Source organism: Gillisella taibaishanensis (assembly GCF_001938985.1).
In the GTDB taxonomy this organism is placed as follows: domain Bacteria; phylum Pseudomonadota; class Alphaproteobacteria; order Rhizobiales; family Rhizobiaceae; genus Allorhizobium; species Allorhizobium taibaishanense.
On the sequence record NZ_MKIN01000019.1, the window covers coordinates 113814 to 171484 of the forward strand.

Below are 57671 nucleotides of genomic sequence, written 5' to 3' on the forward strand. Positions count from 1 at the left end.
CCTGAGATAGCCATCGGACACGCCGACAAGCCGGGCCGCCTCACCCGATGTGAAGGTGCGAAGAGATTTGGCGGATGCAGGTGCAAACAGCCGCTCGCGCATGGCTTTCAGCTGGGCCGAAAGGGCACGCGCATCTTCGGCAATGGTTTCATCGGCGGGGCGCAAAATCGTCTCCTGCTGTTCCGTTACCGTGTTGGGCGCGACCGCCATTCTCATTCTCCCGATAGTACCGCAGCTCTGCATCGAATGGTCGATGTGTCGCCACACCCACAAGCTCCGATCACTAGCCGGCAAACTGACTGATTCTCTCTCGACATGATATACGCGCAGAGGAAAAACTAACAGCATACACAGCTTGTAACGGCAGATGTAACGTTATCAAGCAATCTGACGTAAATTTGCCGCAGGTAGCGAGTCGCGTCAAGACGGCACGAAGACGCCTTTGCCGCATCGGAGAGCGGCAGCGCAGATCGTACGGCGGCAAATGAGGGAGCAGATGAGACCGGACGTTATGTAAGAGAAGCGACCGTTTCCGTCCCAATATAGCCTTCGCCGGCATTTTCCTTCAAATCGACGCCGGACAGCTTCAACCTAAGGGACTCGCGAACCAGCCAGGCGATTTTTTCGGCCGCGAGTTCGTAAGGGAGCCCGTCGTCGTGGATATTGGAAACGCAGTTGCGCTCACTATCGCGCCGCCCTTTGCGCGGCGCAAACGTGATATAGGCGCCAAGACTGTCGGGCACGCTGAGGCCCGGCCGCTCGCCAACGAGAACGATCGCGACTTGTGCCTGGAACGCGGCGGCCGCTTCGTCGCCAAAGGCTACGCGCGCTTGGCTACCGAGAATGACCGGCGCAATGGAAAAGCCACCGAGCCGACGTGCTGTGGCATGGTAGACTGCTGCGGCATGCCTTTGTACGGCGGCGGCCGATAGGCCATCGGCGATGACGAAGGCGACATCGTAGGCTTCTTGTCCCTGCGGCAGATCCTGATGATCAGGCGTGCGGCCGAGGTCGGGCCGGGTGAGATATGTGGCGCGGTCTTTTGCCAAGGAGCGCACAAGCACGGTTTTGGCTGGCGCCAGTTCGGCCGACAGGATATCGAAATCGACGTCGCCATGTACTGCATCCCTCGCCCTCGCATGAGCAAGTTGAAATTCCAGGACGGCAGCCGTCGGCAGGGCATCACCGGCTCGCCCGAGGCCAATGCGGGCACGGGTGGCGCTCCTGAAGCGGGCGAAGGGATCGAAATCGACGGGATTGCTCATGCCGATGCCTTGTACGAAAGAAGATTACGGGAAAACGCGTTGGACTGCGGCAGCGGCGCCAGCCGTCCAGAGCGGTCGATCATGCCCATGCGTTTCAGCCAAGCCTCGAATTCCGGTGCCGGTGGCCGGTTGAACTGATGACGGAGGCCGAGAATGTCGTGATAAGACAGGCTCTGATAGTTGAGCATGACGTCGTCGGCACCAGGGACCGCGATAAGGAAATTGACGCCGGCCACTGTAAGTAGCACCATGAGATTGTCCATGTCGTCCTGATCGGCTTCGGCATGGTTGGTGTAGCAAACATCTACGCCCATGGGCACGCCGAGCAGCTTGCCGCAGAAATGATCTTCCAGGCCTGCACGAATGATCTGTTTGGCGTCGTAAAGATATTCCGGGCCGATGAAGCCGACGACCGTATTTACCAACAATGGCTTGACGGCCCGCGCCACCGCGTAGGCACGCACCTCCAATGTTTGCTCATCGACGCCATGATGGGCATCGGCTGAAAGCGCACTGCCCTGCCCCGTTTCAAGATACATGACGTTGTCACCGACGGTGCCGCGCTTCAGAGACAGCGCGGCTTCACGACCCTCTCGCAGCATCGAAAGATTGACACCGAAGCCTTTATTGGCGCTTTCCGTGCCGGCCACGGACTGGAACACCAGGTCAAGCGGCGCCCCTGCTTCAATGGCCTGGATCGAGGTGGTGACGTGGGTGAGGACGCAGGATTGGGTCGGAATGTCGAACCGCTCCCGGAGCCTGTCGAAGAGATGCATCAGGCGAATGCAGGCGTCGAGATTGTCAGTGGCTGGGTTGATACCGATCACAGCGTCGCCGACGCCGTAAAGCAGCCCGTCAAGCGTCGACCCTGCAACGCCTTCAGGATCGTCGGTCGGATGGTTGGGCTGCAGCCGGCTGGAGAGCCGGCCGGAAAGGCCGATGGTCGAGCGAAACGCAGTCACGATGCTGCATTTAGCGGCAACCGTGATCAAATCGTGATTACGCATCAGCTTGGACACTGCAGCAACCATTTCCGGTGTCAGACCGGGTGCGAGAGCCGCCAGGACTTCCGTGGTCGCTTCGTAGGACAGCAGCCAGTCGCGGAATTGCCCGACCGTCATATGCGAAACCGGAGCAAAGGCCTGTGCATCGTGGCTATCGATGATCAGCCGGGTCACCTCGTCCACTTCATACGGAATGAGCACATCCTCTAGAAAGGTCTTGAGCGGCAGATCGGCGAGAACGTAGCGCGCGGCAACGCGGCGCTCGTTGCTGCTGGCGGCGATACCGGCCAATTGATCGCCCGATTTCGGCGGCGAGGCGCAAGCCATCAGGCTCTTGAGATCCTCGAAGACATGGCGCTCGCGCCCCAAAAGGATCGAATAGGATGCCATCGTCGCTCTCCTCTCACATGGTGCGGCGCCAAGGCGCTTATCCCGGCCCGAACGTTCCCCGCTTTTCATCTATTTTAACACGGTCGCAGGTTTGAACCTACGTCAAATGCGACGAAGCAAAGCGCATGCCAACGCTCCTTTGGAATGCGGTGCGCCCAGTTTTCATGAATGCGGACGGAACTCTCGGCGCAACGTTCGGTTCGGAGATCGACATCATGATCAAAAGGAGACCGTTATGAAGAAGTTTATCCTCGCAGCCGTATTCGCAGCAGTCGCAGCAGCCGCTTCGACGGCGTTTGCACAGACAGTGACGGAAAAGACCGGCGTCAATTCCGCGTTGGGCGTAGCTCCGAAAACGGCTGACTTCGTCAAGGAAGCCGCAAGCAGCGACATGTTCGAAATTGAATCGAGCAAGCTCGCCATGCAGCGCTCTGACGATGCCACAAAGGCATTCGCCCAACAAATGATGACTGATCACCAGAAGACCTCGGCAGAGTTGAAGGGTTTCGTGACGAGCGGTAAGGTCAAGGCAAAGATCCCCACCACGATGGCAGCGCCTTACAAGAAGATGCTGACGAAGCTGAGCAGCTTGCAGGGTGCAGACTTCACCAAGCAGTATCATTCCGACCAGGAAAAGGTTCACAAGGACGCTGTTGATCTCTTCCAGCGCTACGGCGACAAGGGTGATAACGCGCAGCTGAAGGCCTGGGCCGCGACAACTCGGCCTGCCCTCGAGCATCATTTGCAGATGGCAAAAGATCTGAATAAGTAAAGCCAAGATGAAGCAGATATCGCATTTGCGGCGTTGTGGTCGCAAATGCGATTTCTCTGTCGGCGTGCTGTCGCAAGACAAACATAACCACCGTCGAGCAAGACAAGACCAAGCGCAGACCGTGAAAAGGGAGCGAGGCAACCGGCCTACCTCCCTTTTTTAGTGCCCAGATTAGCGTGACACCCGCTGATGGAGTGCCGATACTAAAAATATTTTTGATTGTTGGTGTCGCTCGGCCTCCATTTTCGTGACGACGGTGTTGGCAAAATGACTTACATAGTATCGAAAATTTACGTGTGCTGCGCAATAAATGACAAGCCAGTTGAGTAAGTTAGAGAATAGATGGAGGAATCCGAAATAATATTAAAAACATATATTCATAAGTCGTTAACCATTGCGTTGAAAGCGCCTCAATCCGAAGCATTTTAGGAAATTTTTGATAAATTAAGCCGTAGTTTCTCATCGCTCCGATCTGGAGCCTCCGCACATGAAGTTGTGGTGCAATGAAAAATGAGGAATGCGCACATGAAGTGCTTTTCGTTGCCCGCGATCATTGCGGGCGCCGTCGGACTGTTTCTGATTTGGCTCCCAATGAGCCTTCAGGCTCAGCTGGTTCTGAGCCTTACGATCTTGGGCATCATGCTTGCCCTCATGATCAGACCCGATATCAAGACCTTTCGTCAGATTATTTTCGTTTGCGCTACAGTTCTTGCCATGCGTTATGCTTTCTGGCGAACCACGCAGACTTTGCCTGACATCTCAGAGCCGATCAATTTTATCCCCGGCTTCATCCTTTATATTGCCGAGATGTTTTCGTTGCTGATGATGGCGGTTAGCTTCTTCATCGTGGCGGATCCATTGAAGCGAGCCCGCCCCGCCATTCTCGCTGACGCGGAATGCCCGACGGTGGATGTCTTCGTTCCCAGTTACAACGAGGATCCCGAACTGCTGGCCTTGACGCTGGCGGCCGCGAGATCGATGAACTACCCGCAGGATAAACTGACCGTTTACCTGCTCGATGACGGCGGGACGGACGCCAAGTGCAGTCACAAGGACCCGCGCGTTGCCGTGCAGGCGATGAAGCGCCGCGAGCAGTTGAAGGCGCTCTGCGCAGCGCTTGGGGTCAAATACCACGCCCGGCGTGAAAACTCCCATGCCAAGGCAGGCAATCTGAATGCCGGGCTTGAGGTTTCGACAGGGGAACTCGTGGTCGTCTTCGATGCCGACCACGCGCCAGTGCGCGAATTCCTGCACGAGACAGTTGGCTACTTCACGGCTGATGAAAAGCTATTCCTCGTCCAGACCCCGCATATGTTTCTCAATCCGGACCCGCTCGAGAAAAACCTCGAGACATTCGCGCGGATGCCCTCGGAAAACGAGATGTTCTATTCTGTCGTTCAATGCGGTCTCGACAAGTGGGATGCCTCGTTCTTCTGCGGCTCGGCGGCAGTTCTGCGCCGAACGGCTTTGAAGGAAACAGACGGCTTCTCCGGCCAGTCCATCACCGAGGATTGCGAAACCGCGCTGTCGCTGCACAGCCGTGGCTGGCACAGTGTCTATGTCGACCGTCCGCTGATCGCTGGGTTGCAGCCTGAAACCTTCGTGTCCTTCATTGGCCAGCGCGCCCGCTGGTGCCAGGGCATGTTGCAGATCCTCATTCTCAACCGGCCTTTCCTGGCACGCGGCCTGACCATGGGCCAGCGCATCTGCTACGCCGGCACCAATCTGTTCTGGCTGTTTCCTGTCACGCGGCTGATCTTCATGTTCGCGCCGCTCCTCTACATCTTCTTCTCGCTTGAAATCTTTCAGGCCAATATTCTGGAATTTGCCTGCTACACGGCAATGTATCTGGTCTCTTCCTTTGCCATGCAGAGCTACCTCTATGGCAGGGTGCGCTGGCCCTGGGTTTCCGAACTCTACGAATATGTTCAGTCGGTGATGTTGCTCGGCTCGATCATCAGCGTGATCCGCAATCCGCGCAAACCGACATTCAACGTCACCGCCAAGGGCCAGACGCTGGAGGAAAGCCGGCTATCTCCCCTCGCCCGGCCCTATTTCGTGATCTTCGCCGTTCTGCTCGGCAGTGGTCTTTATGCTATCTGGCGCTATCTCACCGAGCCGATGTCATCGGAACTGCTGCTGATTGTTGCCGGCTGGAATTTCATCAATGTCGGCATCGCTGCCGCAGCCCTCGGTGTCGTATCCGAACGGCGCGAACGCCGCCGCAACCACCGCCTCCAGGTGCGCCGTCACGCGCTGATGCGGATCGCTGGTAAACTCTACTCGATCCTCATCGAAGACGCCTCGAGCGGTGGCATCGCGGTTCAGTTCATGGAAGGCGATCCGGGCCTCGACAAGGTTGACGGCGCTGTCGGCACGGTCGAGCTGCGCCGGGCCGGCATTGCCCGGAGTTTCCAGGTCGTGCATCGCAGTATCAGCGATCGCGACGACGGCAAGTCCTTCGGGTTTGCCTATGCGGAGCGCACGCCTGAAACCTTCCTGGCAATTGCTGACCTGATGTTCTCGGAGCAGTCTACCTTGCAGGACCGGCTGACCCGGCGCCAGAAACGCCAAGGCTATTTGCAGGCCTCACTCGCCTTCTTTGTCTGGGTATTTGCAGGCATGTTGCGGTTTTTCCAGTACACCGGCGGCCTCGTCAGCGAGCAGAAGGAGAAATCTTTCGACGACGCGCCCATGATGATCGACATGACCAGCGACGGCGGCGAAGTCCGGGAAAATCAACCCGACATGTCAGCATTGATGGGGGAGCGGACCTATGCTTAAGCACCGTCTTCTCGCCGCAAGAAGCAGCGTTACGTTGACCGCGTTGGCTGCGGCGCTGCTTTTACCCTACATTGCCAAAGCCACCGACCTGTCGTTGTTTCCGCGCGACGCTGCCTCTGTTCAAGCCACGGCAGGCTCGCTTGTCGGCAAGCCTGCTTCGTCCCAAGTTGCGGCGAAAGCGCTGATCCCGTTCAACCAGTCGGGGGACGAGCAGCAATTGGTCGGTGAGGACGATAGCCGGATCCTCTCCTTCTATCTCGGGGCGGACGCCGCCCGCGCCGGCGGCACCTTGCGGCTCGCTTACGTCAATGCTGCAGCCGTCTTGCCTGACGATGCCGTGATAGATGTGGAGGTCAACGGTCACTCTCAGGGGTCCTTCCCGATCCGCGGCCCGAATGGAATGGTAACGGAAAATCTGGCCATCGCTGCCCGCGATCTTGTTGCCGGAGAAAACACCGTCCGGGTGCGGGCACGCCAGCATCACCGCGTCGATTGCTCATTGAAAGCCGTCTATGAGCTTTGGACACGTCTCGATCCAGCCTTGAGCGGGTTCATCACCGATCGGCTCCTGCCGGCGAACGATGTGGCTTCGCTGCTGGCGGTTGGGCGCAATGGCGAGGGTAGCACCGATATCCGGCTGATTGCGCCGTCGCGGGAAGCGCTGACGCTGGTGCGCGATGCGCTGCCGACAATCCAGACCCTGGCACTGCTGCTCGGCCGAACGGACATCAAGGTGTCGATTGCCGAAGAGGCGACGGGGGGCCCCGGTATCGACCTCTATTTCGGCGATCCGCGCTCTTATCCTGAAACCGATTCCGGTAAGCAGGTCCTGGCCGCCGCCCCGCCCGGCTTTTCCGTTCGCCAAAATGGCAGCCCGGATCAGCTGACAGTTACCATGCGTGGAAATAGCCCTGCGCAGCTTGAAAGCCTTTTGCTCGCAGCCGTGAACGGATCTCTGAAGCCGCTGATCGATATGCGCAAGGTCACCGAGGCAGAGCGCCACATCACCGGTGACCGCGCCGGCCGTTATCCGCTGTCGAAAACGGGCTATAGGACCGCGCAGTTTGCAGGGCGCCTGTTCCAGACCACCTTCAAGCTGGACATGCCGGCAGATTTCTATCCCGGTGACTACGGCCGGATCGATCTGAAGCTGGATGCCGCAACAGCACCCGGATTGGCCGACGATGCGCAACTGCTGATCCGCGTTAATCAGAAGGCGGTCACTAGCCATGCGCTCTATTCGCCGGAGGGGGCGACGTTCAAAGGCAAGATGATCGAGATGCCGCTTCGCGCCTTTCACCCCGGCAGCAACGAAATCGAAATCCTGGCGGAACTGCCCATCGCCGCAGACGCCAAATGCGATCCTGCCAGCCGGGACGAGAGCCGGCCGCGTTTTCTTCTGCTTGACAGTACGGAGGTCGTCGTCCCCGAGGTCGCGCATATCGGCAGAATGCCCGATCTTGCTGCTTTCGCTGGTGACGCCTACCCTTTCACCAAGGGCAATGCTCTCGAGCTTTATGTCGCAACGGGTGACGACGCCACGCTTGGTGCGGCCATGACGATGATGGCGCGCCTTGCCCAGGCGGCCAAAGCGCCCATCGGGGTGACACTGAAACTCGGCAATCCCGATGATGCCGATGACAGCAATGCGCTGATCTTCAAAACCCACGGCGCGCAACTTGCCATGGCAAAGCCTGGCCAGAGCAAGGACGTCGACAACCTGACGACAGGAGGTATCAACACCCCAGCCTCGACGTCAGGCGAAATCGTCAATCATTCCGACGCCTTGCTCAACGCCTTCAAGGCCAGCACGGCCTTGGACGAGGATAGCCTGTCCTGGCGCTCCCGGGCGGTGTCGACCTTCTTTTCGACCTTCGGTGGTATCAGGCGTTGGCTGACCTATCTCAGCCCGGTGCCGTCAAATGTCACTGTGGAGCGAACGGATGTCCTGATGGAGATGGCGCAAACCAAGGCGCCGGGCGGTCACGCGGTCTGGACGACCCTGAGCGCTGAGACCAGCCAGGATCTGGAGACAGGCATCCGCGCCATCACGTCTGCCGACAATTGGAACGCTCTCAACGGCGCCCGTGGCCTGGTGCGCAAGTCCGATTTCGGCCTCGTCACCGTTGCCCCGGCTGATTACAGCTTTTTCCCGCTGGAAGACACCAGTCTGTCCAACCTGCGGCGGCTGGCGGCGGCATGGCTGTCCGACAATTTCAAGATCTATGTCCTTGCCGTCGTGCTGTGCATCGGTGCCTTCGGATGGTGGCTGGGCAATCTGGTTCCCCGCAAGGGTGTGAGGACGGACGTATGAGCCACGTAATAAAATTCTCTCTTGGCCTTTTGGCCGGGGCCGTCGCGCTGACAGCACTGTCGGCCAATGCCGAGCAGCATGCGCCACGACCGCGCATTGCAGCCCAGGCGCAAGCAGTGGAAGAGGCACCCGATGCCGTCGAGCTCGCCGGTCTCTATTATTTCGCAAAACAGGGCCAGATGGATAGGGTCTCCTCCGAAACCCGGCGGCTGCAGCTGAAATATCCGAATTTCATCCAACCGGACGATCTCTTCAACCGTGATGAGACCCCCAAAATCGATGAGGGTTCGCTTTGGGCGCTCTATGAAAAGGATGATTACGCCGGTATAGAAGCCGAAATCAGCCGTCTGGCTGCGGCCACTCCGGGCTGGGAACCGAGCGACGATTTCCAGGAAAAGCTCCAGCGCCGCAAGCTCCGCTTCGACCTGACTGAGTCTTTTAAGGCTCAGGACTGGCCGAAAGTGATTGCCGCCGGTGCCGCAATCGATCCGAAGACGGAGCCGGATATCGACCTGCTTTGGATGTTGATCGACGCCTACCGTGCCAATGGCATGTCCGATGCCGTCGTCCCCGTCTATCGCGGCATCTTGCTGCGCCAGGGCGATGACAGGCCGAGCGATGACGCGATCCTGATCACGCTGCAAAAGGCGATGGATGATTTTCCGGTCGATGAATTGCGCCTCACCATCGCCAAGTTTGCCACGGACCCGGCTCTTGGCGACAAGCTGCACGCCCTCCACATCGATCTGATGCGCCGGGAAATCCGCGATTATGTCGCTGATGACAATCCGCAAAAAGCGCCGAGCCAGACGGCGATCGATGCCTTGCGCCGCGAAGCGGCGACAGCGGCAAGTCCGAAGGATCTTGCGCTGGTGGGCTGGTACAGTCTGAAGACCGGCAAGCCGGTCGAGGCTGAAACCTGGTTCAGACAAATCGTCAAGGTTGGCGACGATCCCGAAGGCATCAAGGGGCTGTTCCTAAGCCTCAAGAAGCAGAAAAAGGATCAGGACGCCTATCTGTTTGCGACCGGAAAAATCGATGCCATGGTCAATGATAGCCCGTTCCTCGTCGAGGCACTGTCTTGGCCTTTTGCATCTGACGCGACCGGCGACATCGATCCGGCTGTGGTCAAAGCCTATTCGGCGGCAATCCAACGGACTCTCAATGCCGACCATGCCGAAGAACTGGCCTGGCATGCCTTTAACACGAAGCAATATGAGGCAGCCCAGGCCTGGTTTGCCAAGGCCTTTGAATGGAAGCCGGCGTCTGCCAGCCTGAAAGGCCTGGTTCTGACCGCGCTTCGCAAAGAGGATAAAGCCGGCCTCGAAAGGCTGAAAGCCAGCTATGCCACGGCCTATCCGGATGCATTCGCCGATCTGAAGGCAATCGCTGCTGTGCAGAAGGGCAAGGCCGGGCGTGACGTCGCGCCGCCGGCCCATGACGTCGAGCCGAGCTATCTCACAAGCTTCAAGCAGAAGCGCTACGGCGCCTGCCTTGCCGATTTGCGGTCGCTTGAAGCGCGGGGCGCGCTCTCCAAGGATGCTTTGCTGATCCGGGGATGGTGCCAGTACCAGCTCGGCCATTTCGTCGAGGCGAGAGCCGCCTTTACTGCAGCCCTCGAAGCGGGTGCCAATAGCGGCGACGATGCGGCTTACGGCCTGGCGCTGACGCTGTTGCGCAGCAATCTGGCTGATGACGCTGATCAGCTGATTGGCCGCTACCGCCTCAATCAGGCCCATGATCGGGAAATCCGCGGTGAGATCTATTGGCAGCGAGCTCGGGCGGCCTTCGATCGCAAAGCCTATCAGGAGACGCTTGATGCCCTCAACATCCGCATGCAGCTGATACCGGAGCCGGCGAACCTCAGCCAGATGCGTGCCTGGGCGCATTATCACCTCGGGCATTTTGCGCAGTCCCGCGCGATTTTTGCCCAACTCAATCAAACCACCAGCGATCCCGGCAATATGCGAGGCATCGCCGCTATCGATAACAGGTTTGGAGACCGCTGATGAAATTTCTATCCAATCTGCTCCTCCTGCCGCTGATGTTGGCCTCGGGCTGCACCGTTGCCGACGACCCTTTCCTCACTGCATCGACCGGGAAGCCGAAGTATGGACAAGCGTCGGCCCACGAAATTCCGCAGGCTATGGCACTCGCGTCCATTCCGGCGCTTGCTGCGAAGGTTGCCAGCACCCGCGAGACGGAGAAAGACGATGCCCTTGTACAAAGGGTCCTCTATCGCAACGGCAGCGACATCGCGGGCGAGAATGCCCTGACGCTGGAAACCGGGAAGCCTGGGAATATTCGCTTCCGCCATGGCCCAACAGTCGCCCAATTGGCGAGAGAACTGCGCGCGGCGTTCCCGGACGTTGTCATGCAGCCACTTCCTGCAAATCGGGCCAATGCTTACGGTCCCTATGGTCTGGCGATGGGCCGGTCGAGCGGCGGCAGTCGCTGTGTCTTCGCGTGGCAATTGATCCCGGCGAATGCGCAGGACCCGAAACCACATATTCTGCGTCTGCGTTACTGCGACCCGCAGATGAATGAAACAGTCTTGTCTTCATTGATGGATGGTCTGATCCTGCGGCAAAGCGCGGCTGCAGTCAGCTATAGCTACGCACCACCGGTCAATGGCTATGCCTCCGCCCAATCATCGCCGATGATCCAAGCGCCAATGAACCAAGCGGCTATCAACCAAGCGCAGGTGGCAGCTCAAGATGCCGACGCAGCGCCCGAGCAGCTGAAGCCGAAACTGGCCATCAAACACCGCGTAATTGCCGCAGCCAAGCCCGCAACGCCGCCAGCTAAGCAAGTGGCGACAGGGCCAATCATTCCACTGCCCGACTGACTTGGTTCAATAGCCTGTCATTTCCAGATAACCGGTGCCGGATTGGCTTCCGGAAAAGCGGATCGGCCCTTCCCAGTAGGAAAAGGTCATCGGCATCCAGCTTTGCGGATTGAGCGGTGTCGTCTTGATCGATAGGCCTTTGGCCGGTAGGTCCAGTTGCCACTCGACAGGCAAGGACCTTCCAGCGAACTGCGCCTGTTTAAGCGGGGTAAGCTTCAGGGCACCCGGCGGCATCGGTTCCGGCTTTCCGTCGGGTGTGATCCAGGTCGAGACCGTGTAGTCATCGGCCTTGCCGCGCAGGTGATAGCCCATCAGCTTGGCGCCGTCATCGAAATGCAGCGAAAACCAGTCCCAACCCTTCTGCTCGGCGGAAAGCGGTTGCGATGACCATTCGCGGTCGAGCCATGCCTTGCCGGTGACGCTAACGTCGCCGGACGGCAAATGCAGCACGCCGTCGACTGTGTAGAAAGGCTGCGAATAGTAGTAACTCGCCTGTCCTTCTGCCGATTTGACCGAATAGCCATTATCCCCCTGCGGCACCAACGGGCCGGTGGCTTTAAGGCCGAGATCATAGCCGAAATCGCTGCCATGGGCTCGAACCGCCAGATCAGCCATTGCATCTTTTGACGGATCGGCTGGCCCCTCCGCCGTCAATCCCCAGTCATCGATCCAGGCCTTGAAGGGCGCGAGGGTCACACCGGCTTGGCCAATACCGCCACGCGCAAATTTTTCGGCGGTATATTGATGCTCCGACGTTGTCAGCGCCGCATGCGCCATCCAGATTTGCGGGCTGTCCCAGCCCTTCACATCGCCGGGGGCAAGCGCCGAGCGAAATAGCGTCCACTGAATGCCATAGTCCCTGCCATCGCTACCCCTGAGATTGGCGGTCACATACCACCATTCAATCCGGTAATCGGGGTGAGGTCCGTGATCCTGCGGAAAGGAAAGAGCCCTGCCCGGCTGCGGCAGCGCAAAGCCTTGATCAGCCTTGGTGCCGAGACCGGCAAAGCCCTGTGCCATAACCGATTGGGTTGTGAAAACCAGCATGAGCACAATCAGGCAGAAACGGCGGATGTCAGCGCTCATTGGCAAACACTTTCAACAGATCCGTGGGCTTCAGCCGGGCGATACTGGCCAGCGGTATCAAGGCGGCAACGAACGCGGCGAGCACTGCAAAGCCGGCAAGCGACAGCCATTGCCACGGAAACACATGCATGGGCAGACGCCAGCCGAACGCTTCGACATTGACGACGGCGAGCAGCACCCAGGCGAGACCAAGCCCAACCGGCAGGGCCGCAACAAGGGTAAAGGTGGCAAGCACCATGGTGCGGAGTAGTTCCAGTCCCGTCAGCGCAGAGCGGGTCAGCCCCATGGCCCATAACGGCGCTATTTGCGGGAGGCGCATGCCTGACAGGGTGAGAAGGCTGGCAAACATCGCAATACCGGCGACGCCTAGCGTCAAGACATTCAGCGAAGCCGTCACGGCAAAGGTCTTTTCGAAGATCGCCAGCGAGCGGGTTTTGATGCTGGCCTGGTCCAGCACATTCTCTGCCGGCAAGCCGAAGTCTGTCACCAGCGCTTCTCGCAGGGCCGGCACCTCGCTTGGCGCCACCCGAAGCCCGAAACGCAAGCGCGACAGGTCGGTGAAATGGCGCACGAGGTCTGCTTGCGGCACCATGACATCTCCGGTCGGATTACCGTAGTCGGAATAGACCCCGAGGATCCTGGTTTTCCAGCCGCCCGGAAGCGTCAGCGGCGCGCCTGGTGTCAGCCCATCGCGGCGCATCATCTGTTCATTGATGATCACACCCTCGCCGCGCGCCATCTTGTCCCACACATCAGGCATAGCCGAAATCATCGGCCAATGATCGCGGTAAGTGGCGTCGTCAACAACGCCGTGGATGGTGGCGGGCCGTCCGTCGACATCGCCTTGCACCGTCCAGAGCGGTAAAATGGCGCGCACGCGTGGCGCCAGCCAAGTCTGCAAATGCTCGGCTTCTTGATCGTTGCGGGCTGTAACATAGAGTTCGGCGGCCAGTCGCTGGTCAAGCCAGCCAACAAAGGTCAACCGGAAGCTTGAGACCATGGTTCCGACGCCAATATTGGCCGAAAGCGCCAGCAGCAGCGCCATCAAGGCGAGCGACAGGCTCGGCAATTGCTGGCGGGTATCGGCGAAAAACCATTGCTGGATCGGGCCGCGCGCCGCCCGTTCCGCCAACCGTAGCAGCGGCACAAGCACGACCGGCAGGGCAAGCGCAGAGGCAAGCAGCAGCGCGCCGAGCATGGCAAAACCGGCAACCAGTCCCTTGCCGAAGGCCATCAGCGCGATGGTCGCGCAAAACAGCATAGCCGAAGCCAAGGCTTGAAACAGCCATGCCCGCTCCGAGGCCATGGCCCAAGCCCTTGGCTGCGCTGGTGCAAGCAGCGGCATGCGCCACACCTGCCAAAGGCTGTGTGCAGCCGAAGCCAAAGTGCCGAAAACAGCGATAGCAATGCCGGTTGCCCACCATTGCGGTCGAAACGCGAGCACACCGGGCACATCGGCCCCGTAAAGACCTCGCAGCGTCAGCGCCACATCTGGCAACAAAGCGGAGGCGACGAGATAGCCGAGCCCCACACCGGCAATTCCGGCGATGAGTGCGAAGACAACTAGCTCCAGAAACAGCAATCCCATCAAGGCTTGGGCCGAGAGCCCGAGGGAACGCAGCGTGCGAAATGTTGCCCGGCGCTGTTCGAAGGCAAGACGGACGGCGGCGTAGACGATGAATAGCCCGACGACAAAAGACAGCAAACCGAAGGCGGTCAGATTGAGGTGAAAGCTGTCGGTGAGCCTTGCCAGATCGCCCTCGCCGTCCGGCAGCTTCAAGCGCAGATCGGGTGCAAACTTCGCCAGCTGATCCTGGGTCACGGGGTGATCAGGCGAGACGATCATCCGGCTCACCGTGTCCTTGATGTTCAAAAGTGCTTGCGCCCGTGCGATATCGATAAAGCCTGTCGCAAAAGGCAGGTCTTTTACAACGATCAGCGGCGGCAGGGCCTGGCCCTGCAAGGCCTGAGCCGTCGCTTCCGACACAGCAAGTTGGCCGGGCGGCAGAAGGAACCGGCTGATGCTTCCATCCCCACGCAGATCGACCGGCTGTGCTGCGGCCGGCAGCGTCAGGGGATCTATGCCGACAATGCGTAGACGCAGGGTTCCTACACGCATTTCGCCTTCAAGGACGGGAGAGACTGTCCAACCGGCGCGCCGCAGCTTGATATACGTTGTCAATGGGATCGGTGATCCGTCACGGCTGACGATTTCGGTGAGCTGGTTTTGGCCCAGCATCGCCGCCGCCCGAGCGTAAGAGGCTCGCGCTTCGGCGTTGATCGCCTGAACGCCAGACCAAAGCGCCGTCGCCAGCGATAAGCCAAGCAGGAGCATAGCCAATTGCAATGGTCTGCGGCGCCAATGGGACAGAAGAGCAAGAAATGCAGTCTTCAACATCAGGCGACCCGCCCGGCGCGCAAATGCAGCCGCTGATCCAGCATGTCGGCCAGACGCGGTGAGTGGGTGACCATCAGCAGCGCAGCACCGGTATCGCGCACCAATGACAGCATCAGCGCCATGACTGCGTCGCCTGTCGCCTCGTCGAGGTTGCCGGTCGGCTCGTCCGCAAGAACCAGCTTCGGGCGGACTGCAAGCGTGCGGCCGATCGCGACGCGCTGCTGCTGGCCGCCGGAGAGCTGCTCGGGATAGCGGTTCAGCAGGGCGCCCAGCCCCAGTCGCTCGGTCAATTCTGCTTGCCATGCGGTATCATAGCGTTCGGCCAGTTTTGCATGAAAAGCAAGGTTGGCGCGGACATCGAGGGAGGGAATGAGATTGAACTGCTGGAAAATTAGCCCGACGCTGCCGCGCCGCAGACGCGCCCTACCCTTATCGTCGAGATGGGCGAGATCTTCTCCTGCAACATGAACAACGCCTGAGTCGGCGCTGTCGAGGCCGCCGGCCAGATGCAGAAGCGTACTTTTGCCACTGCCGGATTCGCCGGTCAGCGCCATGGTTTGCTGTGGCGCCAGCGTTAGGCTGACACCTTTGAGAACCTCGAGCGGACCTTCCGATGTGCGATAAACCTTCGTCACCGCGTCGAGTACCAGCACCATCGAAATCCTGCCCCTGCTTCTCGGCCCAAATCATCCGCTATGCGCACACATATGGTCTTATGGCAGGCGCGGGAAAGGCTTGCTCAGAAATTTTGATCCCAGCAGTCCGAAACGCCATGGCTGGTCGACCGCTTTGGTAATGCCAATACGGGGTCCGGAGACAATGCTCTGTAAGCCGCTCGCGGAGGTCAGTTCAAAGGGAGGAACGTTTACGGCCAAGCCGTTATGGCTGAGGTCTACACCCAATGCCTGGGCGAGACGGCCGGGGCCGGAACAGAGCAACCGCGCATCTACCGCGCCGCGCCGGGCCTGCATGCGCTCAAGCCCCCGGGTCGGCGCCAGCGCACGGATCAACACGGCGCTACCGGATCGGCAGACAATGTTAAGGCACCAGTGAATGCCATAGGAGCGGTAGACATAGACATGACCGGCGGGGCCAAACATAGCGCTGTTGCGCTGAGTAGGGCCACGGAAGCTATGGGAGGCGGGATCGTCAGGCTCGTAGGCTTCGGTTTCGACGATCACACCGCCTACGCCATCAAGATACAGTCCGACGCCGATCAGTTCCTCGGCAATATCAACAGCAGATCTCGCAAAGTCCATGAGCGGGATCTTACACAGCTGTCAGGCAAATTCGACACCTATCTCGGAGATTTTTCGCCAGCGCACGACGCAGTGAACTTTCTTACCGCCATCCAGCAGCAGGTCGAACTCATCGGGAAGTTCCAAAAAGTTATCGCCGGTCAGCTTGGCGCCTGAGGCAGAAATGTTTTTGACTATGCAGTTAAAGGTCGAAAAGCCGCTCTTCAAGATGATGCGTGCTGCTTTCAACGTACGCATACGTTGATCCTTACGGTTGTTCTCCATCTCTGACCCCCGTGTCTCTCGCCTCGGCAGTATTGCGCAGCTGGTCATTTGTGATGATGGCTGCTTGATTTGGATTATCGCAGCAAGGTCGTAAATATTTCGTCCATTTGAGATGCCATGACTTTAGGGCTTATCTGATCAAGCAACCGATCCATTGCTTTGCGTGCCCGTATCCAGTCGCTGCCACCATGGGTCGAGCGCGCACGCGCGAGTGTTTCGACGATCTCCGCCTCATGAAAACCTTTGACAAGGTAAGGATAATCCTCACCAAGCAGATCGATGGCGTCGTCCTGCGCGTCGTTAACCAGAACATTTGCCCCACAGGCGGCCGCAATCACACCTTTGGTGAAGGGCTTGAACCGCTTGTCATCCGCAGAGGTCTTCAGGGCGCGAATACAGTAGTGAAGGCTGTAGTCGCCCATCCGTTCCAGGGTGGAGTTCATGGAGCTGCTGACCGCAGCATCGTGAAAATCGACCGCCTGCTCGATTTGCGGTGTGCGGATCGTGTTCGGCATATAGCCGAAATAACCGGCCCGGTAATGATCCTGATTGCGGTTGCGAAGGCCATAGACGCGTTCATCCGCACCATGCAGCAAAAGCTTCACCTCGCCTCGTGCTTCAGGCATCGAAGCAAGCTGGGCACGCATAGCTTCGCGCGCCCTGAAGGAACTTGCCAGATGAATGTCCACATTCTTTGCGACCATGCTGTCCAGCGGAAGATCGACATAGTCGAAGCAAATTCCGCGGCTGCGGCTGTGAAGGATCTCAAGCGCTGCCGCACCAATCGACATGGCTGCGCGCTTGGTAAAAACGTAGATCGCGTCCTTCGGCTGAAGGCTGGCCCAGATCATCTGCAAACCCGGAATCCGCCGGTTGGGCAGGGCTGCCATATTGAACCTGTATTTATCGCCGATATAGGGCTGAGCCAGCCGAGCCAACTGGAACGACCGCATCGTCGTGCTGCCGAATTTCAATGACGATCGGCGGTATATGAACCTTATAGGGTAGACCATATCAAGCCCGCCGCCTCGTCTGATCATACGCTCTATTCATGCAGAGCACTCCAGCCTGTCGTTCATCGATAGGAACTGACGCTCATAGCTCTCATAGTCGGCTGACGGTAAGCTGAATGACGCAGTTGTTGATAGGCTGACACTATGATTATGGCGAGAAACTGTCCAAACGGCGAGCAGTACGACGTAATTAACAATTACATCCCGCGCTCATGCCGTTTCAGCAGACAGTGCAACCTGAGAGAGTTTATATAGATCGAAGCAGAATTTGATGGGTTTAAAGGCCGAGGGCATCCTTGAGCGCCAAGCCTTCGCGAACCCGCAAATCGAGATCCGCCTCGATATGGTCGATGTGATGCAGCATCAGGGTGCTCGCCTTCGCGGCATCCCGCTGCTCCAGGGCCGCAAGGATATCCGTATGCTCAGAATGACCGCAACTGGAAATGCCGGAGCCGCCGTAGAGCGCAATGACCAGTGAGGACCTTGCCACCAACTCATCCATGAATTTCTGCAGGATGGCGTTGCCGGCGACCTTGGCCAGCATCAGATGAAAATCTCCCGATGCCTTGATTTCGGCACGCCGCGCAGCGGCCCCGCGCTGGTGCAGATGGTGCTGTTCGTCTTCTAGCTGCTTGCGGAAGGCTATCAGATCCTCATCTGTCAACCGTTCTACCGCCGCTGTAACGATGCCCGGCTCGATCATACGACGACAGGCGAAGACTTGTACGGCTTCTTCTGGGGTCGGATTGGATACAAAAGCACCCCTATTTCGTTCCGTCTTTATCAAGCCTTCGAATGCAAGCATTTGTAACGCGCTGCGGACCACCGTTCTGCTGACATCGAAAAGCAGTCCGACTTCAGCCTCAGAAAGCTTCGTTCCAGGGGTCAAACGGCGGTCGATAATGGCATTACGCAGCGATTCCCGGATGGTGAAGGCGCGATCCTCCAGATTTTGTTCTTGGAAATGGAGTCTCTCATCAAGCTTCATAACGTCACCCGTGCTGATGCATCTGTTGTACATCGAACCGCCGGAGACGGAAAGATGCCGATTGCAGACAAGCCGAAAAAGCGATTGCGTACAATTTCGCCATGAGCCGCAGACAATCGCTCGAATTTTGCGCAACTTTGCTTTCAGTCGATATCCCAACGGTCGCAGATTGAAGATCACTCTAGGAAAAACAAGGGTTTGAAAGGCACCGAGAAATCTGGCACGCGAGATGCATGGTGGAAAGCGGTCATTAAGGGATCGCAGCATGAGCCAAGCCGCCGCCATAGACATCGCCGCCGTAACCAAGGTCTACGGACAAACAACCGCCGTCCATAGCATCAGCCTGAAAATCCCGGCTGGAACCTATTGTTGCCTTCTCGGCCCTTCCGGCTGCGGCAAGACTTCGACGTTGCGAATGATTGCCGGCCACGAGAGCGTAACGACTGGCGACATTCTGCTTGGCAACACTAACATTACCGATCTTGCACCAGCCGCGCGCGGCACGGCAATGATGTTCCAGTCCTATGCACTGTTCCCGCATCTCGATCTCGTCGAAAACGTCGCCTTCAGCCTGAAGATGAAGGGGGTCGACAAGACGCTCCGGCGTGCGAAGGCGATGGAGATGCTGGAACTGATGCAGCTGCAGGCCTATGCCGACCGGCGGCCGGCCCAGCTTTCCGGTGGGCAGCAGCAGCGTGTGGCGCTGGCCAGAGCGCTGATTACCGACCCGGAAGCATTGCTGCTCGACGAGCCGCTTTCAGCGCTCGATCCATTCCTGAAAATCCGCATGCGGGCTGAACTGAAGAAGCTGCAGACATCGCTCGGGATCACCTTCGTGCATGTCACGCACAGCCAGGAAGAGGCAATGGCGCTGGCCGACCTGATCGTCATCATGAATGACGGTCGCATCGAACAGGCTGCCGATCCTCGCACGGTGTTTGAGCGACCGGCGACGGCCTTCGTTGCCCGCTTCATGGGAGATCACAATGTAATTTCCGGGCGCGTCACTGCGATCTCAGGTGAAACTGCCGTCATTTCTGTCGCCGGCGGAGCAGACTTTGCAGCGACCGGCAAGGCTGAGATGGGCTCGCCGGCCGACATGGCCGTCCGGACCGACCATGTCCGGATCGGCGAAAGCACGGTTCCAGGCTTCGGCTTTACCGGGTCCGTTACCAATGTCGAATATCGCGGCTCCACCATCAAGCTGATGCTGAGTGGAGCCGGCATCGAAGATTTCACCGCCATCCTAACCGATACCGCTTTCTACGCTCGGCCAGTCAAGGTCGGCGAAGCCATTCCCGTCTGCTGGGATGCCAATGATGCCATCATTCTTGGCAAAGCGGCGAAATAACCACCACCACAAAAAAACCAGAGGAGAACGTTTATGAGCAACACCAAGCAGCCGAAATCCGGCCTGACACGCCGGTCGCTGTTGAAGACGGGCGCTGCCGCTGCCGGTCTGGCCGCCGGTTCGGGCGCGATCACCGGCTTCCCGACCATCTGGGCGCAGACCAAGATCACGCTTCGCCAGTTCGGCACGGGCGTGTCGAACATCAACGCCATTGCCGAAAAGTGCAAGGCCGACCTCGGTATCACGCTCGAAATGACGGCGACGGATTCCGATGCCGCCGCTCAGCGCGCAGTCACCCAGCCGAACTCCTATGACATTGCCGATGTCGAATACTGGATCGCCAAGAAGGTCTTCCCGGCAGGCGTCTTGCAGCCGATGGAGGTCAAGAAGCTCAAGTATTACGACAAGATCGTTCCGCTGTTCATCGACGGCAAGCTGAAGTCAGACAGCACCATTGCCCAGGGCACCGCTCCACACACCGTCGGCTTCGTCGAAAAGCCGGGCGCCAAGACCTTTGCCAAGGCACCGACCGAGTGGATGACCATGGTGCCGACAATCTACAATGCCGATACGCTTGGCATCCGTCCTGATCTCGTCGGTCGCGACATCACCAGCTGGGCCGATATCATGGATCCGGCCTTCAAGGGCAAGACCTCGATCCTGAATATTCCGTCGATCGGCATCATGGATGCCGCGATGATCATGGAAGCCATGGGCAAGATTAAGTATGCCGACAAGGGCAACATGACCAAGGCCGAAATCGACAAGACGATCGATTTCATGATCAAGGCGAAGCAAGACGGCCAGTTCCGCGCCTTCTGGAAGAGCTTCGACGAGAGCGTCAACCTGATGGCATCAGGTGAAGTTGTTATCCAGTCAATGTGGTCGCCGGCCGTTGCCTCCGTGCGCGCCAAGGGCATTGCCTGCAAATATCAGCCGCTGAAGGAAGGCTATCGCGCCTGGGGCGGCGGTCTCGGCCTCGCATCGCATCTCAAGGGTGCCCAGCTCGACGCAGCCTACGAGTATATCAACTGGTATACATCCGGTTGGGTCGGCGGCTACCTCAACCGTCAGGGCTACTATTCAGCCTGCATGGAAACCGCGAAGAATTTCATGTCGGCTGACGAATGGGGCTACTGGATCGAAGGCAAGCCAGCCCAGGGAGATATCCTGTCACCCGAAGGCAAGGTGATGGAAAAGGCCGGTGCCGTGCGCGACGGCGGCTCCTTCGAAGAGCGCATGGGCAAAGTCGCTTGCTGGAACTCCGTCATGGACGAAGACCGTTACATGGTTCGCCGCTGGAACGAGTTCATCGCTGCCTGACACCAAAGGGCTTGAAATCTCTCTCGCCCCGGTCACCGGGGCGAGAAACCCGGCGCCTGTGCGCTGCTCGGATGAAGTTAGGGAGACGATTGATGGCAACAGTGAGGTTTTTGGGTGTCGGTGAGCCGAAGCCGAAGCGCGACATTCGTCTGCCGTCGTGGCTTCCCGCTTATCTGCAGGCAGCACCTCTTGCCTTGATCCTTGGCGGTTTCCTGCTGCTTCCGATCCTGATGATCGTCGTCGTGAGCTTCTGGGACTATGACTTCGCCCAGATGTATCCCGGCTTCGTCACGTTCAACTACACAGAAACCCTGGGCTCCTGGGTAACCTGGAAAACCTATCTCAATACCTTGAAATTCGCCGCCATCGTTTGGGGGCTGACGCTGTTTATCGGCTTCTGGGTCGCCTATTTCCTGGCTTTTCACATCAGAAGTGCTGCCATGCAAACCGTGCTATTTCTTGTCTGCACGGTGCCGTTCCTGACGTCGAACATCATCCGGATGATTTCCTGGATCCCGGTGCTTGGCCGTAACGGCCTGGTCAACCAGGCATTGGTCGGCATGGGCATCATCCCGCAGCCGCTGGAATGGCTGCTCTATTCCGATTTCGCCGTGGTGCTTGCCATGGTGCATCTCTACACGCTGTTTATGGTCACGCCGATTTTCAACACCTTGATGCGGATCGACAAAGCCCTTGTCGAGGCGGCGCGGGATGCCGGCGCCTCCAGTTGGCAGATCCTGACCAACGTCATTTTGCCGCTTGCCAAGCCCGGCATGGCAATCGGCACGATCTTTGTCGTGACGCTGACCATGGCAGATTTTTCGACGGTTCAGGTCATGTCCGGTGGTCAGAGCGCGTCGGTGGCGCTGATCATGAAGAACCAGATGTCGCTGCTGCAATATCCGGCCGCTGCCGCCAACGCCGTGGTGCTGCTTGTGCTCGTGCTGCTGATGGTGGCCGGCATCCTGCGCATCGTCGATATCCGAAAGGAACTCTAAGCCATGGTCAGGGAAAAACGCAGCCGCGAATTCTACCTGCTCGCCGCTTTCTTTGCACTGTTCGTGCTGTTTCTATACGGCCCGCTGTCGGCCATCCTGATCCTGTCATTCCAAGGCGAAAATGGCGGTCTGACCTTCCCTTTGAACGGCGTATCCCTGCACTGGTTCGCCAATCTGTTCGAGACGCAGGCCGTCGGCGATTTCGGTGGTGCCATCCAGCGCTCTATAACGCTCGGGCTTATGGTGATGGTCGTTACGGTGCTGGTGTCGCTGCTGGCCGGGCTTGCCTTCCGGCGAAAGTTTTACGGCGCGACCGCACTATTCTACCTTGCCGTCGCAAGCCTCGTCGTGCCGTCCATCATTATTTCCCTTGGGATCGGTGTTGTGTTTCAGGAGCTTGGTTTTCAGCCCAGTTGGTATAGTTCCGCGTTTGGGGCACATCTGACCTGGACCTTGCCCTTTGGCGTGCTGATCATGTTTGCTGTGTTTAACCGGTTCTCTCCAGCCTATGAGGAAGCCGCGCGGGACCTTGGCGCCTCCTCCTGGCAGACTTTCCGATACGTCCTCCTGCCGATGATTGCACCAAGCCTGATCGGGGTCGGGCTGTTTGGCTTCTCGCTCTCCTATGACGAATTTGCCCGTACCCTGATGACCTCGGGCAGTTTCAACACGCTGCCGCTCGAGATCTACGGCATGACCACAAATGTCACCACTCCGGTGCTCTATGCGCTCGGCACGGTAACCACTGTGTTCTCCTTCTTCGTCATCGCCTTGACGTTGTTTCTCATTCGCCGCCTGAGCCGCCAGCGTGGCACGGCCTGATACACTCCAGCTTCTCCTCGGATTTTCATGCGCATTGCTCTCATCAACCCCAATACGACCGCCAGCATGACAGACACGGCGGCCGATGCAGCGCGGCGCGTCGCTGCGACAGGTACGGTTATCCTACCGCTGACATCGAAAATGGGGCCAGTGTCCATCGAAGGCTATTATGACGAAGCGCTGGCCGTACCAGGCCTGCTGATGGAACTCGCCGCAGCAGAAAAAGACGGTGTGGACGCAGCGATCATTGCCTGTTTTGACGACACGGGGCTTGATGCAGCCCGTGCGCTGGCGGCCATCCCGGTGATCGGCATTTGTGAAGCGGCGATTGCGACAACCAGCTTCATTGCCCAGAAATTCAGCATTGTCACGACAATGGGCCGCTCACGTTTGCCAATTGAGCATCTCGTTCACCGCTACGGCGCATCGTCGCGCTGCAAGGTGCGGGCCGCCGACATTCCTGTACTGTCGCTCGAGGATCCCTCCTCTAATGCGCGGGAGCGGTTGCGGGCCGAAATCGCGAAGGCGCTCGAGCAGGACGATGCGGATGCAATCATTCTTGGCTGCGCTGGCATGGCGGATCTAACCGAGCAATTGTGCCAGGAGTTTCAGGTTCCTGTTATCGACGGGGTCGCCTGTGCGGTAAAGCAGGCTGAGGCATTAGTGGGGCTCGGGGTCCGGACGGCGAAAGGCAATGCCTATGCAGCGCCAGTTCGCAAACCGTATAAGGGCCTGCTTGAAGGTTTTGCGCCTGAGGCTCTTTGTTAGATATCATTGACCGGCACGGACATTGTTCTTGTCGCCATAGGCATTACTGAGACGCCGACAAGGAAAATAAGGGTAACTCGCCGGCGCCGTAGCCATGCGTTTGGCCGGATCGCCTATGGCTCATCATTGATGTGACTCGGTCCCTGCTCAAGGCCTTTGAGAACAGATAGCCTTGCCCCTGCGAACAGCCCATTCCCATCAGGAGGTTACGCTGTTCCTCGGTTTCGATCCCCTCGGCGATAACCCGGATATTGAGGCTTTTCGACATTGCCAGCAAACCCTCAACGATAACTAGCGCCGGTTGCTCCACCAGAAGCCGTGCAATGAAGGACCGGTCAATCTTGATGATATCGAGAGGCACCGTGAGCAGATGGGTCATGGAGGCAAAGCCGGTACCGAAATCATCCAGCGCCACCAACATTCCAGCCTCGCGAATTTGCTTGATCTGGTCGATGACCATTCGCTCGCGGTTGCCGAGGTAGATCGATTCCGTCAGTTCGACAACGATACGGTCCGGCGAAATGCCAGCGCCTTCCATCGCTCCTACGATCCGTTGCGCGAGATTGCCGTCGAGAAAATCGCCAGCGGAGACGTTGAGTCCAATCTTACCAAATTCAAGGCCCCGGTCCAGCCAGTCTCGGGCATCACGAGCGATATTGTCCAGGACGCAGGCAGTCAGGGCGCAGGCAAGATGGACGTCGGTCGTGGCTTCGTGGAAATGCGAGGCCGAAACGATGTCGCCGTTGCGGGTCGCCAGCCGGCTCAACGCCTCAAACCCGATAGGGGTGCCCGTGGCGAGGTCGACGACAGGTTGATAATGGGTCTTTATGCGCCTCTCCCGCAAGGCTTCGCTCACCTGCTGGAACGACCGAAACCGTTTTGCAATTTTGGATCCGGATCCCGCCGTGTATTCGATAAACTGCCCGCGACAGCGCTCCTTGGCTTCGTATAGCGCGAAGTCGGCGTTTTGGCGTACTTCATCGACGGTTTGATCCTTCCGGGCGATGGCACCACCGATCGTGCCAGCGGGATAGACGGTCTGGCCGGCGCAGAGACAAGGTTCTTTCAGGGCCGCGAGTACATAGGCGGCATGGTAGCCCAGGTCGACGCAATCTGTTCCTCGCACGATGACGGCGAACTCATCGCCCCCCAGACGAAAAGCGGTATCCGAGCCCGACATGCGCTGCAAGCGCTTGCCAACGGTGCGGATCAGGTCATCACCTGCCTGGTGACCAAAGGTGTCGTTGACCTGCTTGAGATTGTCGAGGTCGATCAACAGCAAGCCCCAAGGATTGCGGGTGACATCTTCATTGATCACGGTCTCGTTAAAACCGGTACGGTTTGGCAGACCGGTCAGCACATCGGTAAAAGCAAGGCGCCGACGTTCTTCCAGCCGCATTTCTCGCTCCAGCCCAATCGCGCAAAGATGGACGCAAGCTGAGACAATGCTTTGCTCGACTTCGCTGGGGCCCCGCTTTTTGCGGAAATAGAAGGCGAATGTGCCGAGTACCTTGCCGCCGGAAATAATTGGAGTCGACCAACACGCCAGAAAGCCAAGGGGCAAGGCTAGGCCCTTGAAGGCTGCCCAGTAGGGATGGGTTTCGATATCAGTCACGATAACAGGTTCACCGCGGTGCGCGGCAGTGCCACACGACCCGACGCCCTCGCCGGAGCAAAGGCCGTCGATCGCTTGGGCATAATGTTTTGGGATGGAAGGGCCCGACAAGTGGTGCAGCCGACCGAAATCATCAAGCGTCAACACCGAACACACGGTATCATCAACCATGGCCTCAACGGTCCGGCACAAATAATCCACGGTTTCCGCCAGGGGCTCCCCCTTGGCTATCTTCTCCAAAATTTTGTTCTGCAGCTTGATGAGCATATGTCGCCATTCCCGTGAACCGCCTCAATCTAGCCTCCAGGCATTAAAGGGCAGTTACAAATATTCGAAATCTCTTGTATATGATGTAACGTTGAAAAACTCTCTGAGAAGGCCGCAGAAAGACGCAATCCGTGAGGATGATTTACAATTGAAAAATATTTCCGCTCGAATTCGGTCGTCGCCAAGCAGCTGCAACACTGCCGAGCCTCATACGGCTCTGGATCGATGTGACGGATGAGCAAAGGAAAAAAGTGAGATCGTCTCAGCTTACGCGGAAAGCGCACTTTCGCCACACCGATCGCGGAACGTTCGGAAATAGTGCCGGATGTCGAGGCTCTCCTGCGAGAATCTGGTCTCCTCGACATTAGGCAAAGACATACCGGTCAGAAGGGCAGCACCTTCGGCCGTGCCGGTCGGGGTGCCGCCTTCGGCGATATGCACATCGCGTCCGGCGCAGTTTGCGAGCGCGCGCAAATAAAGCTTGTTTCGGGCAAAAGGCCCTTCGACCAGAATGGGACCGTCGGCCCCGACGAGTTCAAGCGACCAGGCGGTCATCATCGCAGCATAGAGGCTTGCGGCAGCGTGGGTTTGTGCCGCGCTTTGGGGCTCGTTCGTCCAGCGGCCACGACGGTTTGGAAAAGGTCCGGACCCTTCGACGACTGATGGAAGGCGCATGATGTCGCGTGCCAGCACGTCGCTCAGCGCTCCCTCGATCTCGAGCTCCTCGGGGGGCTGTGTCCCCTGCGTCAGAAGCTCGAACTCGCGGCCGCCCATGTAGCGGCAGGAGGGGACGGCATGGCCATGCGCGTCGACATTGGCAAGCGTATCGCGGGCCGGATCCAGGCCTGACGCTGTGCCACCGACAGCAAAGCCGATAATCCAAGTACCGGTAGACACAACGGAAAACGGCGGTTTGCGGCGCAGGAGGTGCGGCAGCAGCGAGGCATTGCTATCGTGAATGCCGCAATAGACGGGGATCGGATGCGAGAGGCCGATATGCTCAGCCAAATCGGGCAAGATTGGCCCCAGCACATCGAAGGCGGAGCGAAGTGGAGCGATCAAGCTGGATATTCCAAGGCTTTCGATCAGAGTGGAATAGGTGCCCTCCTGCGGTCGCCACAGATCCGTATGACACCCAAGTGATGTCGCTTCGTTCGCGGCGACGCCGGTCAACCGGAAAGCCCAGTATTGCGGATAGGTCACGATCGTCTTTACATCCGAAAACAGCTCCGGAAAGGCCGTCTTCTGAAAGTGTAGTTGTGCGCCGAGATTGAGCCCGCCGGGCAAGGCAGGCGATTGGGTTTCGCTGAAGGGCGGTCGCAGTCCATCATAGGCGGCGCAGACGGTTTCCGGATAGCGGTGCTCGTAATCGAGGACAGGCATGGCAAGACCGCCCTGCCCGTTCAGCAAGACAGCGCTCGCTCCGTGAGTGGTGATTGAAACGGCATCGAAGCCGGGGCCGCGCGCGAAAGCGCGAAGCGAGTCCAGAATGAAGGCCCAAAGGCTTTCGATGTCGAAATGCGGATATGGCCCGGTGTTTATAACGGCATTGGCCATCCGGCGCGCAGCCAATTCCAAGCCTGAGGAGGCTTGAAGTACGACCACCTTGGCATTGGTCTTGCCAATGTCGATGACGGCAATTCGCTCAAACACACGTGTCATGGCAGATGGAAAACCGGCTCGAGTTCGACAGCGACTGGAGATCGGTCGGGGTTGGTCGCCATGATATCCGCCATATGCGCCCACCAGCGCTGCATGACCGGATGGTCAGGAAGGTCAGCCATGCCGTGGTCCCGACGACGGGTCAAAAGGCCAAACAACGTATTGGTGTCGCGGTCGAGGTGGATGGAATAGTCGCTGACACCCGCCTCGTGCAGAAGATCAACCAGTTCCGGCCAGATCTCGTCATGGCGGCGGCGATATTCAGCTTCCATGCCGGGGTTGAGCTGCATCTTGAAAGCGTATTTTTCCAGATCGGCCATAGTCAGTTCCTCATGTCCCGCATTCTGCGCGCCAGGATCGGCAGGGCGATGGTGATGATCAGTAGCAGGCCGATGAAGATCGACATGACGATGCCTGGCACGTTCAGGAGGCCAAGGCCGAAGGTCACGAGACCCATGACAAAGGCCGCAATCACCACGCCACCAATGGTACCGGCGCCGCCGACGATCGACACGCCGCCCAGCACAACCATGGTGACAGCCTCCAGTTCCCAGCCCTGGGCAATAGACGGTCGGGTAGAGCCAAGCCGCGATGTGAGGCAGACGGCGGCGATACCGCTCATCAGACCGGTCAGCAGGAACAGGATGAACTTTACCCGGTCGACGGGAATGCCGGAGAAGCGGGCGGCGAGAGGATTATTGCCGATTACATAGACCTGACGACCGAAATTGGTGGCGTGCAGCAGAACTGCGAACAGTGCGGCGAAGCCTAGGAAGAGCGCGAATTCGAAGGAAAATACCCAGACGACATAGCCCTGGCCGAAATAGGCAAAACTATCAGGGTATTTGCCATAGGCCTGATCGCCCAGCACGATATAGGAAATGCCCCGAAACAGGCTCATCGTGCCGATTGTCACCACGATAGACGGCAGTTTCAACCCGGCAACCAGCAGGCCATTGAAGACGCCGCAGACAAGGCCGACGCCGATGCCGATGGCCACCAATCCTGGTGTGTCGATCCCAAATTGGGCAGCGGCACCCATGGCGGTGGAGGCCAGCGCAATAATGGCGGCCACGGAAAGATCGATTTCCCCCGCGATCACCAGCAGCGCCATCGCAAAGGCAATCATCGCCTTTTCAGTAAAATTGAACGTGGCGTCCGACAGGTTCCAGGCATCGAGAAAATAAGTGGAAGCGAGGGAATTGGCGACGAAGATGACAATAGCGACGCCAAACAGCAGCACTTCCCAGCTTGCCAAAAGACGGCGCAATGGGGTTCCGAGCGTATCGGGAATGCTGCGCCGGGAGACGTTCGATTCAACGGGAGAGATTGTCATGCCGTTACCTCTTGCTTGGCACTACCTGCTGCGCGGTCGCGCAGGATGATCCGGCCCTTCTTACGCTCGGCCCGGGCGTTGAAGACGACGGCGAGCACGATAACCACGCCTGAAATCGCCATCTGCGCAAAGGGTGAAATACCGATCACAGGCAGGGCATTCTTGATGACGCCGAGAAACAGTGCGCCTAGCACGGTGCCGGCAACGGAGCCGATGCCGCCGGCTATCGATATGCCGCCGATCACGCAGGCGGCGACGCTATCGAGTTCAAAACCATTGGCGATATCGACATAGGCCACCGCATAGCGGGAGACCCAGAGGTAACCGCAGAGCCCGGCAAGGCCACCCGACAGCATGAAGGCAAAGAACCGGGTCCGGCCAATGTCGATGCCAGCGTAGACGGCAGCGGTCGCGTTGCCGCCGGAGGCATAGGCGGAGCGGCCAAAGGGCGTGCGGCCCAGCACGACCCACATGGCTATCATCACAGCGACGCCGACCCAGGCTAGCACCGGCAGTCCTGCCACCACGATGCGTGGCAAGTTGAGAAAGTCAGGCGTCATCTGGTGGGCATTGACCCAGGCCCCGCCTGATAGAACAAAGGCCATGCCGCGATAGATGGTCAGCGTGCCAAGTGTTACGACGATGGGCGGAATCTGCAGCAACCAGACGAGATAGCCGTTGATGGCGCCAAGGGTAGCGCCAATCGTGATCGCAGCAACGATCAAAAGCGGTAGCGGCAGGCCGGGAAAGCTCGCATCGAGCATGGCGACGGCCATGCCGGAAAAGGCGAGATTGGCTGCTACCGACAGGTCGATGGATTTAGTGAGGATCACGGTCATCTGCGCAAGGGCAAGGATGATCAGGATCGACGTATCGTTGAAGATGGTCGCGAGATTGCCGGGCGACGCAAAGCCATCGGCCCGGGTTGAAAAACCGACGATCAGCAGCACGATAATCGCCGCCAGCGCCAGTTCGCGATGTTTCAGCAGGCTCTTCATGGTCATGTCCTCACGCATTTCCGGTCGCGGCGCGCACCAGGGTCTCCGGCGTCAGCGTCGCCCGCTCGAACAGGCCGGCCTGCAGGCCCTCGCGCATCACCATGACCCGGTCCGACATGCCGATGATTTCGGGGAGTTCGGAGGAAATCATGATGATCGACAGGCCTTCTGCGGCCAGTTGCGAGATGAAGCCATGCACGGCCGCCTTGGAGCCGATGTCGATGCCCTTTGTCGGCTCATCGAGAATGATCACCTTGGGCTTGGTGGCCAGCCATTTGCCGATTACCACTTTCTGCTGGTTGCCGCCCGAAAGCGTCCCGACCGGCACTGAGAGGGCTGCTGCCCGCAGATCCAGCCGTTCGGCATAATGACGCGCCAGCGAAAATTCGTTGGCGGCCCGCAGGAAGCCGCGCGCTGAGGTCCTGACCAGAGATGGCAGCGACATATTCTGGTAGATCGGCATTTGCAGCGCCAGACCATGGCGGCCGCGCTCTTCGGGGACGTAGACGATCCCGGCGGCAATGGCATCGGCAGGCGACCGGATGTCGAGCGCCCTGCCCTCCAGTACGACAGTGCCCGACGCTGGCCGGGTGATGCCGAACAGCGATTGGCATAGTTCCGAGCGTCCTGCGCCGATCAGGCCGTAGACGCCCAGAATTTCGCCCTTACGCAGATCAAAGGAAATGTCGCGGAATTCCGTCTCGTGGCAGTAGTTGGACACGGTGAGAACAGGTGCGCCGATCGCCACGTCGATTTTCGGAAAGGCGTCATGCACATCGCGACCGACCATGAGACGGACGATTTCATCCTGCGGCGTCTGCTGCAAGTTTCCGGCCCCGACCATCTTGCCATCACGGAAGACGGCATAATTTTCAGCGATTTCGTAGACTTCATCGAATTTATGGCTGATGAACAGGATTGCCTTGCCAGACCGTTTCAGGCCCTCGACGATCCGGAAGAGATCGTCGATCTCCTTTCGCGACAGAGCTGCCGTGGGCTCGTCCATGATAACGATGCGCGCCTCTACCGACAGGGCCCTTGCTATCGCCACGAGATGTCGCTGGGCGATTGAGAGATCCTTGAGCTTGATAGTCGGATCGATCTTGCTTTCCAGCTGCTCCATCAAGGCGCTTGCTTGAGTGTTGATGCTCCTCCAGTCAATGAAGCCGAACCGGGTTCTCGGCGCATGACCAAGGAAAATGTTCTCCGCCACCGTCAATTCATCGAACAGCACGGTTTCCTGGTGAATAGCCGTGACGCCGGCGTCAATGGCTGCCTGGGCATTGGCGAAGCTGACGGTCTTGCCATCAATGACGATCTCGCCTTCATTCGGACGGTAAATGCCGGTGAGGATCTTGACCAGCGTCGATTTGCCCGCCCCATTCTCGCCGATCAAGGCAGTAACCTGCCCCGGATAGAGGGCGATATCGACGCGATCAAGTGCCTTAACGCCGGGAAAGATCTGCGAAATGCCACGCATCTCGAGAATGGGCGCGCCGGCGTCAAGCGGTATTGCGTCTAGGCTTTTGGTTTGAACACTCATTATCATCTGCACCAGAGCGGGCCTGTGCGGCCAGGAACGGAAAAGGGTTCCCGGCGGCAGTGCCGCCGGGTTCTCATATCGATTGTTGTCCCGAAAGCGGGATGTTTGGAAATTAGAAGATCTTCGAGAACTGATCGATGTTCTTGGCGTCGTAGACAAAGGGATCGGCCATCGCAGCTTCGCCGTTGTCGCCGATCTTGATCTTGCCCATGCGGCCAGCGGGAACTTCCGTGCCCGGCTTGCCGGAGGCGTCACCCTTGACCAGGTGATAAGCGATCTGGGTGGCGGAGTAACCGAGGTCGATCGGGTTCCAGATGGCGAATTCCTTCGTCGCACCCGACTTAATGGCGCCAGCCATTTCCGAGGGAAGGCCAAGACCCGTCACATAGACCTGACCGATCTTGCCGGCATCCTTCACGGCCTGCGATGCCGCAAGCACGCCGACGGTGGTCGGAGCAACGATGACCTTTACATCGGGATGGGAGGTCAGGATGCCGTTGGCTTCGCGGTAGCTCTTGTCGGCGAGGTCGTCACCATAAACAGTGGTCTTCAGGTTCAGCCCAGGGAAGTCCTTCAGCTGCTTCTTCATCTCGGCAATCCAGATATTCTGGTTGGTCGAGGTGGTGGTGGCAGACAGAATGGCAAAGTCACCCGTGCCGTCAGGCAGATGATCGGCGGCCAACTTCAGGCACATCTTGCCGATCAACTCGTTGGAAGAGGGGTTGAGATGCATGATCCGGCCGGCAGGTGCGACACCGGAATCCCAGGAAATGACCTTGATGCCGCGCTGTGCTGCCTTCTTCAGGGCCGGAACGACTGCATCGGGATCGTTTGCGGAGATGGCGATGGCGTCAACGCCCTGAGCGATCAACGAATTGATCACTTCGATCTGGCCTTCCGCCGTCGTCGAGGTCGGGCCAGTGTAGATGATCTTGACGCCGCCGAGTTCCTTGGCGGCCTCTTCAGCGCCCTTGTTGGCGGCTTCGAAAAAGCCGTTGCCGAGCGACTTCACCACGATGGCGATCTTCATCTCGGCGGCCTGGGCCATGCCCGTGGTCGCTACGAAAGCAATTGCCGCCGCCCCGAACATCCGTCTTGAAATTTTCATATTGTCTTCCTCCCAGTGTTAAAGACCGTCAATCCCCCAAACGGCCCCCGAAACGGTCGTGTCGCTTCCCTAAGCGACCGAAGGGGTACCCTCCCTGTCGGTCGAGGCGGATACCTTGACCGTCACAAGCTTTATTCCTGCTGCCTCCACCATATGCGCGGCCTCATCTGGCACCGCATCGTCAGTGATGATGGTAGATACAGCCTCCAAACCGCACAGAATCATGCTGGAACGGCGGGTGAATTTAGACGAATCGACCATGACGATCAGCTCGTCAGCCTGGCGCATCAGCCGCTGCTCGCTCTGAATGACAAGCGCGTCAGGCTCCATGACGCCAAGCGCCGAGATACCCTGAGCGCCGATGAACATCCGCCGGGCATAAAAATTACGGATCGCGTCATTCTCGAAGGGCGACAGGATCAGGCTCTGGTCGCGATAGATCGCGCCGCCGGGCACATTCACCGTGCATTTCGAATGCTTGATCAGATGCTCGGCGATCGCAAACGAGTTGGTCATCACCTGCAGGCGATGGGCTGACAGAAAGTGCACCATCTGGAACGTCGTTGTCCCGCCGTTGATGATGATTGAGTCACCTTCCGCGCATAATCCGACAGCTGCACGCGCAATTGCGCGCTTTTTATCGATATTGACCGATTCTGACACCCGAAACGGCCGTGCCGCCAGATTGCCCTGCTGCGGCGGATGCACCGCTTCGGCGCCACCGCGTACCCGCCGCAGTTTTCCCTGGATATGCAGCGATGCGATGTCTCTGCGGATGGTTGCTTCGGACGCATCCGTCAATTCGGCAATATCCTGCACCGTCACCACAGGCTTTTCCTGTATGGCGCTGAGAATGATGCGATGGCGTTCGCGTTCGTGCATGGTGTCCTCCTGACGGTGATTTAGACTTAATGGAAAAATAATGTCAATCAAAAACGATCAAAAAAGATTATATTGCGCCGCACAATGAACAATTATGATCGTTTATGATTGACATTGGTGATTAAACTGCGCAATACCAAGGGCAGGATGGAGCGCCCACCGGAATGGACGGGCCTTGATAACACCTTGGGAGGACTTCCATGACGGACCAAGCCGCTGCGGGCAAGACCCGCCTTCTCGATAACAGATGGGATGATGCTTACGCTGCCACGCTCGATGAGCCCGGCAAGCTGCTTTATCGTTCCAATCTGCTTGGAGCAGATAAGCGCATCACCAATTACGGCGGCGGCAATACCTCGGCCAAGGTCATGGAAACCGACCCGTTGACGGGTGAAAAGGTCAAGGTGCTCTGGGTCAAGGGATCCGGCGGCGATGTCGGCACCATCAAGCTCGATGGTTTTTCGACACTCTACCAGGAAAAGCTCGAAGCGCTGAAGGGCATCTATAAGGGTGTTCACGATGAAGACCGCATGGTCGGCTTCCTGCCCCACTGCACCTTCAACCTCAATCCGCGCGCGGCCTCGATCGATACACCGTTGCATGGCTTTGTGCCATTTACTCATGTCGATCACATGCATCCCGATGCGATCATCGCCATTGCCGCCTCGACGAATTCGCGGGAACTGACGCAGACGATCTTCGGCGATGAGATTGGCTGGCTGCCCTGGCGCCGTCCAGGCTTCCAGCTCGGTCTTGATCTCGAAGCTTTCGTGAAGGCCAATCCTCAGGCCAAGGGCGTCGTGCTCGAAAGCCACGGCCTGTTCACCTGGGATAATGATGCAAAGGCCTGCTACGAGCTGACGCTTGCAATCATTAACAAAGCGATCGAATGGTTTGCCAAGCAGACCGAAGGCAAGGTAATTTTCGGTGGTGCGGTAACGCAGAGCCTTCCGGTAGCAGAGCGCCGCGCCATTGCCGCCCGGCTAATGCCGGAAATTCGTGGGCGGATCGGCAAGGCTGAGCGCAAGCTGGGCCATTTCGACGATCAGGATGCTGTGCTGGAATTCGTCAACTCCAAGGACTTGCATCCACTTGGCGCGCTCGGCACCTCCTGCCCCGACCATTTCCTGCGCACGAAAATCCGGCCGCTGATCGTCGATTTCGATCCGGCAAAGCCTGATGTCGATGCCGTCCTGGCCGGCCTCGATGCTGCACTCGAAGCCTACCGTGCCGATTACACGCGCTACTACGAGACCTGCAAGCACGACAATTCGCCTGCCATCCGCGATCCCAATCCGGTGATTTTCCTCATCCCCGGCGTCGGCATGCTGTCCTTCGCCAAGGACAAGGCCACTGCCCGCATCGCTGGCGAGTTCTACGTCAACGCTATTAACGTCATGCGTGGTGCTTCTACGGTTTCGACCTATCAGGGCCTGCCGGAGCAGGAGGCGTTCGATATCGAGTACTGGCTGCTCGAGGAAGCCAAGCTGCAGCGTATGCCGAAGTCAAAGAGCCTTGCCGGCAAAGTAGCCTTCGTCACAGGCGGTGCCGGTGGAATTGGTCGAGCGACGGCAGCACGGTTGGTTGGCGAAGGTGCCTGTGTCGTGCTGGCCGATATTGACTCAGGCGCGCTGTCGGAGACGGCTGCCGATTTCATCAAGCGGTTTGGCGCCGACGCCGTGCGCTCGGTTCAGCTTGATGTCACAAAGGAAGACGGTGTGATTTCGGCTTTTGCCGAAGCGGCTGTTGAGTTCGGTGGGGTGGATATCCTCGTCTCCAACGCTGGCATCGCCTCGTCAGCACCGGTCGAAGACACGACACTTGCGATGTGGAACAAGAATATCGACATTCTCGCGACCGGCTATTTCCTCGTGTCGCGCGAAGCCTTCCGGCTGTTCCGGCGTCAGGCACTCGGGGGCAATGTCGTCTTCGTTGCCTCGAAGAACGGCCTTGCCTCCTCCCCGAATGCATCGGCCTATTGCACGGCAAAGGCTGCGGAAATTCATCTTGCCCGTTGCCTGGCGCTGGAAGGGGCAGATGCCGGCATCCGCGTCAACACCGTCAATCCGGATGCGGTCCTGCGCGGCTCCAAGATCTGGAACGGCGAATGGCGCGAGCAGCGTGCAGCGTCCTCCAAGATCGAGGTTGATGATCTCGAGGAACATTACCGCAAACGGTCGATGCTGAAGCTGAACGTCTTCCCTGAAGATATTGCCGAAGCGATCTACTTCCTGGCCTCGGATGCCTCGGCGAAATCGACCGGCAACATCATCAATGTCGATGCCGGCAACGCCCAGAGCTTTACGCGGTAACGGCAACCTCATCCCGCCCCATTTGCGGCGGGATGCCCTTCTCTGATCATTGATCGTGAAAAATGCCGCATCATCGGGAGGAAACCATGACGGATATGAAAATCGGCGCGGATGTAATCGCTGCCGACAATGACAAGCGAGCCGCAGGCCTAGCCGCTGATTATCAGGCGATGGGCGAAAAGCTCGCGCGCACAGGCATCGATATCGATGCAATTACCCGCAAAGTGAGTGAGTTCTTCGTTGCCGTTCCCTCGTGGGGCGTCGGCACAGGCGGCACCCGGTTTGCCCGTTTCCCTGGCCTTGGCGAGCCACGTCACATCTTCGACAAGCTCGACGACTGCGGTGTCATTCAGCAATTGACCCGCGCTACGCCGAAGGTGTCGCTGCATATCCCCTGGGATAAGGCGGACCCAAAGGAATTGACCGCAAAGGCGGCAACGCTGGGTCTCGGCTTCGACGCGATGAACTCCAACACATTTTCAGATGCTGCCGATCAGACCCATTCGTACAAATATGGATCGCTCAGCCATGTGGATGCCGCCACGCGGCGGCAGGCCATCGAGCACAATATCGAATGTATCGAAATCGGCGATGCGCTCGGCTCGAAAGCCCTGACCGTCTGGGTCGGCGATGGCTCGAATTTCCCCGGCCAGAGCAATTTCACCCGCGCCTTCGAGCGTTATCTCGCCTCCATGGCCGAGATCTACAAGAAACTGCCCGATGATTGGCGGCTGTTTTCCGAACACAAGATGTACGAGCCGGCTTTCTACTCGACGATCGTGCAGGACTGGGGCACCAATTACCTGATTGCCCAGACGCTCGGCCCGAAAGCGCAGTGCCTGGTCGATCTCGGCCACCATGCGCCCAATACCAATATTGAAATGATCGTTGCCCGGCTGATCCAGTTCGGCAAGCTCGGCGGCTTCCATTTCAACGACTCGAAATACGGTGATGACGATCTCGATGCCGGTTCGATCGAGCCCTACCGGCTGTTCCTGGTGTTCAACGAATTGGTGGATGCCGATCATCGTGGTGTGCAGGGCTTCCACCCCGCGCATATGATCGACCAGTCGCACAATGTCACCGACCCGATTGAGAGCCTGATTTCCAGCGCCAATGAAATCCGCCGGGCCTATGCTCAGGCGCTGATCGTAGACCGCACGGCGCTTGACGGCTTCCAGGACGACAATGACGCCCTAATGGCAACGGAAACTTTGAAGCGCGCCTATCGCACCGATGTCGAGCCGATCCTGGCTCAGGCGCGGCTGAATGCCGGTGGCGCCATTGACCCGGTCGGCGCATACAGGGCCTCCGGCTATCGTGCGAAGGTCGCCGCCGATCGACCCGCCGTCAAAGGCGGTTCTGGCGGTATTATCTGAAACGAGCCAGTTAGACTGGGGCGGCACGTGGCCGCTCCAGTCTAACGGTGCGATTCGAACTCTCTCCGGCGAATTCTGGGGCTATGCATCGAGCTGGTGGAATGGCACACCTCTCGTGCCGGACTAAACTTCCATCGGAGCCCCCCGTGTCGAACCAAACCCCTCGCCAGCCGCAGCGCCTTACGACGCGTCAATGCTGTATCTGCCATAAAACCATGCCTGCCCGCCGACTTCACCCGCTCAGCACCATGCGCTCGGCGCTGGTCATGCTGATTGAGCAACAGGCGGGGCCGCTGCCGCCCGACGCCGAGATCTGCGATGACGATTTGTCGGCCCTGCGGCGTCGGCATGTCGAAGAACTACTGGAAGAGGAACGCGGCGAACTATCCGAACTCGACCGCCGGGTCATCGCCGATCTCGGCCGCGATGTCTCGACCGTGCAGGCTGCCTCGTCAGACGTGGACAGGCCAATGAGTTTTGGCGACCGTGCTTCTGATGCCGTTGCGACGTTTGGCGGCTCCTGGCGGTTCATCATCATCTTCGCGGTCATTCTGATCGGTTGGATGGCGATCAACTCCATCGGCCTGCTGCGCCAACCGTTCGATCCGTATCCCTATATCCTGCTCAATCTCGCCCTTTCCTGCGTCGCGGCCATGCAGGCGCCGATCATCATGATGAGCCAGAAGCGCCAGGAGGAGAAGGACCGCGAACGCGCCGAGAGCGATTACATGATCAACCTGCGCGCCGAGCTGGAAATCCGGCAGTTGCACGAGAAGATCGATCACCAGATGGCACGGCAATGGGAACGCTTGGCCGAGCTTCAGCAGATCCAAATCGACCTGCTCGAGGGAAAGAACGGCAAAAATAGCATGTAAGACTCATATTTATTAGCTTATATTAATATTAGAGTAATAAACGCCCGTTATAGATGGTCTTACAGGGAAAGGATCTTCCTCCGGCGTCCCCTCTGCCATTCCGCTGATCCTTTCACTCACCTGTGGCCGCCCGAAGGCGTCCCCTCGACTTCGGGAGTTGACTTAACACCGCGCTTAAAAACGCGGTGTTTTTTTTGCCCAATAATTTCGGGTATCGCCACACACTGGACCTCGGTGACTTTCAGTCGCTCTTGGCCACAAGGTCAAAGGTTCTAGGATCGAAATAAACTTCAACGGATTGACCGTCAGCGTCGATAGCGTGAGCCTGATAGCAACCGTCGCCGCTTCGGATTGAACGAACCTTCCAGCCTTCGCTTTCCAGCTTCCTCTGCAGGCTCTCACGTGGCTGCCAGTCTTTCAGCGGCACGGCGCATCTTTCGCCAGCCAAGGCGGACCCCATCACTGCATATCCAATGGCGAGTGCGAGAAGCACGGGTTTCATGGCGGGTGTCCTCCCGGAATTAGCGCCTATATTGCCGGCAAAGATATTAGCCGCGGGCAAGGCCTTAAATAAGCAGCGTTGGATGAACGGAATTGTTTTATGGACAAAGGCGCTGACAGTAAGCTGAATAGCGTCGTCGCTAACCCTCGTGGATCGCCTGGCAATTGCGGACTTCAGCTTGATGTCAGCAACGCAGCCGAAGGCTTTTTAGAAGAGAATGCACAGGCATGCGCCCGTTTGCTGGCGTGATCGGAGAACACATGCGAGTTTTGCTGATAGAAGACGACACCGTTCTAGGCCAGGCGATCCGCGATCATGTCGCCGGCGCCAACCACGCGGTAGACTGGATGCAGAACCTGCAGGATGGCGAAGCCTGCACCCGGGCGGTTGGCTATGGCCTGATTCTGCTCGATTTGCGCCTGCCGGATGGAAGCGGCATCGATTTCTTAAAGCGGTTGCGCGAGCGCGGCGACGTTACCCCGGTCATCATTCTGACCGCCCATGACCAGATTTCCGATCGGATTGAAGGCCTCAATTCCGGTGCAGACGATTATCTCGTCAAGCCCTTCAATCTCGATGAGCTGACGGCGCGAATGCTTGCTGTTGCCCGGCGTTACGCTGCAAAGCCCAACCCCGTGATCCGGCTCGGTGCACTGGAAATCAATCCAGCAGAGCGGCGGATTATGGACGGGACGGACGCGATCATACTCTCCAGCCGCGAATGGGCAGTACTCGATACGCTGCTCGCTCGGCCCGGTGCTGTCGTGTCCAAGGCTCGGATTGAGGAGGCGCTCTATGCCTTTGGCTCCGAAATCGAGAGCAATACAGTTGAAGTCTATGTTAGCAGGTTGCGCAAGAAGATTGGCAAGGACCGGCTGCTGACAATCCGGGGCGTCGGTTACTCCATCGGAGGTGCGGCATGAGTGGCAATGCGAAGTCTGTCTCCATCGGGCCGATGCCAAGCATAACCCGGCGCCTGCTGCTTTGGCTTTCAGCTGTCATCACTGTGCTCTGGCTGGTGGCTGCGGCTTGCGGCGCCATCGTCATGCAGACCGAATTCGGTGAGATTTTCGATAGCGCCCTGCAGGAAACCGGCGACCGGTTACTGCCGCTGGTGGTCGATGACATCATGCAGCGCGACCCACTGCAAAGTCCGATGCAGATCTTGAGCGCCATCAACCCGGATTCCGATGGCTATCTGATCTATCAAGTGCGGGATGGAAGTGGCCGCGTGCTGATGCATTCCCATGCAGAGGCGGCGGCACCTCTCCCGGCTCCGCTTACCCCCGGATTCTGGCAGAATGACAAATATCGCATTTACACGACCACCGCCGTTAGCAATTCCATTGTAGTGCAGGTCGCCGATTCCATGGTTCACCGGCATTTATCGGCCTTAGAAGCCGGACTTGCTATGTTGCTTCCCGTCATCGGGCTTGTGCCGATTTGCGTGATTGCCGCCTGGCTGATCATCCGCCGCTCCCTGACGCCGGTTGAGCACTTTCGTCAGGAGATCAGCGAGAAGGACCATGGCAACCTCGCCGAAATCGATCTGACACCTCTGCCTAAGGAATTGCAGCCGATTGGTCGCTCCGTCAATCTTCTGCTGAACCGACTGCGTTCGGCGCTCGATGCAGAGCGTGAATTTACCGCCAATAGCGCCCATGAGTTGCGCACCCCAATAGCAGGCGCTCTTGCCCAGACGCAATTGCTGCTCGCCAGATTGCAAGAGCCTGACGCCCGTGCCCGGGCAATACAGGTGGAAACCTCGCTGCAAAAACTGGCGAGCCTATCGGAAAAGCTACTGCAGCTGTCGCGCGCCGAGGCAGGCATTGGCTCGACCGACGCGCCAGTCGATCTCGTGCCGGTTTTGGATCTCGTAGTCGAGGATTTTCAGCGTTCAGGCGCGCGGTCGCTCGTCTATGACCGCCCGCTGGAGGTCAGCCTTCCCCGTGCAGTAAGCGAGGATGCCTTCGCAATCGTCGTGCGCAATATGATCGAAAATGCCACCCGCCACGGAAGACCAGACGAACCGGTGACCGTTGCTGTCAAGGAAGACGGTACGATCAGTGTTGTCAACGGCGCCCCCGTCCTTTCGCCCGAACAGCTGATCATGATCCGCAAGCGGTTCCAGCGGGCGAGCGCCACAACGCCTGGCTCCGGCCTCGGCCTCTCGATCATTGAACGCTTGGCCGATCAAATGAGCGCACGCTTCGAGATCCTTTCGCCAGCCAGCCATCGCAAGGACGGTTTCGAGGCGCGGCTGGTCATCTGACCAGCCGCCATTCATCGACCCGTCAGATCGTGCGGTCGTCCACTGCGCCGCGCCATTCCTGCGGCAGTTCTATGTCGATCGTGCTGCGACGGTCTTGCGCATGGCTGCCGATCACCAGGCGGTAGCGGCCGGGAAGAGAGCGGAAAGCGCCGAGTTCCACGTCGTAGTAACTCAGGTCACGAGGTGTTATCGATAGGCTCACCGTGCCACTCTCACCAGACTGCAAAGCAATCTTCGCGAACGCCCGCAATTCTTTCACCGGTCGTTCAATGTCCGAAGCCGTCGGCTCGACGTAAAGCTGTATGACGTCCGCACCCGCACGGGCTCCAGTATTGGCGACGCGAACACTGACTTCGATGCCACTATCCGCCATAATGGTGGTGCTCGCCTCGGCGGCATCCAAGCGGAAGCTGGTATAGCCAAGTCCGAAACCGAATGGAAACAGTGGTTCTACGCCGCGTGCATCATGATGGCGGTAACCGACGAACACGCTTTCCGCGTAGCGAACATGACCATCCTTGCCGGGGTAGACAGAGGGATCGCCGGTGATCGCAGCATTGTCCGTCAACCTCCTCGGGAATGTCTGCGGCAGCCGGCCTCCCGGTTCCTGGTCGCCTAACAGCAAATCGGCAACGACATGGCCGAGTTCCTGACCGGGATACCAGACCTGTAGAACCGCCCTCACCTTATCCAGCCAGGGCATTTCCACCGGCCCGCCGGTCTGCAGAACGACGATGCAGTTAGGGTTGGCGGCGCTGACGCGTTCGATCAACTCTTCCTGGCGCCCTGGTAGGCGCATATCGGGCAGGTCTTGACCTTCAGTATCCCATTGGCCGTTACGTCCGACGAAGACCAGCGCGACATCGGCCGCACGGGCTGTGTCCACAGCCTCCTGAATGGCCTCATCGCCCAGAACCTTCTCGACACCGAACCGGATTGCGGTGAGGTTGATGCCATAGTCGGCCGGCGGTGGGGACAGATATTCGACGGTGATCGTGTAGCTGCGGCCCGCTCGGAGATCGCGTACCTCTCGGATTTCGCTGTTGGCGGTGCCGAAGAAATTCTCACCCTTCGTCCAATCTGTCGCTCCGTCGATCACCAGTTCGCCATCGACATACAGCTTTGCAAGACCTGCATTGGTCATGCCGAAAAAATGCTGTCCGTTTTCTTTGGGAGTAAAAGCGCCGGTCATGCGCACCGAAAAATCTTTCAGCGACAGCTCGGATGACGGCAGATCGAACCAGAAGAATTCCCCATTCTGCTCGGTCACCACAATCACCGGCTCACCTTGGCATCCAACGCCCTTGTAGTAGCGGGCTTCGACAGCCCCTTCGAACAACTGCGCCAACCGACCATTGCTGCACCCGACTGCATGGGCAATGTCTGCCGTGCCCTGCAGCGCCGCCCGCAAGCCATCCAGCGGACTTATGGTATAATGCGCGTTGATCTGGGCGCTGCCGCCGCCCATTACCCGCGCCTGGGCTGAATTGGGTCCGATGACAGCAACTCGACGAAGACCGGACTTCGCCAGCGGCAGAACATCGTCTTCGTTTTTCAGCAGAACCGCGCCTTCTGCACCGAGCCTGCGGATCAGCGCTCGGTCCTGCGGCAGATCGTGCGCATGTTCCGATAGATCCGGTGCCGCGTCGAAGGCGCCGACGCGCTGCAGTAGGGTCAGGATACGGCCGGCCGCAGCCCTAACCGTTCCGGGATCTACCTGGCCCTGCCGCACAGCTTCGACCAGCTTGGCTCCTCGGTCGCGGCTGGGGCCTGGCATCTCAAGGTCGAGCCCGGCATTGACCGTTTCGGCGGTGGAATGCGAGCCGAACCAATCGGACATGACGATGCCATCAAAGCCCCATTGCTCGCGAAGAACCTGGGTCAACAGCCAGCTATGCTCACTGGTATAGGTCCCGTTCAAGCGATTGTAGGAGGACATGACTGCCATGACCCCCGCCTTTTTTACCGCCTGCTCGAATGGTGGCAGATAGATTTCCCGCAATGCTCGCTCGTCGATATCAGAAGACATCGTCTGCCGCTCGATCTCGGATTCGTTGCCGGCAAAATGTTTGATGGCGGCGGCCACACCTTGGCTCTGGACGCCCTTGATGTAGGCGACGGCGAGACTTGCCGTCAGCATTGGATCTTCCGAATAACATTCAAAATTGCGCCCGTTCAGGCCCGACCGATGGATATTGACGGTTGGAGCCAGGAGAACGCTGGCGCCTTTGCTCTTCACTTGCCCGGCAAGCGACACGCCCATTTCCGCGACAAGATCAGGATTCCAGGTTGCTCCAAGCGCGATCGCGACCGGATAGCAGGTCGCCTTGACGCCTCCGACCAGTGAACCGCCGCCACGGGCTCCGTTCGGGCCATCAGTCACTTTGATCTTCGGGATATTAAGCCTGTCGATGGCAACAGTCGTCCAAAAATCTTCCCCTGCGAGCAATGAGACCTGCTCCTCCAGGCTCATGAGATCGAGCATTGCTTCAATATTCATTGGCTCCTCCAAAATTGCTTACAGAGCTAGTCGTGACAAAGGGCGGGCTGCCTGTCACGGACGATTTTCCTTCCCCAGGATTAGCTCATCATCAATAAACCTACTGACTAATCGGTTTAATTTAAGCCTGCAAGTGACTGAAGTGCACTTGACGTCATTTCAGCATCTCGCCATTAACCGGAGATGCGAGCCCGAAGGAGGAGACGGTGTGCGCCTATGACTGAGGAGATTCCACCAGGGCTTGACTATGGGTCGGGCGATGAGCCGACCATTCGCCGCCGCAACTCAACGAAGGGCGCGGCGCGGCGTGAGGCTATTTTGCAAGCGGCATTGGCGCGGTTCGCATCCGATGGCTATCAGAATGCGGCAATCGCTGACATCGCTCAGGATGTCGGCCTGACGCTTCCCGGGTTATTGCATTACTTTCCAACGAAGGTAGATCTGCTTTTAACCATACTGGAACGGCGAGATCGCTCTGCCTCCACGATGCTCAAGGACGATAATCCGCACTGGCGCGACTTTTTGGCCCTTTTGGTCGATGTCACCCGTCAGAATATGGAAACGGACGGCGTGGTGCGGGCGTTTGCAATCCTCAATGCGGAAAGCCTCTTGAACGGCCATCCTGCGCAGACGTGGTTCCACAAGCGCAGCCTGCGATTCCGTCACGAACTCGCCTCTTCCTTCGCACGGGGCATGCTGGCGCATGAACTCAGCCCGGATATCGACCCGCAAGCGCTGGCAACCGAAATCATCGGGTTGATGGACGGCTTGCAAATGATCTGGCTGCGACTTGCTGAAAGCACTGACATGCACGCGATCTTCTCGGACTATGTTGCCCGGCTGATCCGCTCGATCGAGATCGATGCAGGCCGGTGACCGGTCGTCGGCACGGATTTGGAAGGGTCCGTTTCACCGCATCTACATCGGCTGGAAACCTGCGACATTTCAGTGCGTTTAGGCGTGTCTTCACGAAGACGTAATGCGTCTTGATCGTGGGGCTGCTTTTCATCGCACCTTTACTCTCGATCTTTGACATCAGGGTGCTTATGTCTGGGCATCGACCTAGGAGACGCCATGCGCGCCTCTTCGCCCGTATTTTAAGAGGTGAATAATCGTGACCGATTTGGAAGAGCCGAAAGGCGAACTGACATTGCGGACCCTGGCCATGCCGGCCGATACCAATCCCGCTGGCGATATTTTCGGCGGCTGGGTGCTGGCGCAGATGGATGCGGCGGCGGGTATTCGCTCCTCCGAGCGGGCAAAGGGCCGCACGGTGACGGCAGCGGTCAAGGAAGTCAGCTTCAAGCGCCCGGTCAAGGTTGGCGATACCGTCTGTATCTATACATCGGTCGAGCAGGTCGGGCGTACATCCATGATGCTTTATGTCGAATGCTGGGTTCGGCGGCAATTTTCACAAGAGCGTCAGAAAGTTACAGACGCTCATTTCATCATGGTGGCCCTGGATGGTGCGGGCTCCCCGCGCGTCGTTGATCCATGATGCTTTGAATTGCAGGCGATAACGGTTCACATAGCGTCGCGAAGATCACGGATCGTGAGTGCAAGTTTGCGCACGGCGTCCACGCTGGTCTGTGATTGCCCACTTCTTTGAAAGCCGAAGGAGACGAGACGTGGAACTTCCTCCATGACGGCGCTACAAGAGGCGTGAAATTCGCGGATGCCAGCCTGCCAGAAGGATGCAACCAGCTCCGGACGCACACCCCCACCCGGCATGATGGCAATTCGACCGTTTGCCACCTGCACCAGGTTTGTCAGTTGCTCGAGACCTGCGATAGCGGACAGAGCGCCACCGGACGTGAGTATACGGCCAAAGCCGAGCGTCACGGCTTGCTCCAGAGCTGCCGCGTGATCTGGGACAAGGTCGAAAGCCCGGTGCAGAGTTTTTTGAAGCCCAGATGCAGCATCGCACAGTTTCCGCAGCAATTCGCAATCCAACTGCCCGTCTGGCAGGCAAGCGCCTAGCACCACACCAGCAAGGCGGGTCTCACGGGCGGCGGCGATATCTGCGGCCATGACAGCTGCTTCCTCGCCTGAGAAGACGAAGCTGCCTGAGCGTGGGCGGATCATCGCATAGACCGGGATCGGCGCCTGAGCTGCCGCACGCATCAATCCATGGGAAGGAGTCAGGCCACCGCAATCGAGGGCCGCACACAGTTCCACCCGGTCGGCACCGCCAGCTATTGCCGCCTCGAGCCCCGCGACATTGTCAACGCAGACTTCCAGCACTGTCTGCGGCGCAGGTCCCAAGGATTTCCCATTCATCTCGTTCCCCATGTCTTATCCACGCCGCCACTTCAAGGCATGCGGCTTTTCCAGCACCAAAAGCAAGATGATCCCGCCGAAGCCAGCAACGGCGCCTAAAAGGGCAGTTCCGGAATAGTTACTGACCCCGGTGCCAAAGGCAAACAGCAGCGAGTTCAAGCCGCCGCTCAGGAAAATATTGACGGCGATCAGCGAGCTGCCGAGGCCGGCCCGGTCAGCAATCAGGTTTTGCAGATAGGTGATCGGTACGCTGATGATCGCAGCTGCACCCAGACCGGCGACGAGCGACAGCAGAAACACATGTTCCGGCCGCGACGCCAGTCCGAGACCAAAGAGATAGGCGCAATAGATCAGCCCGCCCACCGTCAGCGTCGCGACGCTGGATGTCTTGCGCTCGACATAGCCCCAGAACAGGATGAAGACGATCTCCAGAAAGGCAACAATACCAACGACAATGCCGACATCTGCTGTGGTGCCATGCGCCGGACCAGTCATGACAAGCGGCAGCACCACACCGTTCATCTGCAGCATAGCGGTGATCAGCCCGATGGCCGTAAGTCGCAGCAGCAGATGTTTTGATAGAATTTTCGATAGCGAAGACAGGAAGGCAAGATTGGTGGCGGCTTCCGCACGGTTTTCCGCCCTCGGCAGCCAGATTGAAAAGAGGAAAAAGCAGACGACCCCGCCAAGGCTTGCAAACAGGAATGCGGGTAGCATGCTTTTTTGCCCGGCCAGGAAAAAGCCAACGAGGCCCGGGACGACGACCCAGGATGCGGAGATGACGGCCCTGACGCCGGAATTGACAGCCACCAGTTCGCGCACTGGCATGTCTTTGGATGCCGCGCGAACATTGGCAAAAATCAGCGAGTTCAGCGCGTTGTAGACCGGCAACAGCAAGAGCGCGCAGCTGACGAAGACAATCTGCTCCGGCACGACGAAGACAAGACCGTAGCCGACAATGCCGAACAGGCTGACGACGATCATCGGCATGCGGAAATGGCCGAGGCGGTCAGCGAGGATGCCGACGGCGACGCTGGCGACGACATTGACGCAGGACGCGACGAAGATCAGCAGCGAATAATGGGTATCGCTCAGGCCGAGTTCGCGAATGCCGATGATCGACATGTAAGGCGCTGTGGTCGCACCTGACAGGCCAAAGAAGAAAATGGCAATGGCGCTGATCCTGATCCCCGGATTGCCGAGGATACTGGTGATAATGGGCGGCATGAGCGTTCTGACTAAAGACAGGCCTTCGGCAGCGCCGAAGGCCTTAGGGGATGATTGAGCGTGCTTTCGCGTGGACTCACGACCAGCGCGCAGAGACCTTGGCCGCGGGGTGATAGTCGAAATCCCTGACGAAAGGATAGGTCGGCTGCTTGCGACGCCGATTTGGCAACTGTTCGATATCCTGATTGATGACCCCGTCGGTCAAAGCCATCAGGTTCGGGTTTGAGATCGGCTGAAGTTCGGGAGACAGGTAGCCAGACTTAACGACAAGCAGGCGCACCGTCTTTGGGTCGATGCCATGCCGGGTGAAGTCGGCGATATTGTGATAGGGCCGACGCCGGCTGGCGAGAATAAGTGTGATGCCGTCGATTTGCACAACGGCCTGACGTTCCTCTGGCACACCGGTATCATCCAGCCGCAGCACTTCGGCCTCGACATCAACCGAAGGGCTCGCCGGATCGAGAGCGCCACCAACTTTCAAACGTGGCCGGCTGCCTAGGCCAGCTACGAAACAGGCGTCGACCGCGGGCCTGTCGGTGATGCCGCCAATCACGGCACCGTCGAAATTCCTGGCAATCAAAGCCGCCAGCACATCGGCTCGGTCACCGACCCCGCCACCGGTCGGATTGTCGCCGGAATCGGCCAGGATCACAGGGCGCGTTTCAGCTTTTTCGGCAAGATCAAGCATATCCTCTAACGGGCCGGTCACGGGGCCAAAACGGAAATCCGTGCGCGCCTGCCAGTAGGACAGAGCAATCTCATCAGCGACGCGTTTTGCTTCTTCACGGTCGGTGGCAGTGACCACAGCGCAGGCGGTCGCGCGAGGCTCATCGGCCCAGACATAACCAACCATCAGGTTGGCATCCCAGATGCCCGGTCGGCGGTCATGATCAGGCAGTTTCAGATAAAGGCTTTTCGCCGGTTCGTCTTCAGTCGAGGTCCGTTCACCCGGCAGCAGAACCGGAACCGGCGCCCAGGCCACGCCAGGCTTCTCGCCGTTGCGCAGCGTACGCAGCAGCATGGACCACGCGCGCACCATGGTTTCGCGCACGTCGATATGCGGCGCTGTCCGGTAGCCAGCGAAGATATCCAGCTGGTCGACGATTTTCTGGGTGACGTTGCCGTGAAGATCGTAGCTCGCCGCAACTGGGCAGTCGGGACCGACGATGGCGCGGGCAGCAGAAATCCAGTCGCCTTCTGCATCGTCCATGCCCTCGACATTCATCGCGCCGTGCATGGCGAGATAGAGACCGTCGAGCGGCAGCGCCGCCTGCAACCGCTCAAGAAATTCAGCCTTGAAAGCTTCATAAGTGGCGCGCGCCACAGGTCCGCCCGGCACGGCGCGAGCATGCAGCAGGGGTAGCGGCGTGACATCCTCCGCATCGATAAAGCTGAAATAGTCAGCTTTCAGCAGGTCGGGGCCGCGCACCACCCGAAAGTCCTCCGGCTTCATGAGGACGGGTGACGATGTGCTGCATTCCGTGTGAATGCCGCCGACGGCGATGCGAAAACTCATGCGGATAACTCCTTGGAGCTCAGAGGAAACTCAAAACAGGTTTCCCTGACAAACGAAAAATCTAGAGACGCGGCATCAGGGGAGCGAGTGCAGCAAACCGCAGCCAGTCCTTGTTATCTTTCGGCGTCCAGGCCGCTTCGGCAACAGCTGGAAGACGCGGGAAGACCAGATGGTTGAAATAGGCCCGGTTCAGAAAATGCTCGGACCAGATACAGGTCTGCACGCCCCGCATACGCGGACGCAAGTCTTCGGGGAAGTCGGCGACTGCCTCATAGGTATAGGTATGGTGCGGCGGCACGGTGCCGGCCCAGCTTGCCCCTGGCTCCTGCCAGGCTTCATCCTGAACCATATCGAGATAATAGGCCTGGCCCGGCGTCATCACCACATCGTAGCCTTGCCGCGCAAGGTCTAACCCAACCTCCGGCTTCTGCCAGGCCATCAGCAATGTGCCCTCTGGATCGACACCACCGCCATGGCTGACCTCATCCCATCCGGCCACGGTCTTGCCGCGTGCCTTCAGCATCTGCTGGATACGCTTCATGAAATGGCTCTGCAGGCCGAATGTGCCGTCAAGCCCCTGCTCTTCCATCAGCCTTTTTGCGAGCGGCGAAGCCATCCAGGTATTGGCCGCGACCTCATCGCCACCGACATGCACGAGCGGGCTTGGAAACAGCGTCGCCATTTCATCGAAGACGGTGCCGAGGAACTCATAGGTCCGCTCGATCGCCGGGTTCAGCGCGTTGTTGGGGAAGCCCTGTACGGATCGATAGCTGTCCGGCGCCTCCTGACCGTCGACCAAGTCAGGCAAGGCAGTGAGAATGGCGGTGCTGTGGCCGGGAATATCGATTTCCGGCACCACTTCGATCTGTAGCGAGGCAGCATGCGCGACGATTTTGTGGACGTCATCCTGGCTGTAGAAACCGCCGACGGGTTCCGCGCCATTGCCGAGCTGCGGCAACATCGGCTCGTCAGGGCCGCGCAGCACGCCCACTGTGGTCAGTTGCGGATAGGCCTTTATCTCCAGCCGCCAGGCTTCGTCATCGGTCAGGTGCCAATGGAAGATGTTGAGCTTCAGCCAGGCGAGAATATCAATCAGCCTGATGACGTCGTCCGTTGGGTAGAACTGCCGGGAGACATCCAGATGGCAACCTCGCCAGCCATAGCGCGGAGCATCCTCAATATGGCCTGCTGCAGGGAAGCGGAATTGGGCGGGCGCAGTCCTTGCGCCGTGCAGCATCTGCGCCAAGGCCGTCAGGCCGTATTGCCGGCCGGCAGCATCGCCATACGAGAGTGCGATGTTGGCCGCGAAATCAATCCGGTAGGCAGAGGCGCCAAGTGCGGGGTTTGCAGCAAACTGCAGAGCCTTGCCTTGCGCGGTAGGAGAAAGCGAAAATGGAATATGGGCCACGGCAAACAGCCGACGGTAGAGGCCGTTTACCTGCTGCATCGCTTGCAAATCGGCAAGAGCAGTTCCATCGGCTGGACAGAGCGTGACGGGCACGCTATCACCGGGCGTCAGCACCGCCTGCGCTGGCCAGGGGAGTAGAGAAAAGGGCTCTGTCACTTTACCTTCGGGCAGCAGAACTGGCGCCGGCTCGCTGAACCGACCCTCAAGAAGCAGATCATCGACATCAACCGCAACATGCTGGCCGCTGGCAAGGGTGAGATAGGCCGATTTTGCGCCATCCGTGCGATGTCGGGCCGGCCGCCATAGGCCCTGCACCGTAAAGCGCCAGGAGGCGCCAGGCTGCAACACAAAGCTTTGCGGCGGGGCGAATTGGTGGAAATTAGCATTGCGCATCAGGAACTGCGCGTTTTCGCAGGCCGGCGCATCCTTCACCCGAGTCAGCGATGTATAGGCAAGTTTGAAACCCTCGACTGGCTCCTCAGAGAGATTGGTGAGGGTGAAGACGAAGGCCCCGCCGGCATCGGCCTCGACCGGGTGCCACGCATTGTCGAGACGAAAAGCTGTTTCTGTCATGACGGTGTCCTCGCGCTTTGATTTTTAAGCTTAGTAATGCTCGGATTGCGAAAAAGTCCGGGCGAGCTCGGCTTGCCCAGCCGTTAGCCCGCAATCGACGGGAAGGCAGGTGCCTGTGATGGCGGCGGCCTGATCGCTGGCCAGGAAGAACACCGCATTGGCGACATCCTCGGCGGTGGCAATCCGCTGTAGCGCATACCAGCGCTTTGCCTCTTCAAACACCGCGGGATTGGCGGCGGCGCGGGCTTCCCAGGCCTGGGTGCGCACGGTGCCGGGCGCGACCGCATTGGCGCGGATACCGAATTTGCCATATTCAACGGCGATCAGCCTGGTCAAATGGATCAGACCGGCCTTGGCGGCGCTGTAGGCGGGGTGGCCGAACACGGCCATGCCATTGACCGAGGCAATGTTGACGAGGGCGCCGCGTGTTTGCTTCAACTGTTCTTCGAGCGCCCTGAAGGTCAGAAACGCCGCCTCAAGATTAAGCGCGTTGTCCTGGCGCCAGATCGCCGCATCCGTATCATGCAGGCTGACGGCCCGTGCGGCGCCGGCATTGTTGACCAGGGTTTTGGCGAGGCCGAGCTTGCCAATATCCGATGCCATAGCCGTGATGCTCGCCTCATTGGTGACATCGCAGACGATCGCTCGGAAGGTTCCGGTGTTGCCAAGCGAAGCCACGGCCTTGTCGAGCGATGCCGGATCAATATCGGCCAGCACGACGATGTCATGGCTATCAGCAAGCCTTGCTGCAATCGCGCGGCCGATATCGCCGGCGGCGCCGGTCACGACAGCGATGGATTTGGTCATGCTAGTCTCCAAGGATCTGTCGGTCGTCGCCATCGCGATGCTCGACCAATTGCTGCTTGATATGGCGCAGCGTCACAGTGGACAGTTTACGGTTTCGGTAGGCCACCAGGCTGGCGATGACATCGACCATGGCCAGATAGGCAAAGCGCGTCGAGGTCGGACGAAAGATATTGTCGCCTTCAGGCAGATCTATCCCAACGACGATTTCGGCGGCCTGGGCAACCACGCTGTCGCTCTGCGTCAGCGCAATTGTCGTGATGCCATTGTCTCGCGCAAGATCGAAGCAGCGGACCAGTTCCTGATTGCGTCCCGAAAAGGACGATCCGACGATCACGTCATTGCTGCGGGCCGCTGCCGTCAGCATCAGTTGCATATTGTGGTCGTTGCTGGCGGTAACCCGCGAGCCCAGCCGGAACAGCCGGTTCTGCAATTCCGTGGCAATCATCGACGAATTTCCGCCGGAACCGAAGGCATAGACCATTTCGGCGCGGGAAATCCGGTCCGCCGCCTTTTCGATGACGTCAGCATCGAGCGCGCGATGCATCATGAACAGCGCATTCTGCGCCTTGGTGATGACATCCTCGGCAACATCCTGCGGCTCTGTGCTTTTTGCCTCTGGGTTTAGATAGCGCACGCCGACATAGGCCGTCTTGGCGAGGTTAACTTTGAAATCGGAAAAACTCTGGCAGCCGAGCCGCCGACAGAACCGCGTCACCGTGGGCGGCGAGACTTCTGCCCGCGCGGCGAGCTCGATAATAGAGGCGCCGACGGCGAATTCCAGTTCGCTCAGCAAGATATCGGCGATGCGCTGTTCCGAAGGCGAAAACTGCGCTCTGTCCTCCTGGATGGTGGCGAAAATGTCCATGCGCCCCGCCGGCCGATTACTTAGGAGATTTATAGGCGATGCAGTCGATCTCGACCTTGCAATCAACCATCATGGACGCCTGAACACAGGCGCGCGCCGGCGGATGCTCGCCGAAATAGCCTTGATAGATCTTGTTGAAGCTCCAGAAGTCACGCGGGTCGTCCAGCCAAACACCACAGCGTATGACATGCTCGACACCGTAGCCGGCTTCATGCAAAATCTCGATCAGATTGGTGATCGCCTTATGAGTCTGCTCAACGATGCCGCCGGAAATGATCTCGCCATCCTGCATTGCCACCTGGCCGGACACGTGCAGCCAGCCATCAGCCTCGACAGCCCTGGCGAACGGCAGCTTCTGGCCACCGGCGCCGGCTTTTTCTGCCCCGTAGCGCTTGATCGTCATCGCAACCCTCATGCAAATTATTTTCTTATTCGATTGACAATTGACCATATAAAACCGATTTTGCCTAGGAGTTTTGACGGTTTCTGAAAATAATTTAGACTCCGAACCTGATTTAGATATAAAGGGTGCTGAAATGCGCGATCCCTTCAAGAACCCCTTCCCTGCCAGCGACGCGGCGCGTCACGCCATCTGGGAAATGCTGGTCCCGCGCGATATCGATGCCTTCCTGGCGGCGGATTGGTCGATGGTCGAGCACGATTTCATCGAAGACGGCTTTATTGGCGTCAATGGAAACCGCGATCCGAATCCGGACAATTGGCGGCTTGGCTTTCCAAATCTCACGGCCTATCGCGACGAGTGGCTGCGGCAGGCGCAGGATTTTGCCCAGCTGAGCCATGGCGAAGATCCGCGCACCGCGATTTTCTTCACCACGACGCTTGAAGAGATCGAGATCCAGGGTGAAACCGCCCTAGTGCGCAAGAAATTCGATGGCGGCATCAAGAATGCCGATGGCGGCTTCGATACGATGCGATGGCAGACACTCTATTATTGCCGTCTGCATGAAGGACGCTGGAAAATATCAGGCTTTACCGGCTATCTGCCCAATCCGATGGGCGCCGCCTAGAGCATCGCGCCGAAAACTGGAATCGGCATGATGCTCTAACTTTTTGTTTGCGCATCGGATGTGTCCGAAAACCGGTTCTAACTTTTCGGTCCGATGCTGTAAGTCAGGCGATTTCTCGCCTTTTCGCCCATCAACCGCGATTGGAAGCAGAACCATTGCGCATTTTCACCGCAGCTCTCGCAACCGAAACCAATACCTTCTCCCCGATCTGCATCGACCGGCGGGCGTTCGAAGCCTCGCTCTATGCTGCTCCAGGTCAGCATCCGGCGACACCGACGCTTTGTACCGCGCCGCTGACGGTTGGCCGGGAAGTTTGCTCAGATAAGGGATGGGAATTGGTTGAGGGCACCGCGACTTGGGCCGACCCCGCCGGCCTCATCAGTCGCGAGACCTATGAAGGGCTGCGCGATGAAATTCTCGGGCAATTGGCGGCCGCCATGCCCGTCGATGCCGTCGTGCTCGGCCTTCATGGCGCCATGGTCGCGGACGGCTATTTGGACCCGGAAGGCGATCTGCTGAGCCGCATCCGCGCTATGATCGGTCCGGATGTGCTGCTGGCCGCCGAGCTCGATCCGCATAGCCATCTCACCGCCAAACGCGTCGAGGCGGCCGATGTTTTCGTCGCCTTCAAGGAATTTCCGCATACCGACTTCGTCGACCGCGCCCGCGACCTGTGGCGCATTGTGGTCGACACGCTGGAGGGGCGTGTTGTGCCTGCCATGTCGGTGTTCGACTGTCGCATGATCGACGTGTTCCCGACATCGCGCCAGCCGATGCGGGGCTTTGTCGACAAGCTGATGCAGATCGAAGCCGATGATGCCGATGTGCTGTCGCTTTCCGTCATCCATGGCTTCATGGCGGGCGATGTGCCGGAAATGGGCACGAAAGTGATCGCCGTCACCAATGGCAGACCTGAAAAAGGCCAGGCGCTAGCCAAAAGCCTCGGCATGGAACTGTTTGCCAAGCGTGGCACCTTCATGATGCCGCAGATCGACGAAAAGCAGGCGGTTTCCCAGGCGCTAGCCAGTGCAAATCGCCCAGTCGTGATTGCCGATGTCTGGGACAATCCGGGCGGCGGTACGGCGGGTGATGCGACTGTGCTGCTGGCAGAGTTGCTGGCACAGGGCGTGAGCGATGCGGCGGTTGGAATGATCTGGGACCCGATTGCCGTGCAGATCTGCATGGCGGCTGGCGAAGGGGCTGAAATCCCGCTGCGCTTCGGAGCGAAATCGGCGCCCGGAACCGGCAATCCGATCGATGGTCTCGTCAAGGTGATGAAGGTCGTGCCCAATGCGGAAATGCGGTTTGGCGAGAGCATCGCGCCCTTCGGCGATGCCGCCCATATACGGCTCAAGGAAATAGACATCGTGTTGAGTTCGGTTCGTGTGCAAAGCTACGACCCGTCGCTATTCACTGCACTTGGCATCGATCCGACCGCAAAACAAATACTCGTCGTCAAATCCACCAATCATTTCTATGCCGCCTTCTCGAAGATATCAGCTGAAATCCTTTACTGCTCGGCGGGATCGCCTTATCCCAACAATCCGGCGGTGACGGCCTATCGGCGGGTGCGCCGGGATATCTGGCCGATCATGGCCGATCCCTTCACGGCTTGAGCGGACACGGAGACTGCACGACATGGAACGACCGACCCCGAAACCCGGCGATGCCCTGCTGTCATTATCGACCCCGCTGCCCGTGATCGACGAAGACAGACTTGCTGCCAATATTGTGCGAGTTCAGGGCTATATGAACGCCCACGGTCTCAGCTTTCGCCCGCATATCAAGACGCACAAGATACCGGCGCTGGCGCGCCAGCAGGTAGAGGCCGGCGCGAGCGGCATCAACTGCCAGAAAATCACCGAGGCGGAAGTTTTTGCCGATGCTGGCTTTAACGACATCCTGATCACCTTCAACATTCTCGGGCCTGAAAAGCTGGCGCGGCTTGCAGCGCTCAACGAGCGCATTTCGGGTTTGAAAGTGGTGGCCGATAGTCGGGTGACGGTAGAAGGTCTTTCGGCCCATTTTGCTGGCCGAAAATTTCTGTCGGTCCTCGTTGAATGTGACACCGGCGCCGGACGTTGCGGCGTACAGACTCCGGACGAAGCCGTGGCCTTGGCTGAAATGATTGCGGGTGATGATAACCTGCATTTTGCCGGGCTGATGACCTATCCCAAAGCCCATGGCGAGGCTGAGGTCGAGGAGTTTTTTGCAACTGCAATTGCCGCCCTCGCCGCCAAGGGCATCGGATGCGACATCGTCTCGAACGGTGGCACGCCGAGCCTGTTTCATGCGCATCTCGTCCCTTCCGCCACCGAGCATCGGGCGGGAACCTATATCTACAGCGACCGGGCCATGGCGCGCGCCGGCCATGGAAGTCTCGATGACTGCGCCATGCATATCCTCGCGACGGTGGTGTCGCGCCCGACGCCGGACCGCGCCATCATCGATGCCGGATCGAAGGCTTTGACATCCGACCTGCTCGGCTTTGCGGATTATGGCTTGATTGTTGATTATCCCGATGCCGTCATCACTGGATTGTCCGAGGAGCATGGCACCGTTGACTTGTCGAAGGTCGAGGGACCACGACCCAATATCGGCGACAAGGTCAGAATTATCCCTAACCACACCTGCGTCGTGTCGAACCTGTTCGACATCATGACCTTTCACCGCGACGGTGTGGTCACACGGGTGGAAAGCGTCGCTGCACGCGGCCTGGTCTGGTAAGCGCGCTGCTGACCGCCTCCTGAAAATCAAGAGATTGAGGTTACGGCGACATCGTAATTCTCCACGATGTCGCCGTAACGTTTGTCTCATCCGGCCTTTACCGTTTTTAGCGCGTCAGGCAAAGTTTCGGCCTGCCAATCGATATGACGTTCCAAAGCTTGGCCATCTGCGTCAAACAGATGGCAGTCACCCGCCTTGATGGCGGTTGCCATTGGCATCTCGGCCTGGATCGGAGCGGATCCCGGGAAGACCGCACAATAGGGTTCGCCGTTCGGTAAATTGGCGTAGGCGATGGTGCTGGCGCCGAGCCGTTCTATGACGGTTGGGGTCACCTTAATCGAGAAATCGCCGTTGCCGAGCGCCAAATGCTCTGGCCGAATGCCGAGCGTGAGGTCCTGGCCGAGCAACTCGGGGCGTCCCGTGACCGGGATGGTCACCGTTTGACCGTCATAGGCTACGGTTACGCCCTCGGGGCCGACGCCTTTGCAGGTGACCGGCACGAAATTCATCTTGGGATTGCCGATGAAGCCTGCCACAAAGAGATTTTGCGGCTTGTGATAGAGCTCCAGCGGCGCGCCGACCTGGGCGACCAGGCCGGCATGCAGCACCACGATCCGGTCTGCCATGGTCATGGCTTCAATCTGGTCGTGGGTGACGTAGATCATCGTCGCCTTTAGCTGGCGGTGCAGCCGGGTCAACTCGATGCGCATGTCTGCGCGCAGAGCAGCGTCGAGGTTGGAAAGCGGCTCGTCAAACAGGAAAATCTTCGGTTCGCGCACGATCGCCCGGCCGATGGCGACGCGCTGGCGCTGCCCGCCAGACAACTGGCCCGGTCGCTGCTGCAAACGTTGATCGAGCTGGAGAACCTTCGCGACGGCATCGATCTTCTCGCGGATCTTTGCTTCCGGCATTTTTTCCACGCGCAGCGGAAAGGCTATGTTTTCAAAGACGGACATATGCGGGTATAGCGCATAGGATTGGAAGACCATGGCAATGCCACGTTCCACAGGGGGCAGTGCGTTGACCCTTTCGCCATCGATAACGATGTCGCCACTGGTGGTATCGTCCAGACCGGCGATCATTCGCAACAGAGTGGATTTTCCGCAGCCGGATGGGCCTACGAAAACCATGAATTCTCCGTCGCGGATATCGAGCGACACGCCCTTGATCACATCGAAATGACCGAAGGATTTGACGACCTTGTTGAGATAAAGCTGACCCACGGCGCGGCGTCTCCAGACCAACGGCTGCCGAAAGGCGGCCGGGTAAATTATCGAACAAATCCGGCTGCGAACCTGATGATCCGCAGCCGGTATTATTGCTGTTACTTGTACTGATCGATGCCGGCAGCGGCCTTTTTCAGGGCTGCTTCAGGCTCGGCTTTGCCAGTGACGACGGACTGAACCATCTCGATCATCACGTTCTGGAAGCCCTTGTAATCCTTGAACAAGGGCTCAGGACCGCCATAGGCGATACCGTCGATGAACGGTTTCCAATACGGCTTGTCCTTGATCAACTGGTCAACCTTCGGCGAAGGCCGCAGCGGCGTAAGGCCGGAATCTGTCGTGAGTTCGTATTCTTCCTGCGGACCGGCCGAAGTGATGTATTTCGCAAATTCCGTTGCCTTGTCCTCGACGCCGGAGCCCTTGAAGATGGCCAGGCTGTCGGTGATCAACAGCGTGCCCGGACCCTTGGCTTCTGGGCCGAGCGGCAGCGTGGTGACACCCCAATGCATGTCGGTCTTCAGCAGGCGGTAAGCGGCACCAGAGCTGTTCTGGATCATGCCGGCCTTGCCGTCGAGGAAGATGGCACGGATTTCGTTCTGCTCGTAAGCGGTTGCGCCTTCGACGGAATAAGGCGTGATGTCCTTATAGGCCTTCAATGCAGCCAGCACTTCCGGGCTATCCATGACGATCTTGTCGCCATCGATGACCTTGCCATTGTTGGTGTAAACCCAATGCATGAACTGGTGCATTGTGTTGTCGAAGGTCTTTGCAGGCAGGCCGTAACCAGCGATGCCGGTCTTTTCCTTGATCTGCTTGGCAAAGGCGATTTCTTCAGCCCAGGTCTTTGGCGGGGTTTCCGGATCGAGACCGGCCTTCTTGAACAGGTCCTTGTTCCAGTAGAGCGCCTTGGTCGAGAAAGCGATCGGAACACCCCACTGAGTGCCGTCGAAAGTGACGGTGTCGACGATGTGAGGATAATAGCTCTTCTTTTCCTCATCCGTCATCGGCACCTTGACGATCAGATCGTTCTCAGCGAATTCCTTCAATGTGCGCGAGCCGACATAAGCCATTGCAACGGGGGTGCCGGCGGCAGCAAGGGTCGTCGCCTTGTCCTGG

The 57671-nt window shown here is 58.6% G+C and carries 49 protein-coding genes (2 of these 49 cut by a window edge); 20 read left to right on the top strand and 29 right to left on the bottom strand.

Annotated elements, in window-relative coordinates:
* From repA to BJF91_RS04050, 3 genes are all read right to left on the bottom strand, one after another.
* Positions 1–216: the start of a plasmid partitioning protein RepA gene (gene repA, locus BJF91_RS04040; protein WP_075613199.1), read on the bottom strand. Its footprint begins 1047 nt before the window's first position; the window shows 216 of its 1263 coding nt (coding positions 1–216); it begins with the start codon at positions 214–216; its stop codon lies off the left edge, out of view.
* Between the two features lie 293 nt (positions 217–509).
* A complete protein-coding gene (gene eutC / locus BJF91_RS04045; protein WP_075613200.1) occupies positions 510–1265 on the bottom strand; it encodes an ethanolamine ammonia-lyase subunit EutC in 756 nt (251 codons plus the stop codon).
* Positions 1262–2659 carry an ethanolamine ammonia-lyase subunit EutB gene (locus BJF91_RS04050; protein ID WP_075613201.1) on the bottom strand — a complete coding sequence of 466 codons (1398 nt, stop codon included), beginning with the start codon at positions 2657–2659 and terminating at the stop codon, positions 1262–1264. Before BJF91_RS04050 ends, eutC begins: the two co-directional genes overlap by 4 nt.
* 235 nt (positions 2660–2894) lie before the next feature.
* Between BJF91_RS04050 and BJF91_RS04055 the strand changes: the two genes are divergently transcribed.
* The 5 genes from BJF91_RS04055 (at position 2895) to bcsN (ending at position 11377) form a co-directional block, all read left to right on the top strand.
* Complete coding sequence (locus BJF91_RS04055) at positions 2895–3431, top strand: DUF4142 domain-containing protein (RefSeq protein ID WP_075613202.1); 537 nt, start codon at positions 2895–2897, stop codon at positions 3429–3431.
* 525 nt (positions 3432–3956) lie between these two features.
* A complete protein-coding gene (bcsA, locus tag BJF91_RS04060; protein ID WP_075613203.1) occupies positions 3957–6215 on the top strand; it encodes a UDP-forming cellulose synthase catalytic subunit in 2259 nt (752 codons plus the stop codon).
* Positions 6208–8529, top strand: coding sequence for a cellulose biosynthesis cyclic di-GMP-binding regulatory protein BcsB (locus tag BJF91_RS04065; protein ID WP_083943123.1), 2322 nt, complete (start codon positions 6208–6210; stop codon positions 8527–8529). The genes bcsA and BJF91_RS04065 overlap by 8 nt, the downstream gene beginning before the upstream one ends.
* Positions 8526–10538 carry a tetratricopeptide repeat protein gene (locus BJF91_RS04070; RefSeq protein WP_075613205.1) on the top strand — a complete coding sequence of 671 codons (2013 nt, stop codon included), beginning with the start codon at positions 8526–8528 and terminating at the stop codon, positions 10536–10538. The genes BJF91_RS04065 and BJF91_RS04070 overlap by 4 nt, the downstream gene beginning before the upstream one ends.
* Positions 10538–11377 (top strand): cellulose biosynthesis protein BcsN, encoded by an 840-nt coding sequence (gene bcsN / locus BJF91_RS04075; protein ID WP_075613206.1) that lies wholly within the window; start codon positions 10538–10540, stop codon positions 11375–11377. The genes BJF91_RS04070 and bcsN overlap by 1 nt, the downstream gene beginning before the upstream one ends.
* A gap of 6 nt (positions 11378–11383) precedes the next feature.
* Here the strand turns inward: bcsN and BJF91_RS04080 are convergent, their stop codons facing one another.
* The 7 genes from BJF91_RS04080 to BJF91_RS04110 form a co-directional block, all read right to left on the bottom strand.
* A complete protein-coding gene (locus BJF91_RS04080; protein WP_083943125.1) occupies positions 11384–12463 on the bottom strand; it encodes a lipocalin-like domain-containing protein in 1080 nt (359 codons plus the stop codon).
* Positions 12453–14861, bottom strand: a complete 2409-nt coding sequence (locus BJF91_RS04085) for an FtsX-like permease family protein (RefSeq protein WP_075613208.1) — start codon at positions 14859–14861, stop codon at positions 12453–12455. The genes BJF91_RS04080 and BJF91_RS04085 overlap by 11 nt, the downstream gene beginning before the upstream one ends.
* Positions 14861–15517 carry an ABC transporter ATP-binding protein gene (locus BJF91_RS04090; protein WP_075613209.1) on the bottom strand — a complete coding sequence of 219 codons (657 nt, stop codon included), beginning with the start codon at positions 15515–15517 and terminating at the stop codon, positions 14861–14863. Before BJF91_RS04090 ends, BJF91_RS04085 begins: the two co-directional genes overlap by 1 nt.
* Positions 15518–15574: 57 nt before the next feature.
* Complete coding sequence (locus tag BJF91_RS04095; protein ID WP_075613210.1) at positions 15575–16120, bottom strand: DNA-3-methyladenine glycosylase; 546 nt, start codon at positions 16118–16120, stop codon at positions 15575–15577.
* Between the two features lie 21 nt (positions 16121–16141).
* Entirely contained in the window at positions 16142–16432 is a 291-nt protein-coding gene (locus tag BJF91_RS04100; protein WP_083943127.1) for a PilZ domain-containing protein, read from the bottom strand.
* Positions 16433–16458: 26 nt separating this feature from the next.
* Complete coding sequence (locus BJF91_RS04105; RefSeq protein WP_075613212.1) at positions 16459–17337, bottom strand: hypothetical protein; 879 nt, start codon at positions 17335–17337, stop codon at positions 16459–16461.
* 337 nt (positions 17338–17674) lie between these two features.
* Positions 17675–18385 carry a GntR family transcriptional regulator gene (locus BJF91_RS04110; protein ID WP_075613213.1) on the bottom strand — a complete coding sequence of 237 codons (711 nt, stop codon included), beginning with the start codon at positions 18383–18385 and terminating at the stop codon, positions 17675–17677.
* A gap of 265 nt (positions 18386–18650) precedes the next feature.
* Here BJF91_RS04110 and BJF91_RS04115 point away from each other — a divergent pair, with 265 nt between their 5' ends.
* The 5 genes from BJF91_RS04115 to BJF91_RS04135 all read left to right on the top strand — a co-directional run bounded on the left by BJF91_RS04115 (position 18651) and on the right by BJF91_RS04135 (position 23647).
* Positions 18651–19736 carry an ABC transporter ATP-binding protein gene (locus BJF91_RS04115; RefSeq protein WP_075613214.1) on the top strand — a complete coding sequence of 362 codons (1086 nt, stop codon included), beginning with the start codon at positions 18651–18653 and terminating at the stop codon, positions 19734–19736.
* Positions 19737–19769: 33 nt separating this feature from the next.
* Positions 19770–21059 (top strand): ABC transporter substrate-binding protein, encoded by a 1290-nt coding sequence (locus BJF91_RS04120; protein ID WP_075613215.1) that lies wholly within the window; start codon positions 19770–19772, stop codon positions 21057–21059.
* Positions 21060–21151: 92 nt separating this feature from the next.
* Positions 21152–22057 carry an ABC transporter permease gene (locus BJF91_RS04125; protein WP_075613216.1) on the top strand — a complete coding sequence of 302 codons (906 nt, stop codon included), beginning with the start codon at positions 21152–21154 and terminating at the stop codon, positions 22055–22057.
* A 3-nt stretch (positions 22058–22060) separates the two neighbouring features.
* Positions 22061–22879 (top strand): ABC transporter permease, encoded by an 819-nt coding sequence (locus BJF91_RS04130; protein ID WP_075613217.1) that lies wholly within the window; start codon positions 22061–22063, stop codon positions 22877–22879.
* A 27-nt stretch (positions 22880–22906) separates the two neighbouring features.
* Positions 22907–23647: an aspartate/glutamate racemase family protein gene (locus BJF91_RS04135; RefSeq protein WP_075613218.1), complete on the top strand. Its 741-nt coding sequence runs from the start codon at positions 22907–22909 to the stop codon at positions 23645–23647.
* A gap of 43 nt (positions 23648–23690) precedes the next feature.
* On the opposite strand, the gene BJF91_RS04140 is transcribed toward BJF91_RS04135, so the two are convergent.
* The 8 genes from BJF91_RS04140 to BJF91_RS04175 all read right to left on the bottom strand — a co-directional run bounded on the left by BJF91_RS04140 (position 23691) and on the right by BJF91_RS04175 (position 33058).
* Positions 23691–25529: a bifunctional diguanylate cyclase/phosphodiesterase gene (locus BJF91_RS04140; protein WP_075613219.1), complete on the bottom strand. Its 1839-nt coding sequence runs from the start codon at positions 25527–25529 to the stop codon at positions 23691–23693.
* A 267-nt stretch (positions 25530–25796) separates the two neighbouring features.
* The gene (locus BJF91_RS04145) at positions 25797–27191 is read right to left on the bottom strand and encodes an FGGY-family carbohydrate kinase (protein WP_075613220.1); all 1395 of its coding nucleotides are present in this window, start codon (positions 27189–27191) and stop codon (positions 25797–25799) included.
* Positions 27188–27511, bottom strand: a complete 324-nt coding sequence (rhaM, locus tag BJF91_RS04150; protein ID WP_075613221.1) for an L-rhamnose mutarotase — start codon at positions 27509–27511, stop codon at positions 27188–27190. The genes BJF91_RS04145 and rhaM overlap by 4 nt, the downstream gene beginning before the upstream one ends.
* 2 nt (positions 27512–27513) lie before the next feature.
* On the bottom strand, positions 27514–28527 hold the full coding sequence (locus BJF91_RS04155; RefSeq protein ID WP_075613222.1) for an ABC transporter permease: 1014 nt from the start codon (positions 28525–28527) through the stop codon (positions 27514–27516).
* Positions 28524–29525, bottom strand: coding sequence for an ABC transporter permease (locus tag BJF91_RS04160; RefSeq protein WP_075613416.1), 1002 nt, complete (start codon positions 29523–29525; stop codon positions 28524–28526). The genes BJF91_RS04155 and BJF91_RS04160 overlap by 4 nt, the downstream gene beginning before the upstream one ends.
* 10 nt (positions 29526–29535) lie before the next feature.
* The gene (locus BJF91_RS04165; protein ID WP_139310580.1) at positions 29536–31068 is read right to left on the bottom strand and encodes a sugar ABC transporter ATP-binding protein; all 1533 of its coding nucleotides are present in this window, start codon (positions 31066–31068) and stop codon (positions 29536–29538) included.
* Positions 31069–31180: 112 nt separating this feature from the next.
* Positions 31181–32176, bottom strand: coding sequence for a rhamnose ABC transporter substrate-binding protein (gene rhaS, locus BJF91_RS04170; RefSeq protein ID WP_075613224.1), 996 nt, complete (start codon positions 32174–32176; stop codon positions 31181–31183).
* A gap of 69 nt (positions 32177–32245) precedes the next feature.
* The gene (locus tag BJF91_RS04175) at positions 32246–33058 is read right to left on the bottom strand and encodes a DeoR/GlpR family DNA-binding transcription regulator (RefSeq protein WP_075613225.1); all 813 of its coding nucleotides are present in this window, start codon (positions 33056–33058) and stop codon (positions 32246–32248) included.
* 200 nt (positions 33059–33258) lie between these two features.
* On the opposite strand from BJF91_RS04175, the gene BJF91_RS04180 reads away from it, so the two are divergent.
* The 3 genes from BJF91_RS04180 to BJF91_RS04190 all read left to right on the top strand — a co-directional run bounded on the left by BJF91_RS04180 (position 33259) and on the right by BJF91_RS04190 (position 37624).
* The gene (locus BJF91_RS04180; RefSeq protein WP_075613226.1) at positions 33259–35370 is read left to right on the top strand and encodes a bifunctional rhamnulose-1-phosphate aldolase/short-chain dehydrogenase; all 2112 of its coding nucleotides are present in this window, start codon (positions 33259–33261) and stop codon (positions 35368–35370) included.
* A gap of 86 nt (positions 35371–35456) precedes the next feature.
* Complete coding sequence (gene rhaI / locus BJF91_RS04185; protein ID WP_075613417.1) at positions 35457–36749, top strand: L-rhamnose catabolism isomerase; 1293 nt, start codon at positions 35457–35459, stop codon at positions 36747–36749.
* Positions 36750–36895: 146 nt separating this feature from the next.
* On the top strand, positions 36896–37624 hold the full coding sequence (locus tag BJF91_RS04190) for a DUF1003 domain-containing protein (RefSeq protein WP_234801539.1): 729 nt from the start codon (positions 36896–36898) through the stop codon (positions 37622–37624).
* Positions 37625–37865: 241 nt separating this feature from the next.
* Here the strand turns inward: BJF91_RS04190 and BJF91_RS04195 are convergent, their stop codons facing one another.
* Positions 37866–38126, bottom strand: a complete 261-nt coding sequence (locus tag BJF91_RS04195) for a PepSY domain-containing protein (protein ID WP_075613228.1) — start codon at positions 38124–38126, stop codon at positions 37866–37868.
* 260 nt (positions 38127–38386) lie between these two features.
* Between BJF91_RS04195 and BJF91_RS04200 the strand changes: the two genes are divergently transcribed.
* Positions 38387–39049, top strand: a complete 663-nt coding sequence (locus BJF91_RS04200) for a response regulator (RefSeq protein ID WP_075613229.1) — start codon at positions 38387–38389, stop codon at positions 39047–39049.
* Positions 39046–40398, top strand: a complete 1353-nt coding sequence (locus BJF91_RS04205; protein WP_075613230.1) for a sensor histidine kinase — start codon at positions 39046–39048, stop codon at positions 40396–40398. Before BJF91_RS04200 ends, BJF91_RS04205 begins: the two co-directional genes overlap by 4 nt.
* A gap of 22 nt (positions 40399–40420) precedes the next feature.
* On the opposite strand, the gene BJF91_RS04210 is transcribed toward BJF91_RS04205, so the two are convergent.
* Complete coding sequence (locus BJF91_RS04210; protein WP_075613231.1) at positions 40421–42898, bottom strand: beta-glucosidase H; 2478 nt, start codon at positions 42896–42898, stop codon at positions 40421–40423.
* Between the two features lie 216 nt (positions 42899–43114).
* Between BJF91_RS04210 and BJF91_RS04215 the strand changes: the two genes are divergently transcribed.
* Positions 43115–43774: a TetR/AcrR family transcriptional regulator gene (locus BJF91_RS04215; RefSeq protein WP_075613232.1), complete on the top strand. Its 660-nt coding sequence runs from the start codon at positions 43115–43117 to the stop codon at positions 43772–43774.
* A gap of 289 nt (positions 43775–44063) precedes the next feature.
* Complete coding sequence (locus BJF91_RS04220; RefSeq protein WP_075613418.1) at positions 44064–44396, top strand: acyl-CoA thioesterase; 333 nt, start codon at positions 44064–44066, stop codon at positions 44394–44396.
* 26 nt (positions 44397–44422) lie between these two features.
* Here the strand turns inward: BJF91_RS04220 and BJF91_RS04225 are convergent, their stop codons facing one another.
* The 7 genes from BJF91_RS04225 to BJF91_RS04255 all read right to left on the bottom strand — a co-directional run bounded on the left by BJF91_RS04225 (position 44423) and on the right by BJF91_RS04255 (position 51977).
* Positions 44423–45178: a copper homeostasis protein CutC gene (locus BJF91_RS04225; protein ID WP_075613419.1), complete on the bottom strand. Its 756-nt coding sequence runs from the start codon at positions 45176–45178 to the stop codon at positions 44423–44425.
* 15 nt (positions 45179–45193) lie between these two features.
* Positions 45194–46405, bottom strand: coding sequence for an MFS transporter (locus tag BJF91_RS04230; RefSeq protein ID WP_075613233.1), 1212 nt, complete (start codon positions 46403–46405; stop codon positions 45194–45196).
* Between the two features lie 76 nt (positions 46406–46481).
* Positions 46482–47921, bottom strand: coding sequence for a M81 family metallopeptidase (locus BJF91_RS04235; RefSeq protein WP_075613234.1), 1440 nt, complete (start codon positions 47919–47921; stop codon positions 46482–46484).
* 61 nt (positions 47922–47982) lie between these two features.
* Entirely contained in the window at positions 47983–49902 is a 1920-nt protein-coding gene (locus BJF91_RS04240) for a beta-N-acetylhexosaminidase (RefSeq protein WP_075613235.1), read from the bottom strand.
* Positions 49903–49932: 30 nt separating this feature from the next.
* Positions 49933–50709: an SDR family oxidoreductase gene (locus tag BJF91_RS04245; RefSeq protein ID WP_075613236.1), complete on the bottom strand. Its 777-nt coding sequence runs from the start codon at positions 50707–50709 to the stop codon at positions 49933–49935.
* 1 nt (position 50710) lies between these two features.
* Positions 50711–51574: a MurR/RpiR family transcriptional regulator gene (locus BJF91_RS04250; protein ID WP_075613237.1), complete on the bottom strand. Its 864-nt coding sequence runs from the start codon at positions 51572–51574 to the stop codon at positions 50711–50713.
* A 16-nt stretch (positions 51575–51590) separates the two neighbouring features.
* Positions 51591–51977, bottom strand: a complete 387-nt coding sequence (locus tag BJF91_RS04255) for a RidA family protein (RefSeq protein ID WP_075613238.1) — start codon at positions 51975–51977, stop codon at positions 51591–51593.
* A gap of 133 nt (positions 51978–52110) precedes the next feature.
* Here BJF91_RS04255 and BJF91_RS04260 point away from each other — a divergent pair, with 133 nt between their 5' ends.
* The 3 genes from BJF91_RS04260 (at position 52111) to BJF91_RS04270 (ending at position 55329) form a co-directional block, all read left to right on the top strand.
* Complete coding sequence (locus tag BJF91_RS04260; RefSeq protein ID WP_075613239.1) at positions 52111–52602, top strand: hypothetical protein; 492 nt, start codon at positions 52111–52113, stop codon at positions 52600–52602.
* A 155-nt stretch (positions 52603–52757) separates the two neighbouring features.
* Positions 52758–54218 carry a M81 family metallopeptidase gene (locus tag BJF91_RS04265; RefSeq protein ID WP_075613240.1) on the top strand — a complete coding sequence of 487 codons (1461 nt, stop codon included), beginning with the start codon at positions 52758–52760 and terminating at the stop codon, positions 54216–54218.
* A gap of 22 nt (positions 54219–54240) precedes the next feature.
* Positions 54241–55329 (top strand): D-TA family PLP-dependent enzyme, encoded by a 1089-nt coding sequence (locus BJF91_RS04270; RefSeq protein WP_075613241.1) that lies wholly within the window; start codon positions 54241–54243, stop codon positions 55327–55329.
* A gap of 86 nt (positions 55330–55415) precedes the next feature.
* Here the strand turns inward: BJF91_RS04270 and BJF91_RS04275 are convergent, their stop codons facing one another.
* On the bottom strand, positions 55416–56552 hold the full coding sequence (locus BJF91_RS04275; protein WP_075613242.1) for an ABC transporter ATP-binding protein: 1137 nt from the start codon (positions 56550–56552) through the stop codon (positions 55416–55418).
* A 101-nt stretch (positions 56553–56653) separates the two neighbouring features.
* Positions 56654–57671, bottom strand: the 3' portion of a protein-coding gene (locus BJF91_RS04280; protein ID WP_407639858.1) for an extracellular solute-binding protein. The gene runs 182 nt beyond the window's last position; 1018 of the gene's 1200 nt are visible here — the last part of the coding sequence; the start codon falls outside the window, past its right edge — the gene reads right to left on this strand; its stop codon occupies positions 56654–56656.

Excerpts from the sequence above, each read along its gene's own strand:
- BJF91_RS04135 (WP_075613218.1), top strand. The coding sequence starts at position 22,907 with ATGCGCATTGCTCTCATCAACCCCAATACGACCGCCAGCATGACAGAC.
- BJF91_RS04080 (WP_083943125.1), bottom strand. The coding sequence starts at position 12,463 with ATGAGCGCTGACATCCGCCGTTTCTGCCTGATTGTGCTCATGCTGGTT.
- BJF91_RS04180 (WP_075613226.1), top strand. The coding sequence starts at position 33,259 with ATGACGGACCAAGCCGCTGCGGGCAAGACCCGCCTTCTCGATAACAGA.
- BJF91_RS04125 (WP_075613216.1), top strand. The coding sequence starts at position 21,152 with ATGGCAACAGTGAGGTTTTTGGGTGTCGGTGAGCCGAAGCCGAAGCGC.
- BJF91_RS04230 (WP_075613233.1), bottom strand. The coding sequence starts at position 46,405 with ATGCCGCCCATTATCACCAGTATCCTCGGCAATCCGGGGATCAGGATC.
- rhaI (WP_075613417.1), top strand. The coding sequence starts at position 35,457 with ATGACGGATATGAAAATCGGCGCGGATGTAATCGCTGCCGACAATGAC.
- BJF91_RS04210 (WP_075613231.1), bottom strand. The coding sequence starts at position 42,898 with ATGAATATTGAAGCAATGCTCGATCTCATGAGCCTGGAGGAGCAGGTC.
- BJF91_RS04120 (WP_075613215.1), top strand. The coding sequence starts at position 19,770 with ATGAGCAACACCAAGCAGCCGAAATCCGGCCTGACACGCCGGTCGCTG.
- BJF91_RS04165 (WP_139310580.1), bottom strand. The coding sequence starts at position 31,068 with ATGAGTGTTCAAACCAAAAGCCTAGACGCAATACCGCTTGACGCCGGC.
- BJF91_RS04095 (WP_075613210.1), bottom strand. The coding sequence starts at position 16,120 with ATGGACTTTGCGAGATCTGCTGTTGATATTGCCGAGGAACTGATCGGC.
- BJF91_RS04235 (WP_075613234.1), bottom strand. The coding sequence starts at position 47,921 with ATGAGTTTTCGCATCGCCGTCGGCGGCATTCACACGGAATGCAGCACA.
- BJF91_RS04065 (WP_083943123.1), top strand. The coding sequence starts at position 6,208 with ATGCTTAAGCACCGTCTTCTCGCCGCAAGAAGCAGCGTTACGTTGACC.
- eutC (WP_075613200.1), bottom strand. The coding sequence starts at position 1,265 with ATGAGCAATCCCGTCGATTTCGATCCCTTCGCCCGCTTCAGGAGCGCC.
- BJF91_RS04215 (WP_075613232.1), top strand. The coding sequence starts at position 43,115 with ATGACTGAGGAGATTCCACCAGGGCTTGACTATGGGTCGGGCGATGAG.
- BJF91_RS04245 (WP_075613236.1), bottom strand. The coding sequence starts at position 50,709 with ATGACCAAATCCATCGCTGTCGTGACCGGCGCCGCCGGCGATATCGGC.
- BJF91_RS04270 (WP_075613241.1), top strand. The coding sequence starts at position 54,241 with ATGGAACGACCGACCCCGAAACCCGGCGATGCCCTGCTGTCATTATCG.
- BJF91_RS04240 (WP_075613235.1), bottom strand. The coding sequence starts at position 49,902 with ATGACAGAAACAGCTTTTCGTCTCGACAATGCGTGGCACCCGGTCGAG.
- BJF91_RS04130 (WP_075613217.1), top strand. The coding sequence starts at position 22,061 with ATGGTCAGGGAAAAACGCAGCCGCGAATTCTACCTGCTCGCCGCTTTC.
- bcsN (WP_075613206.1), top strand. The coding sequence starts at position 10,538 with ATGAAATTTCTATCCAATCTGCTCCTCCTGCCGCTGATGTTGGCCTCG.
- BJF91_RS04225 (WP_075613419.1), bottom strand. The coding sequence starts at position 45,178 with ATGAATGGGAAATCCTTGGGACCTGCGCCGCAGACAGTGCTGGAAGTC.
- BJF91_RS04260 (WP_075613239.1), top strand. The coding sequence starts at position 52,111 with ATGCGCGATCCCTTCAAGAACCCCTTCCCTGCCAGCGACGCGGCGCGT.
- BJF91_RS04110 (WP_075613213.1), bottom strand. The coding sequence starts at position 18,385 with ATGAAGCTTGATGAGAGACTCCATTTCCAAGAACAAAATCTGGAGGAT.
- BJF91_RS04085 (WP_075613208.1), bottom strand. The coding sequence starts at position 14,861 with ATGTTGAAGACTGCATTTCTTGCTCTTCTGTCCCATTGGCGCCGCAGA.
- BJF91_RS04175 (WP_075613225.1), bottom strand. The coding sequence starts at position 33,058 with ATGCACGAACGCGAACGCCATCGCATCATTCTCAGCGCCATACAGGAA.
- BJF91_RS04140 (WP_075613219.1), bottom strand. The coding sequence starts at position 25,529 with ATGCTCATCAAGCTGCAGAACAAAATTTTGGAGAAGATAGCCAAGGGG.
- BJF91_RS04255 (WP_075613238.1), bottom strand. The coding sequence starts at position 51,977 with ATGACGATCAAGCGCTACGGGGCAGAAAAAGCCGGCGCCGGTGGCCAG.
- BJF91_RS04115 (WP_075613214.1), top strand. The coding sequence starts at position 18,651 with ATGAGCCAAGCCGCCGCCATAGACATCGCCGCCGTAACCAAGGTCTAC.
- BJF91_RS04090 (WP_075613209.1), bottom strand. The coding sequence starts at position 15,517 with ATGGTGCTGGTACTCGACGCGGTGACGAAGGTTTATCGCACATCGGAA.
- BJF91_RS04250 (WP_075613237.1), bottom strand. The coding sequence starts at position 51,574 with ATGGACATTTTCGCCACCATCCAGGAGGACAGAGCGCAGTTTTCGCCT.
- rhaM (WP_075613221.1), bottom strand. The coding sequence starts at position 27,511 with ATGGCCGATCTGGAAAAATACGCTTTCAAGATGCAGCTCAACCCCGGC.
- BJF91_RS04050 (WP_075613201.1), bottom strand. The coding sequence starts at position 2,659 with ATGGCATCCTATTCGATCCTTTTGGGGCGCGAGCGCCATGTCTTCGAG.
- BJF91_RS04195 (WP_075613228.1), bottom strand. The coding sequence starts at position 38,126 with ATGAAACCCGTGCTTCTCGCACTCGCCATTGGATATGCAGTGATGGGG.
- BJF91_RS04070 (WP_075613205.1), top strand. The coding sequence starts at position 8,526 with ATGAGCCACGTAATAAAATTCTCTCTTGGCCTTTTGGCCGGGGCCGTC.
- rhaS (WP_075613224.1), bottom strand. The coding sequence starts at position 32,176 with ATGAAAATTTCAAGACGGATGTTCGGGGCGGCGGCAATTGCTTTCGTA.
- BJF91_RS04160 (WP_075613416.1), bottom strand. The coding sequence starts at position 29,525 with ATGAAGAGCCTGCTGAAACATCGCGAACTGGCGCTGGCGGCGATTATC.
- BJF91_RS04145 (WP_075613220.1), bottom strand. The coding sequence starts at position 27,191 with ATGACACGTGTGTTTGAGCGAATTGCCGTCATCGACATTGGCAAGACC.
- BJF91_RS04155 (WP_075613222.1), bottom strand. The coding sequence starts at position 28,527 with ATGACAATCTCTCCCGTTGAATCGAACGTCTCCCGGCGCAGCATTCCC.
- BJF91_RS04220 (WP_075613418.1), top strand. The coding sequence starts at position 44,064 with ATGCCGGCCGATACCAATCCCGCTGGCGATATTTTCGGCGGCTGGGTG.
- bcsA (WP_075613203.1), top strand. The coding sequence starts at position 3,957 with ATGAAGTGCTTTTCGTTGCCCGCGATCATTGCGGGCGCCGTCGGACTG.
- BJF91_RS04105 (WP_075613212.1), bottom strand. The coding sequence starts at position 17,337 with ATGCGGTCGTTCCAGTTGGCTCGGCTGGCTCAGCCCTATATCGGCGAT.
- BJF91_RS04055 (WP_075613202.1), top strand. The coding sequence starts at position 2,895 with ATGAAGAAGTTTATCCTCGCAGCCGTATTCGCAGCAGTCGCAGCAGCC.
- BJF91_RS04100 (WP_083943127.1), bottom strand. The coding sequence starts at position 16,432 with ATGACCAGCTGCGCAATACTGCCGAGGCGAGAGACACGGGGGTCAGAG.
- BJF91_RS04205 (WP_075613230.1), top strand. The coding sequence starts at position 39,046 with ATGAGTGGCAATGCGAAGTCTGTCTCCATCGGGCCGATGCCAAGCATA.
- BJF91_RS04200 (WP_075613229.1), top strand. The coding sequence starts at position 38,387 with ATGCGAGTTTTGCTGATAGAAGACGACACCGTTCTAGGCCAGGCGATC.